This window comes from Actinomadura montaniterrae (assembly GCF_008923365.1).
GTDB classification, from domain to species: Bacteria; Actinomycetota; Actinomycetes; order Streptosporangiales; family Streptosporangiaceae; genus Spirillospora; species Spirillospora montaniterrae.
Window position 1 is genome coordinate 1 of record NZ_WBMR01000070.1, and the last position, 42674, is coordinate 42674.

22 protein-coding genes are annotated in these 42674 nt (G+C 72.8%); 16 read left to right on the top strand and 6 right to left on the bottom strand.

The window, feature by feature from the left end; genetic code table 11:
- The 6 genes from F9B16_RS23235 to F9B16_RS23260 all read right to left on the bottom strand — a co-directional run.
- Positions 1-2494: ATP-binding protein (locus F9B16_RS23235; RefSeq protein ID WP_151542226.1), on the bottom strand; the 2494-nt coding region annotated here is incomplete at its 3' end.
- A 236-nt stretch (positions 2495-2730) separates the two neighbouring features.
- Complete coding sequence (locus F9B16_RS23240; RefSeq protein ID WP_151542227.1) at positions 2731-4164, bottom strand: rhamnulokinase; 1434 nt, start codon at positions 4162-4164, stop codon at positions 2731-2733.
- A 50-nt stretch (positions 4165-4214) separates the two neighbouring features.
- A complete protein-coding gene (locus F9B16_RS23245) occupies positions 4215-4835 on the bottom strand; it encodes a LutC/YkgG family protein (RefSeq protein ID WP_151542228.1) in 621 nt (206 codons plus the stop codon).
- Positions 4832-6289, bottom strand: coding sequence for a LutB/LldF family L-lactate oxidation iron-sulfur protein (locus F9B16_RS23250; protein ID WP_192808950.1), 1458 nt, complete (start codon positions 6287-6289; stop codon positions 4832-4834). The genes F9B16_RS23245 and F9B16_RS23250 overlap by 4 nt, the downstream gene beginning before the upstream one ends.
- Positions 6286-7002, bottom strand: a complete 717-nt coding sequence (locus tag F9B16_RS23255) for a (Fe-S)-binding protein (RefSeq protein ID WP_151542229.1) — start codon at positions 7000-7002, stop codon at positions 6286-6288. Before F9B16_RS23255 ends, F9B16_RS23250 begins: the two co-directional genes overlap by 4 nt.
- Positions 6999-8024 (bottom strand): LacI family DNA-binding transcriptional regulator, encoded by a 1026-nt coding sequence (locus F9B16_RS23260; protein WP_192808952.1) that lies wholly within the window; start codon positions 8022-8024, stop codon positions 6999-7001. Before F9B16_RS23260 ends, F9B16_RS23255 begins: the two co-directional genes overlap by 4 nt.
- Before the next feature lie 399 nt (positions 8025-8423).
- Here F9B16_RS23260 and F9B16_RS23265 point away from each other — a divergent pair, with 399 nt between their 5' ends.
- The 16 genes from F9B16_RS23265 (at position 8424) to F9B16_RS23340 (ending at position 42507) form a co-directional block, all read left to right on the top strand.
- Positions 8424-9962: a sugar ABC transporter ATP-binding protein gene (locus tag F9B16_RS23265; protein ID WP_151542231.1), complete on the top strand. Its 1539-nt coding sequence runs from the start codon at positions 8424-8426 to the stop codon at positions 9960-9962.
- A gap of 3 nt (positions 9963-9965) precedes the next feature.
- Complete coding sequence (locus F9B16_RS23270) at positions 9966-11099, top strand: ABC transporter permease (protein ID WP_151542232.1); 1134 nt, start codon at positions 9966-9968, stop codon at positions 11097-11099.
- On the top strand, positions 11096-12124 hold the full coding sequence (locus F9B16_RS23275) for an ABC transporter permease (RefSeq protein ID WP_151542233.1): 1029 nt from the start codon (positions 11096-11098) through the stop codon (positions 12122-12124). The genes F9B16_RS23270 and F9B16_RS23275 overlap by 4 nt, the downstream gene beginning before the upstream one ends.
- 71 nt (positions 12125-12195) lie before the next feature.
- Entirely contained in the window at positions 12196-13281 is a 1086-nt protein-coding gene (rhaS, locus tag F9B16_RS23280) for a rhamnose ABC transporter substrate-binding protein (protein ID WP_151542234.1), read from the top strand.
- A 6-nt stretch (positions 13282-13287) separates the two neighbouring features.
- Positions 13288-13620 (top strand): L-rhamnose mutarotase, encoded by a 333-nt coding sequence (locus F9B16_RS23285; protein ID WP_151542235.1) that lies wholly within the window; start codon positions 13288-13290, stop codon positions 13618-13620.
- Positions 13621-13677: 57 nt separating this feature from the next.
- Positions 13678-14844 carry an L-rhamnose isomerase gene (rhaI, locus tag F9B16_RS23290; protein WP_151542236.1) on the top strand — a complete coding sequence of 389 codons (1167 nt, stop codon included), beginning with the start codon at positions 13678-13680 and terminating at the stop codon, positions 14842-14844.
- 67 nt (positions 14845-14911) lie between these two features.
- Positions 14912-16960, top strand: a complete 2049-nt coding sequence (locus F9B16_RS23295; RefSeq protein WP_151542237.1) for a bifunctional aldolase/short-chain dehydrogenase — start codon at positions 14912-14914, stop codon at positions 16958-16960.
- Positions 16961-17110: 150 nt separating this feature from the next.
- Positions 17111-19636: an alpha-L-rhamnosidase-related protein gene (locus F9B16_RS23300; RefSeq protein WP_151542238.1), complete on the top strand. Its 2526-nt coding sequence runs from the start codon at positions 17111-17113 to the stop codon at positions 19634-19636.
- A gap of 9 nt (positions 19637-19645) precedes the next feature.
- Positions 19646-21853 (top strand): alpha-L-rhamnosidase C-terminal domain-containing protein, encoded by a 2208-nt coding sequence (locus tag F9B16_RS23305; RefSeq protein ID WP_151542239.1) that lies wholly within the window; start codon positions 19646-19648, stop codon positions 21851-21853.
- A 105-nt stretch (positions 21854-21958) separates the two neighbouring features.
- Positions 21959-23335, top strand: coding sequence for an L-fucose/L-arabinose isomerase family protein (locus F9B16_RS23310; RefSeq protein ID WP_225991880.1), 1377 nt, complete (start codon positions 21959-21961; stop codon positions 23333-23335).
- Between the two features lie 211 nt (positions 23336-23546).
- A complete protein-coding gene (locus F9B16_RS23315; RefSeq protein ID WP_151542241.1) occupies positions 23547-25628 on the top strand; it encodes a family 43 glycosylhydrolase in 2082 nt (693 codons plus the stop codon).
- On the top strand, positions 25629-29591 hold the full coding sequence (locus tag F9B16_RS23320) for a family 78 glycoside hydrolase catalytic domain (RefSeq protein WP_151542242.1): 3963 nt from the start codon (positions 25629-25631) through the stop codon (positions 29589-29591).
- Entirely contained in the window at positions 29588-33343 is a 3756-nt protein-coding gene (locus F9B16_RS23325; RefSeq protein ID WP_151542243.1) for a glycosyl hydrolase, read from the top strand. The genes F9B16_RS23320 and F9B16_RS23325 overlap by 4 nt, the downstream gene beginning before the upstream one ends.
- A gap of 31 nt (positions 33344-33374) precedes the next feature.
- Positions 33375-36107 carry a family 78 glycoside hydrolase catalytic domain gene (locus F9B16_RS23330; protein ID WP_151542244.1) on the top strand — a complete coding sequence of 911 codons (2733 nt, stop codon included), beginning with the start codon at positions 33375-33377 and terminating at the stop codon, positions 36105-36107.
- An 11-nt stretch (positions 36108-36118) separates the two neighbouring features.
- Complete coding sequence (locus F9B16_RS23335) at positions 36119-39316, top strand: family 78 glycoside hydrolase catalytic domain (RefSeq protein WP_151542245.1); 3198 nt, start codon at positions 36119-36121, stop codon at positions 39314-39316.
- Complete coding sequence (locus F9B16_RS23340) at positions 39313-42507, top strand: family 78 glycoside hydrolase catalytic domain (protein ID WP_151542246.1); 3195 nt, start codon at positions 39313-39315, stop codon at positions 42505-42507. The genes F9B16_RS23335 and F9B16_RS23340 overlap by 4 nt, the downstream gene beginning before the upstream one ends.
- Positions 42508-42674: the final 167 nt, after the last annotated feature.

A 42674-nucleotide genomic window follows, 5' to 3' on the forward strand; every position in this document is an offset into this window, starting at 1 on the left:
ACGGTTCGTCCAGCCGGACGGCGTGCGCGCGCGCCAGCCGCGCCAGGCCGGTGTCGCCGGTCAGCGCGGGGTGCGCGATGGCCTCGGCGATGTCGGCCCAGCCGGCGGCGCCCGCGCCGTCCCCGAGGGCGGCGCGCGCGCAGGCCAGCTGCTCGGCGCACATCACCAGCGTGCTGAAGTCGAGGCCCTGAGTGCCGTCCCCGCATGCCGCGATCAGGGCGTCCGCGCCCTCTTCGGTGCGGCCCGCGTTGATCGTCGCGGTGGCGAGCGCCACGTGCGCCATGTGCGTCCACCACTCGCCGGACCCGGTGTCGCAGGCGACGGCCTCCTCGCCGGCGCGCAGCGCCCGCTCGTGGTCGCCGGTCCAGCTCGCCGTCAGGCACTGCTGGATCAGCCCGTAGGCCATGACCTCGGGGGAGCGCAGCTCGCGGCCGACGGCGGTGGCCTCGTCGGCGGCGGCCGCGGCCTCGTCCAGCCGGCCCAGCATCATCAGGACCCGGGACTGCCCCGCCAGCATGTAGCCGAGGATGAACGTCTGCCCCGTCGCGCGGGTGATCGACACCAGCCGCGCGGCGTGCCGGGCCGCGGTCTCGTGCAGGCCGAGGAACGTCTCGGCGAACACCAGCCAGATCATGTAGTCCAGGCAGTCGGCGAAGTCGCCGTCGGACGCCGCGGAGAACCGCTGGTCGGCGGCCTCGGCGTAGGCGATCGCCTCCGCCACCTCGCCGCGCCCGTACGACACCATCGGCCGCATCGCCGCGACCGCCGCGACCAGCCCCGGCCCCCACTGCGGCGCGCTCTCGGGGATGGTCTCCAGGACGGCGTGCGAGCCGCGGGTGTCGATCCGCTGGATCCGGTCGGCGACCAGCCGGATCCGCAGCAGCACCGCCTCGGGGGTCTGCCGGTCGGTGATGCGGCGCAGCTCGTCCAGCACCAGGGCGCGGGCCTCGTGGATGCGGCCGAGCTGCCGGTCCATCACCGCGCACAGCTGCACCGTGCGGGCCCGCCGGACGGTGTCGTCGGGCGGCAGCAGGCTCAGCAGCGTGCGGGCCGTCTCGCGGCCCTCCTCGGCATGGCCGCTGACCGCCTGCGCGTGCGCCAGCTCCACCAGCAGCTGGATCCGGTCGGGGTAGGCGCCGTCACCGGCCGCGCCGCCGGCGGACGCGCCGGACGGGTCCGTGCCGTCGGGCATCAGGCGCAGCGCCGCCTCCAGCCAGTACGCCGCGGTTCCGGGCGCCTGGAGCGCGACGGCGCGGGCCGCCTCCAGCAGCGTCCAGATCGCCTCGCGGTCGCCGAACCGCGCCGAGCGCAGCACGTGGTGGGCGCGGACCGCCGCCGGGGCGCCGAGCTCAGCGAGCCGCGCCGACACCCGCGAATGCGCCGCGAACCGCCAGCCCGCCGCCGTCGAGGCGTACGCGACGTGCCGCACCAGCGGATGCCGGAACCGGAACCGGCCGCCGGTGGTCGGGCGGACGACGTCGTGCGCGGTCAGCGCGTCCAGCGCGGCGAGCGCGTCCTCCTGCGCCATCTCCGCGGCGACCGCCGCCAGTTCCGGCTCGAACACGTCCGCCGCGACGGCGGCGCCGCGCGCCATCAGCAGCGCCTCGGGCGGCAGCGCGCTCAGCTCCACCTGCAGGGCGGTCCGGACGGCGGGCGGCACCTCGGTCAGGTTCGCCACGCCCCGCTCCCAGTCGTGCCGCTCGATCCCGTCGTCGCCGAGGAGCCGGTCGTCGTGGCGGCCCATCCGGGCCAGCGCCTCCAGGTAGAACGGGTTGCCGCCGCTGGCCTTGTAGAGCTGCTCGCAGCGGGTGCGGGGGACGTCCGGGCCGAGGAACTCGGCGACCTCGTCGCGGTTCAGCGGCTCCACCGGCACGCGGGTGCCGACGAGGCCCGCCGCGTCGGCGAGCGCCGCCAGCCGCGGCGACGCCTGCGCGGGCCGGTAGGCGACCGCGACCAGCACGTTCGCGCGCGGCGGGTGCCGGACGAGGTGGTCCATCAGCTCGATGGTGGCGTCGTCGGCCCAGTGCAGGTCGTCGAGGATCAGCACGAGCCCGGACGGCGCGGCGAGGCGTTCCAGCAGGTGCCGGACGCTGCGGTGCAGCTGGTAGCGGGCGACCGGGTCGGCGGCCCCGTCGCGGGCGTGCCCGGCGCCGGTGCCGGCGACGCGGTCGGCGAGCGCGGGGAAGACGGTGCCGAGCAGCCGCAGCGCGGCGGGCGGCAGGTCGGGGACGTCGTCCTCGAGCCGGTCGTCGAGCGCGTCGACGACGGCGCCGAACGGCATCTCCTGCTCGAACTCGGCGGCGCGTCCGGCCAGGTAGGGCAGCTTGCGCGCGTTCGCGCCGTCGGCCAGCTCGTTCAGCAGCCGGGTCTTGCCGGCGCCGGGCTCGCCGACCAGCGCGAGGAAGCCGTAGCCCGTGGCGGCCGCGTCCAGGGCGCGGTTCAGCGCGCCGAGCGCGTCCCGTCGCCCCACCAGCGGAGCACCGGCGTCGCTCATGTCCACACCCCAACTGAGACAGGCGGCCGACACGCCGTGATCATGCTTGTCGTCGTTGTTCCCGGTCCTTCAAGCGGGTTTTACCTTATCGGGTCGATCGTCAATAGGAGCGGGACAACACGCCCCGCGCGTCCCTGCTATCAACCGCCGACGCTCCCCGTGTGTCAACCAGGGGGAGGCAAACCGTCCCGGGAACGTGACATCCCCGGGACCGGACCGCGTTCACGCGCCGCGGGTCAACCGTCGAGGTCGAGGCGGGCGGCGGCGTCGGCCCAGCGGGCGTCGTCGCCGGACGGCTCGTAGCGGCGCAGGGGCTGGGTGGCCGCGACCAGCGCGCGGGACTCGGCGAGCGTGCCGGCGAGGCCGTGCGCGCGTGCCTGGGTGAGGACGTTGCCGAGCGCGGTCGCCTCGACGGGGCCGGCCACGACCGGCAGCCCGGACGCGTCGGCGGTCAGCCGGCACAGCAGCTCGTTGCGGCTGCCGCCGCCGACCAGGTGCACCACGTCGATCTCCTGCCCGGACAGCCGGGACGCCTGCCGCAGCGTCGCGCGGTGCGCCAGCGCGAGGCTGTCCATGACGCAGCGGACGGTCTCGGCGCGCGTCGCCGGCTCGGGGAACCCGCGGCGGCGGCAGTGCGCGGCGATCCGCGCGGGCATGTCGCCCGGCGGCAGGAACTCGGGGTCGTCGGGGTCGATGAGGCTGCGCAGGCCGGGGACGTCCGCGGCCTCGGCGAGCAGGGCCGGCAGGTCCGGGTTGCCCCACGCGCGCATCGACTCCTGCAGCAGCCACAGGCCCATGACGTTGCGCAGGTAGCGGACGGTGCCGTCCACGCCGCCCTCGTTGGTGAAGTTCGCCTTGCGGCTCGCCTCGGTCAGCACGGGCGCGCGCAGCTCGACGCCGACCAGCGACCACGTCCCGCAGGAGATGTAGGCGAACCGGTCGGTGGTCGCGGGCACGGCGGCGACGGCGGACGCGGTGTCGTGCGACCCGACCGCCACCACCGGCAGCGCCGCCGGGTGGCCGGTCTCCTCCGCCACGTCGGGGCGCAGCGTCCCGAGCACCTCGCCCGGTTCGCGGATCGGCGGGAGGATGCCGGCGGGCAGGCCGAGGCGGGCGAGCAGGTCGCGCGACCAGGTCCCGTCGCGGACGTCGAGCAGGCCCGTCGTGGACGCGTTGGTCCGCTCGGCGCCGACCGCGCCGGTCAGCCAGTGCGCGAGCAGGTCCGGGACCATCAGCAGCGTGGCGGCGCGCGACAGGTCGTCGGCGGCGAGCTGGTAGAGGGTGTTGAACGGCAGGAACTGCAGGCCGGACGTCTGGTACAGCAGGTCGTCGCCGACCTCGGCGCGGATCCGGTCCATGACGCCGTCGGTGCGGGCGTCGCGGTAGTGGACGGGGTTGCCGATCAGCGTCCCGTCCGCGTCGAGGAGCCCGTAGTCGACGGCCCACGAGTCGATGCCGATCGACGCGAGGCCGGCGGGCGCGGCGCGCAGCCCGTCGAGGACGTTGCCGTAGAGGCCGAGGATGTCCCAGTGCAGGGTGCCGTTGACGCGGACCGGTCGGTTCGGGAACCGCCGGACCTCCGCCAGCTCCAGTGTGCCGGGCCCGACCCGTCCGGCCATGACGCGCCCGCTGGACGCGCCGAGGTCCACGGCGGCGAAGGTCTCGGTCATTCGTGTCTCCTGTGGGGGGACGACCCCCCACGCCCCCCGGTTCGCTTCGCTCATTCTGAGATCACGACTTCCAGGGTGCGGGGCCCGTGCACGCCCTCGACGCGCGACAGCTCGATGTCGCTGGTCGCGGACGGCCCGGACACGAACGTCAGCGGGCGGTGCGGGTCGAGCCGCTCCAGCGCCTCCGGCACGTCCGGCGCCACCTGCCCCGCGAGGACGACGATCAGGTGGTAGTCGGGGACGAGGGACAGCGCGCGCGGGCCCTGCGCGGGCCCGTGGTCGAGGACGATCGTCCCGGTCTCGGCGATCGCGGCGGCGCAGCCGGTGACCGCGCCCGCCAGCCCGTCGAGCGCGGCGACGTCCGGGCCGCGGACCAGGTCGCCGCTCACCTGCGACGTCCACTCCTCGGGCAGGTCGGCCGGGACCCCGTAGGCGCCCGGACGGGCGGCGAGGCGCGCGGCGACCGTCGCGGCCAGCTCCGACGCGGGCACGCGCAGGACCGTCGCGCGGTAGTCGGCGACCCGCTCGGCGAACAGGTCCAGGACGCCGTCCTCGTGGTGGCGGCGCAGGTAGCCGCGGTCGATCGCGGCGTACCCGGCGGCGACCTCCGCGGCCGGGCGCGCCGGCACGATCCGGTCGATCCGGCCGAGGATCTCCTCCCGGGCGCTCACTTCTCGTTCCCTTCCGTGCGGCCGCCGCCGGTCCGCTTCCACCAGGCGCGGAACGACTCGGGCGGCGGCGCGGGCGCGTCCCGCGTCTCGGTCCAGGCGCTCAGCGGGCCGGGCAGCCGCCGGATCCGGCCGCGCGGCGCGACGATCCGGCGGCTCGCGGACGCGGCGCGCTGCGCGAGCGCGAGACGGGTGGGGGAGCGCAGCGTCCAGCCGGCCGCCGTCATCGCGACCCGCTCCAACGGATGGCGCGGGCCCTTTTCCACCGCGCGGGCCCGCAGGTGCACCAGCACCTCGGGGATGTCGATGGCGACCGGGCACGCCTCGAAGCACGCCCCGCACAGCGACGACGCGTACGGCAGCGACGCGTCGACCTCCGACCCGATGCCCCTGATCTGCGGCGACAGGATCGCGCCGATCGGGCCGGGGTACGGCGAGCCGTAGGCGTGGCCGCCGGCGCGCTGGTAGACCGGGCACACGTTCAGGCACGCCGAGCAGCGGATGCAGCGCAGCGCCTGCCGGCCCACCTCGTCGGCGAGCGTGTCGGTGCGGCCGTTGTCGATCAGCACCAGATGGAACGTCCGAGGGCCGTCGCCGGGATGCACGCCCGTCCACGCGGACGTGTAGGGGTTCATGCGCTCGGCGGTCGACGAGCGGGGGAGCAGCTGGAGGAACACCTCCAGGTCCTGCCAGCTCGGCACGATCTTCTCCACGCCCATCACCGAGATCAGCGTCTCCGGCATGGTCAGGCACATCCGGCCGTTGCCCTCCGACTCCAGCACGACGAGCGTGCCGGTGTCGGCGACCGCGAAGTTCACGCCGGAGATCCCGACCTTCGCCGACAGGAACTTGGCGCGCAGATGGCGGCGCGCCGCCTCCGCCAGCGCGGCGGGGGAGTCGGTGAGGCCGTCGGGGACGTCCTCCATCTCGCGCAGGAAGATGTCGCGGATGTCGGACCGGTTCCGGTGGATCGCCGGCACGAGGATGTGCGACGGCCGGTCGTGCCCGAGCTGGACGATCAGCTCCGCGAGGTCGGTCTCGTAGGCGGTGATGCCGTGCTCGGCGAGCGCCTCGTTCAGCCCGATCTCCTGCGTGGCCATCGACTTGACCTTGACGACCTCGGTCTCACCGGTCGCCTTCACCAGGCCGGCGACGATCCGGTTCGCCTCGGCGGCGTCGCGCGCCCAGTGCACCGTCCCGCCCGCCTCGGTGACCTTCTCCTCCAGCTGCCGGAGGTAGTGGCCCAGGTTCGCCAGGACGTGGTCCTTGATCTGCTTGCCCGCCTCGCGCAGCGCGGGCCAGTCGTCCAGCTCCGCGACGGCGGCGGCGCGCTTGTCGCGGATCGTGGTGGTGGCGTGCGCGAGGTTGCCGCGCAGCCGCGTGTCCGCCACCGCGCGGCGCGCCGCGTCCGGGAACGACGGCATCCCGACATAGGTCGGCATCGCTTCGGCGCTCATGGTGTGGGCTCCTCCTCGGTGGAGGCGAGGATCTCGGCCAGGTGGACGGTCCGCACCCCCGCGCGGGTGCGCGACAGCGCGCCCCCGATGTGCATCAGGCACGAGTTGTCGGCGGCGCACAGCACCTCGGCCTTCGTCTCCCGCACGGCGGTGACCTTGTCCGCGCACATCGCGGCCGACACCTCGGAGTTCTTCAGCGCGAACGTCCCGCCGAACCCGCAGCACTCCCGCGCGTCCGGCAGGTCGACCAGGTCGATGCCGCGGACCTCGCGCAGCAGCCGCTGCGGCCGGTCGCCGACGTGCAGCATCCGCAGCGAGTGGCAGGTCGGGTGGTAGGTGACGCGGTGCGGGAAGTACGCGCCGACGTCGGTGACGCCGAGGACGTCCACCAGGAACTCCGACAGCTCGTACACGCGGGACGCGACGCCGGCGGTGCGGGGCGCCAGCTTCGGGTGCCAGTCGCGGATCATCGCGCCGCACGACGCCGACGGCGTCACGACCGCGTCGTAGGGCTCGAACGTCTCCGCGAAGCCCTTCACCATGTGCAGCGCCTGCGTGCGGTAGCCGGTGTTGAGGTGCATCTGCCCGCAGCACGTCTGCGCCTCGGGGAACTCGACCTCGTGGCCGAGCCGCCGCAGCAGCCGCACCATCGCGCGCCCGGTCCCGGGGTACATCGTGTCGTTCACGCACGTCAGGAACAGTGCGACCTTCATGCCGAGTTGCTCTCCCGGTCGTCGGCGGCGGGCCGGCTGGACTCGCGGACCACCAGCTCCGGCTGGAACATGACCTGCTGGTGGGCGTGCCCGCCCGACTCGTCGCACTCCTCGAGCAGCAGCTCGGTCGCGATCCGGCCGAGCTGGTAGGTGGGCTGCCGCACCGAGCTGAGCGGGACGGCGGCGGCCGCCGAGAACTCGATGTCGTCGTACCCGATGAGCGCCACGTCAGTCGGCACCTTCACGCCGGCCTGCAGCAGCACCCGCAGCACGCCGAGGGCGAGCAGGTCGTTGGCGCAGAAGATCGCCTCGGGCAGCGGGCCGCCGGACTCCAGCAGCCGCCGCGCCGCCTCCTGCCCGGCGCGCGCGTTCATCGCGCCGACCGACACCTCGCGCAGCACGTCGCGGCCGAGGCCCGCGGCGCGCAGCGCCCGCAGCGCGCCGCGCCGCCGGTCCGCGCACTGCCGCAGGCCCGCCGGGCCCGTGACGAACCCGAGCGTGCGGGCGCCGTCCTCCAGCAGGTGCGTCACCGCCAGCTCGCCGCCCGCCACGTCGTCGACGGCGACCGAGCACTGGTTCGCGCGGGGCGTCGGATGGTCCAGCAGGACGACGGGCACGCCGCGGTCGCGCAGCCGGTCGGCGTTGCCGCCCTCGTCGCCGACGGGGGTCAGCAGCACGCCGCGGACCCGCTGCTCGGCGAGCACCCGCAGGTTGCGCTGCTCGCGCTCGTCGGACTCGCCGGACGAGGAGAGGATCACCGCGTAGCCGCGCTCGCTGGCGACGTCCTCGACGCCGCGGGCGACGTCGGTGAAGAACGGGTTGGCGAGGTCGAGCACCATCAGCCCGATCGTGCTGGAGTGCCCCGCGCGCAGCGTGGAGGCGGACCCGTTGCGGACGAACCCGAGCTCGACGATGGCCTGCTCGACGCGGGCGCGGGTCGCGGCGGCGACCCGCTCGGGCCGGTTCAGCACGTTGGACACGGTGCCGGGCGAGACGCCGGCGTGCGCCGCGACCTGCTTGATCCCGACGGTGCCGCCGTTGCCGTGACCGCCGTTGCCGCTGCCGCCGTTGCCGCCCGGCGCGGTGCTCGTCCGGGGGCGCCCGGTGTCGTCTGTGCTCAATCTGTGCCCCCGGTCGCTCCGCTGGTGTGCCGCCGCTCACTTTGGGTCATGGGATTAAAACGTGTCAACCCCGCTGTCGGAAGTGATCGGGTCCAAACGCCGCTGTCCGCACCCGGACGGGAGGAACTTCGCAAACTCGTCCGGCGCCGGTGGCGTAAGGGTTTTCGCAGCGTCCGGGGAGATCCCGGGCGATGTTCCCTCTTGACGGGTGCTCCGGCTCACATCTAGCGTCCTCCGCAACATCACGTTAAAACGTTTTTCATCCATCCGTCACAGACTCCCCGTGCGAGGAGGGTGGCCATGAGTGCACCCGGCAGGTCGACGCCGCCGACATTGGCACTGGTCAACGTGAGTAAGTCGTTCGGCGCCGTGCGGGCCCTGCAGGGCGTCACCCTCGAGCTGCACGCCGGCGAGGTGCACGCGCTCGCCGGCGAGAACGGCGCGGGCAAGTCGACCGTCGTAAAAACGTTCGCAGGCGTACACCGCCCCGACGCGGGCGAGGTCCGCGTCGACGGCGAGCCGGTGACGTTCAACGGCCCCGCCGACGCGCAGGCCGCCGGCGTCGCCGTCATCTACCAGGAGCCGACGCTGTTCCCCGACCTGTCGGTCGCGGAGAACATCTTCATGGGCCGCCAGCCCCGCGCCGGGCTCGGCCGCATCGACCGCCGCACCGTGCACGCCGAGACCGCCAAGCTGTTCGAGCGGCTCGGCGTCGCGCTGGACCCGCAGCAGCCCGCCCGCGGCCTGTCCATCGCCGACCAGCAGGTCGTCGAGATCGCCAAGGCCATCTCCCGGGACGCGCGGGTGCTCATCATGGACGAGCCGACCGCGGCGCTCACCGGCCAGGAGGTCGCCCGGCTGTTCAACGTGACCCGCACGCTGCGCGAGCAGGGCTGCGCGATCCTGTTCATCTCGCACCGGCTGGAGGAGATCTTCGAGATCTGCCAGCGGGTCACGACGCTGCGCGACGGCACCTACATCGGCACCGACCCGGTCGCCGACCTCACCGCCGACGACCTCGTCCGCCGGATGGTCGGCCGCGACCTCGACGCGCTCTACCCCAAGCAGGACGTGACGCCCGGCGAGGTCGCGCTGAAGGTCAGCCGGCTGACCCGCGAGGGCGCCTTCACCGACATCTCCTTCCAGGTGCGGCGCGGCGAGATCGTCGCGCTCGCCGGGCTGGTCGGCGCCGGCCGCAGCGAGGTCGCCCGCGCGATCTTCGGCGTGGACCGCTGGGACGCCGGGGACGTCGAGGTGGCGGGGAAGAAGCTGCCACCCGGCAGCCCCACCGCCGCGATGTCGGCCGGGCTCGCGCTCGTCCCCGAGGACCGCCGCCAGCAGGGCCTGGTGATGGACATGTCCATCGAGCGCAACATGGGCCTCACCCAGCTGCGCTCGCTGCGCAAGGAGACCGCGCGCGGACCGCTCATCTCCCGCAAGGTGGAGCGCAGCCGCGCCGCCGACTGGGCGCTGCGGCTCCAGCTCAAGTACGCCCGCCTCAGCGACACCGTCGGCGTCCTGTCGGGCGGCAACCAGCAGAAGGTCGTACTCGCCAAGTGGCTCGCCACCGAGCCGACCGTCCTGATCGTGGACGAGCCGACCCGCGGCATCGACGTCGGCACCAAGGCCGAGGTGCACCGGCTGCTGTCGGAGCTCGCCGCGCAGGACCTCGCCGTGCTGATGATCTCCTCCGACCTGCCGGAGGTGATCGGCATGGCCGACCGCGTCCTGGTCATGCACGAGGGCCGGCTCACCGCCGAGATCGCCCGCGCGGACGCGACCGAGGAGAGCGTGATGGCCGCCGCGACCGGGCGCGCCGGAACCGGAAAGGCGGCCTGACCCATGACCGTGCTCACCCAGTCCCCGGCGAAGCCGGGCTCCGGCGGGCCGCCCGGCGGCGGGCGCCGGCTGGTCGAACTGGTCCTGCGCGCCCGCGAGCTGAGCATCCTCGGCGCGCTCGTCGTGCTGGTCATCGGCACCGAGCTCGCCAACCACCGGTTCCTGTCCGGGCAGGGCGTCAAGGACATCTTCCTCAACGCCTCCATCCTGGCGCTGCTCGCCGTCGGCCAGTCGATGGTCGTCGTCACCCGCAACATCGACCTGTCGGTCGGCTCCGTCGTCGGGCTCGTCGCGTTCACCGCAGGCAAGTTCGCCTCCGGCGGCGACCGCAACGTGGTGCTGGTGGTGCTGCTCGGCATCGTGATCGGGCTCGCCTGCGGGCTCGTCAACGGCCTGCTCGTCAGCTTCTGCAAGGTGCCCGCCCTGGTCGTCACGCTCGGCACCCTCTACGTCATCCAGGGCCTCGACTACAAGATCGCGCACGGCGAGCAGATCGGCGCCGCGGACCTGCCGTCCTCGGTGCTGTCGCTCGGCAACGACTCGGTCCTCGGCGTGCCGTACCTGCCCGTGATCACCGTCGTCGTGATGCTGATGATGGGCTACTACCTGCGCTCCTACTCCTCCGGGCGGGAGTTCTACGCGATCGGGTCCAGCCCCGAGGCGGCGCGCCTCGCCGGCATCTCCATCCGCCGCCGCGTCCTCACCGCCTACCTCGTCAGCGGCGGCCTCGCCGGCCTCGCCGGGGTGCTGTGGCTGGCCCGGTTCGGCACCGTCGTCGCGGACGCGGCGCACGGCTGGGAGCTGAAGGTCGTCAGCGCCGTCGTCGTCGGCGGCGTCGCGATCACCGGCGGCGTCGGCACCGTGTACGGCGCGGCGCTCGGCGCGCTGCTGCTCACCACCATCGGCAGCGTGCTGGTGGTGCTCAAGGTCAACTCGTTCTGGCAGGACGCCATCACCGGCGTCCTCCTGCTCCTGGCGATCAGCGTGGACCGGCTGCTGGCCCTGCGCGTCACCAAGGCGCTCAAGCAGCGGTCGCTGGAGTCCAGCGTCCACCGCGACGCCTCAGCGCCGCCGCCGGCCGCCGAGGCGACGGCGCGGACGACCAAGGACGAGGCGCCGAAAGGAAAGGTGTCGTGACCACTGACACGAAGAGCGCCCCGCGCGGCCTCGCCCTCGGCCGGCTGCTGCGGTGGGAGACCGCCGTCACCGCCCTGCTGGTCATCGTCTTCGCCGGCGGCGCCGGGTTCTCGCCCGACTTCGCCAACACCGACAACCTGTCGTTCGCGCTCGGCGACCTCAGCGAGATCGCGCTGATCGCGCTGCCGATGACGCTGCTGGTGGTGTGCGGGCAGGTCGACCTGTCGGTCGCGTCCGTGCTCGGCCTGTGCAGCGCCCTCACCGGCAAGATGTGGGACAACGGCATGGCGATCGAGACGATCATCCCGATCGTGCTGGTCGTCGGCGTCGTCTGCGGCCTCGTCAACGGGCTGCTCGTCACCCGGCTCGGGCTGCCGTCGCTCGCGGTGACGATCGGCACCATGACCCTGTACCGGGGCCTCGCGTACGTGGTGCTCGGCACCGGGGCCATCTCCGAGTTCCCCACCCAGTACACGAACATGGCGACCGAGTCGATCCCCGGCACGCCGATCCCGTACCCGATCGCGCTGTTCGCCGTCCTGGCGGTCATCACCGCGGTGGTGCTGCACGCCACCGGCGTCGGGCGGTCGCTGTTCGCGATCGGCTCGCAGGAGGACGCGGCGTACTTCGCCGGCATCCGGGTCAAGCGCCTCAAGCTGATCCTTTTCGTGGTGTCCGGGCTCGTCGCCGGGTTCGCCGGCATCGTCTACACGCTCCGCTACGGCAGCGCCCGCGCCGACAACGGACTCGGCCTGGAGCTCACCGTCATCGCGGCGGTGCTGCTCGGCGGCATCGACTTCGACGGCGGCAAGGGCACCCTCGGCGGCGTCATCGCCGCGGTGCTGCTCATCGGCCTGCTGCGCAACCTGCTGATGCTCAACGACGTCTCCACCGAGGTCCAGTCGATCGTCACCGGGCTGCTCCTCATCATCAGCGTCCTCACCCCGCGGCTGATCGCCGTGGTGCGCGAGGCACAAGGCCGGCGGCGGGGCGCGCGACCCGCGGTCCCCGCCGCCGCACCATGAACCCCCGGCCCCCCGCCGCATCCGGAAAACCCACCCCAGAGCACGACCTGGAATCCCGAAAGGCACTCGTGATGACCCTTCGTTTGCGCGCCCCGCGCCGCCTCGTGGCCGTCGCGTCCGCGGGCGCACTCGCCCTCTCCCTCGCCGCGTGCGGCGGCACCACCAAGGACTCCTCGGACGACTCCGGGAGCAAGGCCGCCGCGGGCGGCGAGAAGGCGGACCCGAACGCGCCCCTCAAGAAGGGCCTGAAGATCGCGTTCCTGCCCAAGCAGGTGAACAACCCCTACGAGACGATCGTCGACAACGCCGGCATCGCGGCCGCCAAGGAGTACGGCGGCTCGGCCAAGGAGGTCGGCCCGTCCGACGCGTCGGCGTCCTCGCAGGTGTCCTACATCAACACGCTGATCCAGCAGCGGCACGACGCGATCCTCATCGCGGCCAACGACCAGAACGCGGTGTGCGGCCCGCTCAAGCAGGCCATGGCCAAGAAGATCAAGGTCGTCGCCTACGACTCCGACACCGCGCCCGAGTGCCGCAACGTGTTCATCAACCAGGCCAGCTCGGAGGAGATCGGCCGCAGCGAGGTCAAGCTGCTGGCCGACCAGATCGGCGGCAAGGGCGACATCGCGATCCTGTCCGCGACCGCGAACGCCACCAACCAGAACACCTGGATCAAGTACATGCAGGACGAGCTGAAGAAGCCGGAGTACTCCGGCATGAAGCTCGTCAAGATCGCCTACGGTGACGACGACGACCAGAAGTCGTTCCAGCAGACGCAGGGCCTGCTGCAGGCGTACCCGAACCTGAAGGGCATCATCTCGCCCACCACGGTCGGCATCGCCGCCGCCGCCCGCTACATCGACGGCTCGAAGTACAAGGGCAAGGTCACGCTGACCGGCCTCGGCACGCCGGACCAGATGCGCAAGTTCATCAAGGACGGCACGGTCAAGTCGTTCGAGCTGTGGGACCCGAAGAACCTCGGCTACCTCGCGTCCTACGCCGCGGCGGCGCTGTCGTCCGGGCAGATCACCGGCAAGCAGGGCGAGACGTTCAAGGCCGGCAAGCTCGGCGAGCGCACCATCGGCGCCAACGGCGAGGTCATCCTCGGCCCGCCGACGGTGTTCGACGCCAAGAACATCGACCAGTACCACTTCTGATCCCGCATGACGTCTGACGGCACGAAGCGCGTCTGCTTCCTGCTGAAGGTCCGGCAGGACCGCCTGGAGGAGTACAAGGAGCGCCACCAGGCGGTCTGGCCGGAGATGCGGGACGCGCTGCGCGAGACGGGCTGGCACAACTACTCGCTGTTCCTGCGCGAGGACGGCCTGCTCGTCGGCTACCTGGAGACCGACGACTTCGCGGCCGCGCAGGAGGCGATGGCCCGCACCGACGTCAACGCCCGCTGGCAGGCGGAGATGGCGCCGTTCTTCGAGGACCTCGACGGCCGCCCCGACGAGGGGATGCGGCCGCTCCCCGAGGTCTTCCATCTCGACTGAGGGCCGCCGCCCCCACCCGGCGGCGGCCCCGGACAGCAGAAACGTGAGGTTGCACCCGTGAACGACACCAGCGCGGTGAAGGACGCCCTGCGCCGCCAGCAGATCGAGACTCCCTCCTGGGCGTACGGCAACTCGGGGACCCGGTTCAAGGTCTTCGCCCAGCAGGGGGTGCCGCGCACCCCGCAGGAGAAGATCGACGACGCCGCGCAGGTGCACCGCTTCACCGGTGTCGCGCCGAGCGTCGCCGTCCACATCCCGTGGGACAAGGTGGACGACTACGCGGCGCTGGCCGCGCACGCCGAGGAGCGGGGCGTCCGGATCGGCGCGGTGAACACCAACGTGTTCCAGGACGACGACTACAAGCTCGGCAGCGTCACCAACCCCGACCCGAAGGTCCGCCGCAAGGCCCTCGACCACCTGCTCGAATGCGTCGACATCATGGACGCGGTCGGGTCGAAGGACCTGAAGCTGTGGTTCTCCGACGGGACGAACTACCCCGGCCAGGACGACATCCGCGCCCGGCAGGACCGGATGGCGGAGGCGCTCGCGGCCGTCTACGAGCGGCTCGGCGACGACCAGCGGTTCCTGCTGGAGTACAAGCTGTTCGAGCCGGCCTTCTACATGACCGACCTGCCGGACTGGGGCGCGTCCTACGCGCACTGCCTCAAGCTCGGCCCGAAGGCGCAGGTCGTGGTGGACACCGGGCACCACGCGCCGGGCACGAACATCGAGTTCATCGTGGCGTTCCTGCTGCGCGAGGGGAAGCTCGGCGGGTTCGACTTCAACTCCCGCTTCTACGCCGACGACGACCTGATGGTGGGCGCGGCCGACCCGTTCCAGCTGTTCCGGATCATGTACGAGGTGGTGCGGGGCGGCGGCTACGACCCGGAGACGGGCGTGGCGTTCATGCTCGACCAGTGCCACAACATCGAGCCGAAGATCCACGGCCAGATCCGCTCGGTGATGAACGTGCAGGAGGCGACCGCGAAGGCGCTGCTGGTGGACGGCGACGCGCTGCGCGCCGCGCAGGAGTCCGGCGACGTGCTGGCGGCGAACGCGGCGTTCATGGACGCCTACAACACCGACGTGCGGCCGCTGCTGGCGGAGCTGCGCGAGGAGATGGGCCTGCACCCGGACCCGGTCGCCGCGTACCTGGCGTCCGGCTACTTCGAGCGCGTGGTCGAGGAGCGCAAGGACGGCCAGGCCGCCGGCTGGGGCGCCTGACCGGCGCCGGCCCCGACACGTCGTCGAATCCGACAAGCCGCCGATTCCGAACAAGGAGAGAGCACCGATGACCACTCCACCCGAGGTGGAGCAGCTGCTGGAACGGGCCAACACCCTCGGCTCGGACCCGCGCAACACCAACTACGCGGGCGGCAACGCCTCGGCGAAGGGCACCGTCACCGACCCCGTGACGGCCCGCGACGTCGAGCTGATGTGGGTGAAGGGCTCCGGCGGCGACCTCGGCACGCTCACCGAGAAGGGCCTCGCCGTGCTGCGGCTCGACCGGATGCGCGCGCTCGTGGACGTGTACCCGGGCGTCGAGCGCGAGGACGAGATGGTCGCCGCGTTCGACTACTGCCTGCACGGCAAGGGCGGCGCGGCGCCGTCCATCGACACCGCGATGCACGGGCTCGTCGAGGCGGCGCACGTCGACCACCTGCACCCCGACTCCGGCATCGCGATCGCGACCGCCGCCGACGGCGAGGAGCTGACCCGCCGGATCTTCGGCGACCGGGTCGCGTGGGTGCCGTGGCGGCGCCCCGGCTTCCAGCTCGGCCTGGACATCGCCGCGATCAAGCAGGCGAACCCGCAGGCGATCGGCGTGATCCTCGGCGGGCACGGCATCACCGCGTGGGGCGCGACGAGCGAGGAGTGCAAGGCCAACTCGCTCGACATCATCCGCACCGCCGAGGCGTACATCGCCGAGCACGGCAAGGCCGACCCGTTCGGCGCGGTGATCCACCCGGTGCTGCCGGAGGACGAGCGGCACGCCCGCGCCGCCGCGCTGTTCCCGCTGGTCCGCGGCCTGGCGTCGACGGACCGGCCGCAGGTCGGGCACTACACCGACGCCGAGGCCGTCCTCGACTTCGTGTCCCGCGCCGAGCACCCGCGGCTCGCCGCGCTCGGCACGTCCTGCCCGGACCACTTCCTGCGCACCAAGGTCCGCCCGATGGTGCTGGACCTGCCGCCGGACGCGCCGCTCGACGACGTCAAGGCCCGCCTCAAGGAGCTGCACGCCGCCTACCGCGAGGAGTACGCCGCCTACTACGACCGGCACGCCGCGCCGGACTCGCCGCCGATGCGCGGCGCGGACCCGGCGATCGTGCTGGTCCCGGGCGTCGGGATGTTCTCGTTCGGCGCGAACAAGCAGACCGCGCGGGTCGCCGGCGAGTTCTACGTCAACGCGATCAACGTGATGCGCGGCGCGGAGGCGCTGTCGTCGTACGCGCCGATCGACGAGGCGGAGAAGTTCCGCATCGAGTACTGGGAGCTGGAGGAGGCCAAGCTCCGCCGGATGCCGAAGCCGAAGCCGCTCGCGACCCGGGTCGCGCTGGTCACCGGCGGCGGCTCCGGGATCGGCGCGGCCACCGCCCGCCGCCTGGCGGCCGAGGGCGCCTGCGTCGTCGTCGCGGACCGCGACCTCGGCGCCGCCGAGAAGGTCGCCGCCGAGCTGGGCGCGAACGCGCTGCAGGCCGCGGACGTCGCGGTCGCGGTCGGCGCGGACGTCACCTCCGAGGACGAGATCGCCGCGGCGGTCCGGGACGCGGTGCTGGCGTTCGGCGGCGTCGACCTCGTCGTCAACAACGCCGGCCTGTCGATCTCCAAGCCGCTGCTGGACACCACCGTCGCCGACTGGGACCTGCAGCACGACGTCATGGCGCGCGGCTCGTTCCTGGTCTCCCGCGAGACCGCGCGGGTGATGATCGAGCAGGGGATGGGCGGCGACATCGTCTACATCGCCTCCAAGAACGGCGTGTTCGCCGGCCCGAACAACATCGCCTACGGCGCGACGAAGGCCGACCAGGCCCACCAGGTGCGGCTGCTGGCCGCCGAGCTCGGCGAGCACGGCGTCCGCGTCAACGGCATCAACCCCGACGGCGTCGTCCGCGGCTCCGGCATCTTCGCCGGCGGCTGGGGCGCCAAGCGCGCCGCCGTCTACGGAGTGGAGGAGGAGAGGCTCGGCGAGTTCTACGCCCAGCGGACGCTGCTCAAGCGCGAGGTGCTGCCCGAGCACGTCGCGGCCGCCGTCTTCGCCCTCACCGGCGGGGACCTGACCCACACCACCGGACTGCACATCCCCGTGGACGCCGGAGTCGCCGCCGCCTTCCTGCGCTGACCCCCGCCGTCCTGGAGAAGGCCGGGCCGGCGGCCCGGACCGCGCGCCGGCGCCCGGCACTCCACTGCCGGGCCGCCGCGCCGTCCCCACCCGGGCCGCCGGCCTTCCCTCCATGGGCCCGCTCGACCAAGTGAACCCGAAGGGACAACGATGACCCCGGCCAAGAAGTTCGCACGAGCACACGTGTCCGCCGTCACCTCCCTCACCCTCGCCGCCGCCGCGCTCGCCGCCGTCCCCGCCGGCGCCGCGTCCGCCTCCGGCCCCGACCCGCTCGGCCTGCCGTCGCTGTCGCGCGCGGGCCACTACGTCCTCGCGCCGTCCGGCCGGACGGTCCGTCCCGCGCGGGTGGGGGAGGCGTACGGGGTCAACGGCGACTACGTGTCCGCCGACTCCGCCGCGTCCGAGACCGCCGGCCACGGCCTGGAGGCCGGGACGTCCACGACCGGCAAGGCCGACGGCGTCATGGTCCGCCAGACCGGCGCCGAGGCCGGTGCGGGCTTCGCCTACACGATGCGCGCCGGGCCGGGCCCGGTGACGCTGCGGGTCGAGGAGGCCGGCAGCGCGACCGCGCACTACGACGTGCTGGTGAACGGCACGGTCGTCCACGAGCGCAAGCCCGACCCCGCGCAGGCCGGGGTGTGGAGCGGCGACAAGGACGGGCTCGTCCACTACGCGGTGGACGTCCCGGCGCGGGTCGCCGGATCGTCCGGGACGATCAAGGTCGAGTTCCGCAACGCCGACGACCCCGGGCAGGGCGCCCGCATCCACGCCGTCTGGACGCTCGCGCAGCACGGGCGCGCGTCCGCCGCGCCCTACGGCGCCACGGTGCGGAACCCGGTGGGAGCGTTCCACGGCGGGACGACCACGCTCGCCTCCAACGACTACGGACGTCCCTACGTCATCTACGACTTCGGCAAGGAGGTCGGCGGGCAGGTCCAGGTGACCGCCGACGTCCGCAAGGGCACGCCCAAGCTCGGCCTCGCGTTCAGCGAGAGCGGCCAGTACCTCACCACCGCGTCCGACTACAGCCAGGACCCGGTCGGCCTCGCCACCGAGACCCACTACCTCGACACCAAGGCCGGGCGCACCGCGATGACCGACCCGGTCATCCGCGGCGGGTTCCGCTACCTGATGGTGTTCCTGGACGGCCCCGGCGAGGTGCGTTTGTCGGACCTGCGGCTGAAGTTCACCGCCGACCCCGCCAACCCCGACCTCGACGGGTACAAGGGCGCGTTCCTGTCCAGCGACGACACCCTGAACCGGCTCTGGTACGCGGGCGCCTACACCGTCCAGATGGCGACGATCGACCCGAAGACGGGCCGCCCCTACCCGGGCCAGGAGGGCCCGGTCCGCAACGACGCGATCGTCGGCGAGGGCGACAGTGTCATCAGCGACGGCGCCAAGCGCGACCGGATGATCTGGGGCGGCGACAACGCCGTCTCCGACGCGGTGTCGTACCTGACGACCGGGCAGAGCGACCCGGCCGCCAACGCCGTCGCGTTCATGGCGAAGGGCCAGTCGCCGCAGGGCCAGATCCCCGGTCTCTACCTGACCGACAAGCTCGGCTACAACATGGGCTGGGGCGAGTACGCGGCCTGGTGGGTCGGCAACTACTGGACGCACTACCTCTACACGGGCGACAAGGCGTTCTTCGACAAGTGGTACGACGCCATGAAGAAGAACGTGGCGTGGATGCAGTCGAAGGTCGGGTCCGACGGGCTGCTCGACATGAAGGGCGCGGGCGGCACCTGGGGCTACGGGAACGAGGGCAAGGGCACCTACGTCTCGTCCCTGTACGTGCATGTGCTGGGCCAGGCGGCGCAGGCCGCCGAGGCGCAGGGCGACGCGGCCCTCGCCAAGACCTACCGCGACAGCGCCGCCCGCACCGCCAAGGCCGTCAACGACAACCTGTGGGACCCGGCCGCCGGCGCCTACAAGGTCGGCCCCACCGACGCCAACCATCCGCAGGACGGCAACGCGATGGCGGTCGTCGCCGGAGTCGCCACCGGCGACCGCGCGAAGTCCGTGCTGAAGTTCTTCGGCGACCGGCTCGCCGACCCGCACGGCGACCTGACCGTGGACAAGGCCGGCGGCGTCGTCCCGCAGTACATCAGCCCGTTCGTGTCCGGCCAGTCGCTGCTGGCGTACGCCTCGCAGGGCGACATGGCGGGCGCGATGTCCGTGCTCGGCCGCACCTGGTACCCGATGCTCGGCAAGGACACCCCCGGCACCCTCTGGGAGAACGTCAGCACCGCCGGCGCGCCGCAGCTCGGCTCCTACACCAGCCTCTCGCACGGCTGGGCCGCCTCGCCGACGTCGTTCCTCACCAACCAGGTCCTCGGCGTCACGCCGGCGTCCGGTGGGTTCTCGACGTTCACCGTCCTGCCGCACCCGGTGAAGGGCCTGACCTGGGCGGAGGGCAAGGTGCCGACGCCGCGCGGCGACATCACCGCCGCCTGGAAGCAGCGCGGCACGACCTTCACGCTGCGCGTCGCCGCGCCGGGCGGCACGACCGCCACGGCGGGCGTGCCCGCGTCCGGCGCGTCCGAGGTCCGCGTGAACGGCTCGGTCGTCTGGCGCAACGGCACCGCCGTGAAACCGGGCGTCGTGGTCCGCGACGGCCTCGTGCAGGTGCCGGGGCTGACCGGCTCGTCCGTCCTGACCGCCTCCCGCTGACCTGGAGTGATGATGGTTCCCCCCACCACCGCACGCCGCTCCCTCGCCCGCGCCGCGATCGCCGCCGCCCTGACGGTGTCGGGCACGGCCGCGCTCGCCCTGCCCGCGTCGGCGTCCCCGCGCGGCCCCTGGCAGGACGCCTCCTACACCCCGCAGCACGGCCAGTGGCGCCCGTACGTGCTGTCGCCGTCGAGCCGCACCGTCCGTCCCGCCAAGATCTACAAGGCCGACCCGCGGCAGGGCGGGATCGACGGGTCGCCGGACGCGGCGCTGCGCGACGGCGGCGGCTCGGTCCGGCTCACCGGCGCCGCCGACCGCACCGGCTCCCCGCTGCTGGTCGTCGACTTCGGCAAGGAGGTCGCCGGGCACCTGAAGGTCCGGGTGAAGGGCGCGTCGGCCACGCCGCCGAAGCTGCGCGCCTGCTTCTCCGAGTCGATCAAGTACGCCGCGCTGACGCCGGACGCCAATGACGGCGAAGGCAAGATCGCGCCGGGCTGCGACACCGCGAACATCTGGAACGGCTTCCCCGGCCAGCCCTACACGCAGGACACCGACAGCCACGCCCTGCCGCTGGACGGCGTGAAGCCGCCCGCGACGATCCGCGACGGCGTGCTGCGCGGCGGGTTCCGCTACGCGACGCTGTTCCTCGACGGCCCCGGAACCGTCGACATCGACGGCGTGTCCGTCGACTTCACCGCCGCCCCGAACCAGCCCGACCTGGACGGCTACCAGGGCCACTTCCTGTCCAGCGACAACGAGCTGAACAAGATCTGGTACGCGGGCGCCTACACCGTGCAGGTGAACACGGGCGCGTCCAACACCGCGAAGAGCTGGCCGTACGCCTCCGGCGAGGGCGACCACGCGGACGCGCAGGTCCCGCACGCCGACCCGAACAAGTCCGTCATCTACGACGGCGGCAAGCGCGACCGGATCGTCTGGCAGGGCGACCTCGCCGTGCAGGCCCCCGTCACCTACCTGTCGACCAACGACCTGGAGGCGGTCGACAACTCGCTGTCGTCGCTCGCCGCCCAGCAGCTCCCCGACGGGTTCATGCCCGCCGAGAGCCAGGTCGGCCAGCACAACGCCGACGAGCTGCGGACCTACGGCGAGTACGTCACCTGGTTCGTCAACAACATGTACGAGCACTGGCTCTACACCGGCGACCGCGGCTACCTCGACAAGTGGTGGCCGCAGCTCACCAAGGCGACGGCCTGGCTGGAGTCGGTCCGCGCCCAGGACGACAAGGGCCTCATCGCGTTCGGCGCCGTCGGCTCCTGCGGCCACTACGGCTACTCCGACTGCGGCCACGAGACCTACGTCAACGCCCTCTACGCCCGCAACCTCACGCAGATGGCCGCGATGGCGAAGGCGCGCGGCGACGCGTCCGCCGCCACGACCTACGGAGACCGGTCCGCGACCGTCAAGAAGGCGATCAACGACCAGCTGTGGGACGAGACCGCGGGCGCCTACCGGCTGTCGCGGGAGATCCCCGGCGCCTACCCGCAGGACGCCAACGCCACGGCCGTCCTCGCCGGCGTCGCGGGCGGCGACCGCGCCACCCGCGCCCTCGCCTACCTGCGCAAGAACAACTGGTCGCCGTACGGGTCGCTGACCGTCTCGCAGTCCACGCCGAACGCGAGCCTGCCGCCGTTCTACGCGCCGCTGCCCAGCTCGTTCGAGTCCGACGCGCGCCTGGGCACCGGCGACGCGTCCGGCCTCGACCTGATCCGGACGTTCTGGGGCCACCAGCTCCGCCAGGACCCCGGCTCGACGTTCTGGGAGCACATGCAGCCGGACGGCACCCCGAACCTCAAGCAGTTCTCCAGCCTCGCGCACGGCTGGGCGAGCGGCCCGACCGTCACCCTCACCACCCGCGTCCTCGGCGTCCAGCCGACCGGCCCCGGCTACGCGTCGTGGGCGGTCGTCCCGTTCACCGGCGGGCTGAAGTGGGCCGAGGGCACCGTCCCGACCCCGCACGGCGCCATCGCCGCGTCGTGGCGGACGGCCGGGCGCACGTTCCGGCTGGACGTCACCGCGCCGCGCGGCACGTCCGGCCGCCTCGCCGTCCCGGTCACCTCGTCGACGTCCCGCGTCACCCTGGACGGCCGGACGGTCTGGGCGCACGGCAAGGCCACCGCGCGAGGCGTGACCGGCGATGGGAAGTACGTGTACGTGGACGGCGCGCCGTCCGGCCGCCACACCCTGACGGCCAGGTAACAGGAAGGAACAGGCATGGCAGGCAACACCGGGGCGCCGCCGCCCGAGTCTCTTTTGGGGGGACGGCCCCCCAAACCCCCCGAAACGAGGGTGAAGGTCGGCCTCGTGGCCGGCGGGCTCGGCGCGTACTGGCCGCAGTTCCCCGACCTGCTGCCGCAGCTGAAGCGGTCGGCGGAGCGGGTGTCGGAGCGGATGCGCGGGCTCGGCGCCGAGGTGGTCGACGTCGGGTTCATCTCCGACGCGCAGGAGGGCGCGGCGGCGGCGGAGAGGCTGCGCGCGGCGGGCTGCGACATCATCGTCGGGTTCCTCACCACCTACATGACCGCGACGATGCTGGTCCCCGTCGCGCAGCGGGCCGACGCCCCGGTGCTGCTGATCAACCTGCAGCCGACCGAGTCGATGGACCACGCGACCTTCGACACCGGGCAGTGGCTCGCCTACTGCGGCGCCTGCCCGCTGCCCGAGATGGCCAACGCGTTCGCGCGGTGCGGCGTCCCGTTCCGCTCGGTCTCCGGGTACCTGGAGGACGAGCGGGCCTGGGCGAAGATCGGCCGCTGGGTCAGGGCCGCCGGGGTCCGTGCCGCCCTTCGCAGGGGGCGGCACGGGCTCATGGGCCACCTGTACCCCGGCATGCTGGACGTCTCCACCGACCTGACGCTGGTCAGCGCGAACTTCGGCGGGCACGTCGAGGTGCTGGAGTTCGACGACCTGCGGGTCCGGGTGGAGAAGGTCACCGACGCCGAGACCGCCGCGAAGAAGGCGGAGGCGGAGAAGATCTTCGAGCTGGACGCCTCCGTCAACGACGACGACCTGACCTGGGCCGCCCGGGTGTCGGCCGGCCTGGACCGGCTCGTCGAGGACTTCGAGCTGGACAGCCTCGCCTACTACCACCGGGGCCTGGACGGCGAGATCCACGAGCGGCTCGGCGCCGGGATGATCCTCGGCGCGTCGCTGCTCACCGCCCGCGGGATCCCGGCGGCCGGCGAGTACGAGCTGCGCACCTCCCTCGCCATGCTGATCGCCGACCGGCTCGGCGCGGGCGGCTCGTTCACCGAGCTGCAGGCGCTCGACTTCCACCGGGGGCACGTCGAGATGGGCCACGACGGGCCCGCCCACCTGGCGATCAGCGCCCGCCGCCCGCTGCTGCGCGGCCTCGGCGTCTACCACGGCAAGCGCGGCTACGGCGTGTCCGTGGAGTTCGACGTCAAGCACGGCCCGGTCACCGCGTTCGGCGTCATCCAGCGCCGCGACGGCCGGTTCGCGTTCGTCGCGTCCGAGGGCGAGACCGTGGACGGGCCGCTGCTGCAGATCGGCAACACCACCTCCCGCGTGGACTTCGGCTGCGACCCCGGCGAGTGGGTCGACGCCTGGAGCGCCACCGGCATCTCCCACCACTGGGCCCTCGGCACCGGCCACCGGATCGCCGACCTGAAGGCCCTCGCCGACCTCCTGGAGATCGAACTGGTCACCGTGAACCCCTGACCCCGGCGGCACCCGCCGCACGACCGACCCTGACGGACTCGAACTTCTCTCTAGGCGCGATCGGGGGATCCGTCCCTAGGCGATGACGAGCGCGGGCCCGTGACCGTGCAACCCCGCCCGCACGGCCACGGGTTCTGTTCGGCATGCCCGGAAACGGACGACGCGCCTTCCCCCCACCCCACCGCGCAGCCTCCGAGAGGACGCCACGTCCATGCGCACCATCCCCCCACCCCGGTCGAGGCGAGGCCGCGGCCTCGCGCTGGCCGCGGTCTTCGCGCTGCTGCTCGGCGCGCTGTCCGCCCTGCCCGCCCTGCCCGCGCAGGCGGCGACCGTTTCCCCCATCACCAACTACGGGCCGGACGGCGAGCAGACCGTCCGGTTCGACACCGGCGGGAACGCGGTCGACGCCCACGACGGCGCGATCCAGCGGTTCGGCGACACCTACTACCTGTACGGGACGAGCTACGACTGCGGCTACCAGTGGACGGTCAACAGCACGTTCTGCGGCTTCAAGGTGTACTCCTCACCTGACCTCGTCCACTGGACCGACCGCGGCCACGTCGTGGACGCCCGCTCCTGCAAGTTCTGCTTCCGGCCGCACACCGTCTACGACAAGGCGACCCGCAAGTACGTGATGTGGGTGAACGACCAGGAGGCCGCGGACAAGTTCCGCGTCTACACCGCCGACCGGCCGACCGGTCCGTTCACCGAGCGGCCCGTCCCCGACCTGCCCGCCGGGACGCACTGCACCGCCGACCTCGACGTCTTCGTCGACGACGACGGCAAGGGCTACCTCACCTGCAGCAACGCCGGGTGGCACATCGCCGTCATCGAGCTGACCCCCGACTACCTGCGCGCCGCGGGCCCGTACGACGTGACCGGCGTGACCCGCGTCGAGGCGCCGTCGATCTTCAAGCGGAACGGCACCTACTACCTGACGATGTCGGACCCGAACTGCGGGTACTGCACCGGCACCGGCACGTCCTACCTCACCGCGCAGAGCCCGCTCGGGCCGTGGAAGGGCCGCGACGCCTGGACGGTCGAGGACGGCGCGCTCACCGTCCACGGCGGCCTGTACGGGCTGTCGCAGCAGGGCGAGGACTGGTCCGACTACACCTACTCCTTCGACGTCGCGCCGCTGCCGACCACGTCCGGGACGTCGGCGCAGGCCGGATTCTCCGTCCGGATGAACCAGGACGACCATGGCTACCTGTTCCTGCTGACCGGTTCGGGCACGGCCAACGGGAAGCTGAGCGTGCTGCGCCGAGCCGGCGCCACCACCGCCAGCCACGTCGTCCAGCTCACCAAGCCGATCGTGGCGGGGGAGTGGCACCACGTGTCGGTGACCGCGTCCGGCTCCACGCTCACGACGTCGATCGACGGGGTGCAGGTCGACACCTACACCGATGCCACCTACCCGGTCGGCAAGGTCGGGTTCCGCGAGTGGAACGGCGCGAACCTGGAGTCGGCGAGGTTCGACAACGTGCGCGTGACCTCGGCGTCGGGTCAGGAACTGCTCGCGGACGACTTCTCCGGCGACCTGTCGAAGTGGGTCGTCCCGACCGCGGGGACGAGCATCACCGCGAACTCCTGCGGCGGGCAGCCCGCCCAGGTCGCGACGCTCCGCCAGCGGCACGGCGCGCCGATCTACATGTACTTCAGCGACCTGTGGGACGGCCACACCAACGAGGCGCTCGCCAACTTCCACTGGCAGCCGCTCACGTTCGGGGCCGACGGTTCGATCGATCCGGTGCAGTGCGGCAACTCCACCGTCCGCCTCGACCCCGGGCATCCGGGACGGCAGGCGGCGATCCCCGGGCTCGACCAGGGCAGCGGCGCCGCCGGCTTCCGCACCGGCTGCGACGTCGCCGGGGACGTCCGGCGCGAGCAGTCGTTCACCGCGGGACGCGGCGGCCGCCTCGCCTCCCTCGCCGTCACCGCGTTCAAGGACGGCACCGAGCAGGGCCGCGTCGAGCGCACCCCGCCGTCCGAGCCGCTGACCGTCGAGGTCACCGACGGGACCCGGACGCTGTGGTCCGGCTCCGTCCCGGCCGCGGAGATCGGCTGGTCGGCGCGGAACGTGACCGTCCACCCGGGCATCCGGGTCCGGCGCGGCGCGCACTACACCGTCCGGATCTCCTCCACCACCACCACGGGCTGCTACGGCGTCGCCTACAACGACCACGACCCGTACCGGGGCGGCGCGTCCGCCGTCAGCCATGACGGCGGCGCGACCTTCAGCGCCGAGCCCGGCCGCGACCTGAAGTTCTTCACCACCGTCCGGGGAGCCTGAATGCGCATCACCCTGACCCGCGCCGCCCTGCCCGCGGCGTTCCTCCCGCTGCTGATCGGGACCGCCTTCACGGTCCCGGCGCGCGCCGACGCGGCGGGCCTGCGCGCCTTCGGGCTGCGCACCGACGCGCTCGACGACCCGCTCGGCATCGACGACACGGCGCCGACGCTGAGCTGGCGGCTCACCGCGCCCGGCCACGGCGCGGCGCAGGCCGCCTACCAGGTCGAGGCCGCCACCTCCCGGGACGGCCTCGGCCGCGCCGACCTGTGGGACTCCGGGAAGGTCTCGTCCGGCACCGCGAACGCCGTCTACCGGGGCACGGCGCTCACGTCCCGCCGCCAGGCGTGGTGGCGGGTCCGGGTCTGGGACGGCTCCGGGCGGGCGTCCGCCTGGAGCAGCCCGGCCCGGTTCGAGATGGGCCTGCTCGGCAAGGACGACTGGTCCGCGAAATGGATCACCGATGACCGGTGGCTGAACCGGGCGCCGAGCCCCGTCACCGTCGACCTGCCCGCCGGAACGAAGGCCCGCTACCTGCGGGTCGACGTGTCCAAGCTGGGCCTGCCGATCACCGAGGGCGGGTCGCTGCTGTCCCGGCTGCAGCTCGCCGAGATCGAGGCGCTCGACCCGTCCGGGACGAACGTGGCGAAGGGCGCGGCCGTCACCGCGTCGGAGGTCCGCGAGTACCCGGGCAAGTGGATGCCGGAGTTCCTCACCGACGGGTCGCTCACCACGCAGAAGGCGCCGTTCGGGTACACCAGCAACGCCTACGGCTCGCAGGACCCGGGCCACCACATCTGGCTGCAGCTCGACCTCGGCGCCGCCAAGGACGTCGCGTCGGTGAAGCTGTATCCGCGCACGGACGTGATGACGAGCGACGGGAAGACCCCGAACTTCCCCGTCGACTACACCGTGCAGACCTCGGACGCGGCGGACGGCCCGTTCACGGTCGTGAAGACCGTCACCGACCAGGTCCCGCCGCCCGCCTACCAGACGTCCATGCCGGCGCTGCCGCTGCTGGCGCGGCAGTTCTCGCTGAAGAACACCGTCCGGTCGGCGCGGCTCTACATCACCGCGCTCGGCATCTACGACGCGACCATCAACGGGAAGCCGGTCAGCGGCGCCGTCCTCGAACCGCCGAACACCGACTACAAGAAGCGCGTCGAGTACGCGGCCTACGACGTGACGAAGCTGCTGCGGCGCGGCGGCAACGCGATCGGCGTCCGGCTCGGCAACGGCACCTACAACGTCGCCGCGACCAACGACCGCTACACCAAGTACGTCGGCGCGCAGGGGGCGCCGAAGCTGCTCGCGCAGCTGGAGGTCACGCTCAAGGACGGCACGACCGCGCGCGTCGCGACCGACTCGTCCTGGCGCACCGACCTCGGGCCGACCACGTTCAGCCAGTGGTACGGCGGCGAGGACGAGGACGCCCGGCTCGCGCAGAAGGGCTGGGACGGTCCGTCGGCGGACCTGGCGTCGTGGAAGCCGGCCGCGGAGGCGCCCGACCCGGGCATCGCGGTGACCGCGCGGATGTCCCCGGCGATCGTCCCGGTCGGCACCCGCAAGACGGTCAAGGTCACGCATCCGGAGAAGGACACCTACGTCTTCGACCTCGGCGAGAACATCGTCGGCTGGCCCGAGCTGAACGTGCGCGGGAAGCGCGGCGAGAAGCTGACGATCAAGCCGGGCGAGCGGCTCGGCGCGGACGGCCTCGTCGAGCAGGGCACCATGATCGCGGGCGGCGCGCAGAACCCGCCGGTCATGGACACCTACACCCTCGCCGGCACCGGCACCGAGACCTGGCACCCCCGGTTCGTGTACCACGGCTTCCGCTACATCCAGGTCAGCGGCCTGGACGCCGCGCCGTCCGGCGACATGGTCTCCGCGACGATCCTGCGCGCCGGGAACGCCTCCGCCGGCGCGTTCGACAGCTCCGACCTGCTGCTGAACGGCATCCACACGATCATCGACCGGGCCGTCCAGGGCAACATGATGTCGATCCTCACCGACTGCCCCGACCGGGAGAAGCTCGGCTGGCTCGAGGAGGACCAGCTCGTCCAGGGCTCGATCACCCGCGAGTACGACGTCGCCGCCTACTACCCGGCGCTGCTGCGCAACATGGCGGAGGCGCAGACCTCCACCGGCCTCGTCCCCGACATCGCGCCCGCGTACGTGACGTTCTCCGGCGGCGTCTGGGACGACCCCAACTGGGGCAGCGCGATCATCCTGTCCGCCTGGCAGCACTACGTGACGTACGGGGACGCCAAGCCGCTGCGCGACTTCTACCCGAACATGCAGCGCTACCTGGACTACCTGACGTCCAAGGCGAAGGGGAACCTGCTCGACTACGGCCTCGGCGACTGGGCCGCCGTCGACAAGACCACCCCGACCGGTGTCGCCGCGACCTACGGCTACCAGCGCAGCGCCACCGCGCTCGCGAAGATCGCGAAGCTGCTCGGCAAGGACGACGACGCGGCGAAGTACACCAGGCTCGCCGGTGACATCGCCGACGCGTTCAACGCCAAGTACCTCGACACGACGAAGCACACCTACGGGTCGGGCAGCCAGGCCGGCGACGCGTTCGCGCTCGACCTCGGCATCGTCCCGGCCGACCAGAGGCAGGCCGTCCTCGACCACCTCGTCTCGACGATCAAGGACAACGGCTACCACCTGACGGTCGGGGAGATCGCGCTGCCGTCGGTGTTCCGGACGCTGTCGGCGGCGGGCCGCGACGACGTCATCCTCGCCGTCGCGCAGCAGGTCACGAACCCCAGCTACGGCTACCAGGTGGTACACGGCGCGACCGCCCTCACCGAGTACTGGGACGGCCCGACCGGCTACGGCTCGCAGAACCACTTCATGCTCGGCGCGATCGACGAGTGGTTCGGCGCCGGGCTCGCCGGCATCCGGCAGGCCGACGACTCCATCGCCTACGACAAGCTCGTGATCCGGCCCGCCGTCGTCGGCGACCTCACCCGCGCCTCGTCGTCCTACGACACCCCGCGCGGCACGGTGTCCAGCGCGTGGCGCCGGTCCGGGCACGACCTGCGGCTCGACGTGACGGTCCCGCCCGGCGCGCCCGCCCGCGTCGAGGTACCGCTGCTCGGCGCGTCCGGCGCGCAGGCCCCGGCGGGCGCGCGCTCGCTCGGCGTCGAGAACGGGCACGCCGTGTACGAGGTCGGGTCGGGCTCGTGGACGTTCTCCGTCCGCACGCCCGGCGCCGTCCAGCAGGACCGGACGCAGCTCGCCGTCGAACCGCCGTTCGGCGTGAACATCCCGGTGACCGGCGGCGCGGCCACCGATGCGCGGTTCCGCGTGACGAACCTGGAGCGCCGCTCCGTGACCGTCCCGGTGAAGGTCACCGCGTCGGCCGGCTTCACCGCGTCCGCCCCCGCTCGGGTGACGATCCCGGCGGGCGGCTCCACCGAGATCCCCGTCGAGGTGAAGGGCTCGGGCGCGGACGGGACGAAGGGCACGGTCACCGTCACCGCCGACGACGAGACCTCGACCGCACCGCTGCTGGTCACCGGGAACCTCGTCCGCTCCGCGACCATGGCGGCGTCCAGCACGCACAGCGGGTCGTCGCCCGCGTGGGCCAACGACGGCGGCACCGACTCCGGCGTCTGGCTGAACGGCGTCGGCGGCTGGAACGACGACACGTCCAAGTCCTTCCCCGACACCCTCACCGCCACCTGGAAGGACCCGCAGAAGATCGGCCGGGTCGAGGTCTACACGCTCGACAGCGCGAGCAGCCCCGCGGCCAAGTCCGGCCTGCGCGACTTCGACGTCCAGGCGCAGGTGAACGGCCAGTGGACGACGGTCGCGACCGTCACCGGCAACACCGCCGGGAAGGTCGAGAAGACCTTCGCGCCCGTGTCGGCGTCGGCGCTGCGGCTGCTCGTCCACGACTCCAACGACCACAACTACAGCCGCGTCATCGAACTGGAGGCGTACACCTCATGACCCGCTCCGAAGTTCGGCCTGCGGGCGGCGCCCGCCGGGCCTCGGCGCGGCTCGTCGCCGTGCCGGTGGCGGCGCTGCTCGCCGTGTCCGGTCTCGCGGTCGTCGGGGCGGCGGACGGCGCGGAGTCGTTCGGGCCGACCGTCCCGGCGCTGACCCGCGGCACCTTCGCCGACCCGCCCGCGTCCGTCCGGCCCAAGTACCGCTGGTGGCAGCCGCTCGCCTACACCGACGACAAGGAGTTGGCCGCCGAACTCGACCAGATCAAGAAGGCGGGCGGCGGCGGCGCCGAGGTCGCCCCCTTCAACGTCGAGGGGACCGGCAACAACACCCCCGAGTTCCTGAAGACCTACGGCTGGGGCACCCCGCTGTGGGCGGAGAAGACCCGGACGATGCTGGCCGCGGCGAGGGACAAGGGCCTCGGCCTGGACCTGACCATCGGCCCGCGCTGGCCCGCCACCGTCCCCACGGTCGACGACGTCAACGACCCGAGCGCCCAGCAGCAGATCGTCTTCTCCTACGAGTTCCACAAGGGCGGCACGAGCCGCTCCGGCGGGCTGCCGACGAACTTCAACGTCGCGCCGCCCGCGGGCGCGAAGAAGACGCTCGTCGCCGCGCTCGTCGCGAAGTGCTCCGACGCCGGGTGCGGCGCCTCGTCCAGCGCGCCGCGGATGCTGGAGCGTTCGAGCGTCACCGACGTGACGTCCAAGGTGGACGCGCAGGGCAACGTCGCGGTCGACTTCCCCGGCGACGACACGAGCACCTACGCGCTGATCGCCTTCTACCAGACGCCCAGCGGGCAGTCCCTGTCCGGCTACACCGCGACCGGCACCAACTACGCGCTCGACCCGTTCAGCGAGGCCGGCGCGAAGGCCACCACCGACTTCTACGACAAGAACATCCTCACCTCGGACGTGCGGAAGCTCCTCGCCCGGATCGGCGAGACAGACCTGTTCGAGGACTCCCTCGAACTCGGCACCACGCAGAAGTGGACGTCGCAGCTGGTCGACCAGTGGACGAAGCTGCGCGGCTACTCGCCCATCGACGTGCTGCCCGCCCTCGCCGGCGCGGGCGACCAGGGCATCACCGACAAACCGTTCTTCGACTTCGGCGACGGCGTCGGCGCCCGCGTCCGCACCGACTACCGGCAGACGCTCAGCGACCTGTACATCCGCAACCGCCTCGACGTGCTGCGCGAATGGGCGCACAAGCACCACATCAAGACCCGCATCCAGCCGTACGGCATCCCGGTGGACGTGTCCGAGGCCGCGTCGCACATCGACGTGCCCGAGGGCGAGTCGCTGGCGTTCGGGCAGTCGGTCGGCGCCTACAGCAACGTGCAGGACTACCGCGTGGTCGCCACGGGCGCGCACCTGTCGGGGCAGCCGGTGGTGTCGGACGAGTGCTGCGCGTTCTCCGGCACGGTGTGGGGCTCGACGGCGGGCGCCGGGTCGGACGCCTCCAACCTCCAGGCCGTCTACCGGGGCTTCGCCGGCGGCGTGAACCAGGTCGTCTGGCACGGCTTTCCGTACCTCAGCAGGGGACCGGCGGGCGCCGGGCCGCAGTCGGTGTGGCCCGGCATGACCTACGGCGGCAACACCTCCTACTCGGAGGCGTGGGGTGACAAGGGCGGCCCGAACTGGGCCGACTACCGGGCGGTCAACGACAACCTCGCCCGGATGCAGCTCGTGCTGCGGCAGGGCAAGCCCCGCTTCGACCTCGCCGTGTACTGGCAGGACTTCGGCATGAACGGGACCGGCACCACCGGGTCCGGCTCGAACAAGCTGATCCAGGACTCCTCGGAGCTGGCGTCCGCCGGATACACCTACGAGTACCTCAGCCCGGCGCAGCTCCAGCGCAAGGACGCCTCCTACTCCCACGGCGCCCTGTTCCGCGACGGCTCCGCCTACCACGCGGTGCTGCTGAAGGACCAGAAGACGATGCCGCTGGCCGCCGCCGAGAAGCTGCTGAGCCTGGCGCGGCAGGGCCTCCCCGTCGTGATCGTCGGGGACGCGCCGAGCACGGTTCCCGGTGACGGCGACGCGGGCCGCCAGGACGCGCGGCTCACCTCGGTGGTCTCGCAGCTGCTCAAGCAGCGGACCGTGGTCCGGGCGGCGAGCGAGGCGGACGCGCCGGACGCGCTGCGCCGCCTGCGCGTCACCCCGGCCGCGACGCCGCACGACGGCACCGGCGCGATCCTCGACGTGCGCCGCCAGGCCGGTTCGACCGACTACTACTACCTGTACAACCAGACGAACACCACGACCGCGCAGACGGTCACCCTGACCGGCGACGGCGTCCCCTACAAGCTCGACACCTGGACCGGCAAGATCACCCCGATCACGGACTACACGTCGGGGCACGGCACGGTCACCGTTCCCGTCCGGCTCGCCGCGAACGACGCCACGGTCATCGCGGTCACGCCGCGGCACGACGCCACCTTCCCCGGCCAGGGCAAGCCCGGCAGGCCGGGCGGGCAGGGCACGGCGGCCGTCCCGCAGCCGGTGAAGCTGAACGAGTGGTCGCTGTCGGTGGACTCCTGGGGCCCCGGACCGTCCGGCAAGCCGGGCGACACCGCGCACAAGACCCTCGGCCCCGTCACGGTGAAGGCCGGGGAGAACGGCGCGCTGCCCGCCTGGTCCGCGATCACCACGGCCAACGGCTACCCGGTCGATCTCAAGGACGTGTCGGGCGTCGGCACCTACACCGCGCACGTTACCCTCGACGGCGGCTGGAAGGGGATCGACGCCGCCGAACTCGACCTCGGCACGCCCGTCGACACCGTCCGCGTGAACGTCAACGGGCACGACCTGCCCGCGCTCGACCAGGCGGACCTCCGGCACGTCCAGGTCGGCCCGTACCTGCGGCCCGGCGACAACACGATCACCGTGCGGGTCGCCTCGACGCTGCTCAACGCCGTCCGGGTCGCGCCCGGCACCGGCGCGTCCTCGCGGGCCCCGATGGACTACGGGCTGTTCGGCCCGCTCACCCTCACCGCGACCGGCGGGGACCGGCCGGTGCTGACCGCCGAGGCCCTCGAACCCGAGCTGCCGCTGGCGGACGGCGGCTACAACCGCGCGACCGTGCTGGTCACCAACGCCTCCGCCCGCGCGGCGAACGTGACCGTCGCCGCGTCGGCCGCCGACGGGATCACAGCGACGCCGCAGCAGGGCAAGGTGACGGTCCCCGCAGGCGGCTCGGTGACGGTGCCCGTCGACGTGCGCGACAAGGGCGTCTCGTCCGGAACGAGCACGCTGAAGGTGACCGCGCGCAGCGACGCCGGACCGTCCGCCGAGACCGCCGTGACGCTCCGGCACTCCGGCGACCTCGCGCTCAACCCGGGAGGCGCCCCGTTCCCGCGGGTCGTCGCGGACGCGGGCCAGGACCGCTACCCGGCGAAGCTCGCCGTGGACGGCTCGGCGAGCACGTTCTGGGTCTCGTGGGGCCGCGCCGCCGGCCAGGGGCCGACCGCGCAGGACCCGGTGCGGTTCGGGATCGACTTCGGCGCGCCCGTCGCGTTCGGCTCCGTCGTCGTGGGCGGCCGCTCCAACTACGGGGCGCGCGACTACGCCGTCCAGGTCTCCGAGGACGGCCGGACGTGGCGCACCGTCGCCACCGCCACCGACACGCCCAAGGAGGGCGGGACGACGACGTTCGACAAGGTCAGCGCCCGGTACGTGCGCATCGAGGTCAGCCGGAGCTGGGACTCCGTCAACGCCAACGTGCAGATGAGCGGCTTCTCCGTCCGGCCGTAGCGCCGCATCCCCCCACTGGAGGTTCTCCCTCATGATCCGTTCCAAGGTTCTGCTCCTCGCCGCCGCCGGGGTGTCCGCCGCCGTCGTGGCGCTGCCCGGCACAGCGCAGGCCGGCACAGCGCAGGCCGCGCTGAAGGCCGGGCACGCCCCGCAGTCCCCGGCCGGCCTCACCGTCGGCGACCAGGCCCGGCCGCTCAGCGTGGAGGGCGCGCCGCAGTTCGGGTGGCGGCCCCGCGACGCCGACCCCGGCGAGGTCCAGTCCGCCTACCAGATCGCCGTGCGCGACGCGTCCGGCAAGACCGTGTGGGACAGCGGCCGGGTGGCGTCGGCGAGCCAGGAGTACGTCCCGTACGGCGGGCCGGCGCTGGCGGCCGAGACGACCTACACCTGGAAGGTCCGCACCTGGGACCGCACCGGGAAGGCGTCGCCGTGGTCGCGGCCCGCGTCGTTCGACACCGGGCTGAGCGACGATCAGTGGGGCGCGTCCTGGATCCGCCGCACCACCGCCGAGTCCGACGACTACACCCTGGCCCGCAAGGACTTCACCGTCGGGACGTCGCCGGTCGTGCGGGCCCGCGTCCACATCTCCGCCGACCAGCAGTACGACCTGCGGCTCAACGGCGCGAGCGTCGACCGGGGACCGGCGTTCGAGTACGCCGACGACCTGTTCTACAAGACCGTCGACGTCACCTCGCAGCTCAAGGCGGGCGCCGACGCGACGCTCGGCGCGGTCTACCACTGGTACGGGTCCGGGCAGGGGCGGCCGAAGGGCGAGCCGGGGCTGCTGGTCCGGCTCGTCATCGACCACGCCGACGGCACCCGGCAGGTCGTCGTCAGCGACGGCACCTGGAAGGTGGCGCGCGGCCCCTGGAAGACGGCGCCGCGCCGCAACGGCGACGGGGGCGACTGGGTCGAGGACGTCGACGGCACCGCCGAGCCGCTCGGCTGGGACCGGCCCGGCTTCGACGCCTCGTCCTGGGCGGCGCCGCAGGTCGTCGGCGCGCACCCGACCTCGACGTTCAAGCACGTCCACGGGCAGGAGACGTCCCTGGCGTACGAGACCGTCCGCCCGGTGAAGGTGACGAGGCTGGCGTCGGGTGCGCTCGTCGCCGACTTCGGCAAGGTGATCCCGGCGGTGCCGGTCGTCCGGTTCCGCGACGGGACGGCCGGGCGGCACGTCGACATGCACGCCGGATATCTGCTCGCCGACGACGGCACGGTGTCGCGCTCCAAGGACGACAACCAGGACACCGACCTCACCTACGGCTACACCCAGCGCGACGGCGACCAGACGTTCCGCGCCTTCACCTACGAGGGCTTCCGCTACTTCGAGATCGGCCCCGACTCGGGGGTGGACCCCGGCGACATCTCCGCCGTCGTGCAGCACAACTCCGTCGACCGCACCGCGACCGTCCGGACGTCCGACAAGGGGGTGAACGCGGCCTACGACATGATGGCCCGGTCGGCGCTGTACGGGTCGCAGTCGCAGTTCCTCGACACCCCGACCCGGGAGAAGGGCCAGTTCCTCGGCGACGCCGTCGACACCTCGACCGCCGCGATGGGCGCGTTCGGGGAGCGGCGCCTCACCCGGCAGGCGATCCGCGAGTTCATCGCCTCGCAGGCCCGGTACTGGCCGGACGGGCGGCTCAACTCCGTCTACCCGAACGGCGACGGCAAGCGCGACATCCCCGACTACACCGAGATGTTCCCGGGCTGGGTGTGGGACTACTACGAGCAGTCCGGCGACGCGACCACGCTCGCGCAGGCGTACCCCGTGATGAACGCGGTCGCCGGTTACGTACGCCGCTACATCGACTCAGGGACGGGCCTGGTCACCAACCTCGAAGGCGGCTCCGGCCAGTACAAGTACGGCATCGTCGACTGGCCCGCGACGATGCGCTACGGCCACGACATGGACACCGCCGCCCGCACGGTCATCAACGTGCTCGGCGTCGACGTCCTGAACGCCACCGCCCGCGCCGCCGACGCGCTCGGCAAGTCCGACGAGGCCGCCGCCCTGCGCAAGGAGGCCGGCACCCTCACCGGCACCATCAACGCCAAGCTCCGCCGCGCCGACGGCATCTACATCGACGGCCTGAAGAGCGACGGCACGCAGAGCACGCACGCCTCGCAGATCGCCAACGCCTACGCGGTCGCGTACGGGGTCGCGCCCGCCGAGTCCCGCGAGGCGATCGGCTCCTACATCGCCGGGCTCGGCATGCAGATGGGACCGATGACCGCGCACCGGCTGCTCCAGGCGCTCGACGCCACCGGACGCACCGGCGACGTCGTCACCCGCCTGACCGACACCAAGGGACCCGGCTGGGGCAACATCCTCGCGCGCGGCGGCACGTTCACCTGGGAGTCGTGGGACGCGCCGGAGACCGGGCAGAGCTTCTCGCACCCGTGGGGCTCGACGTCCCTGGTCGACGTGCAGCGGTCCCTCCTCGGCGTCACCGTGACCGCCCCGGCGTCCGCGTCGGTCCGGATCCAGCCGCCGCTGTCCGGCCTGAGCGGCGCGACGGGCACGGTCCCGCTCCAGCGCGGTGACGTCGGCGTCCAGTGGAAGCGGCAGGGGAACGGCGTCTCGCTCTCGGTGAACGTCCCGGTCAACGTCACGGCCGAGATCCGCGTCCCCGCGCGGTCGGCGAGCGACGTCCGCGTGTCCGGGCCGGGCGGCGCCCGCTTCACCGGCATGCAGGGCGGCTACGCGGTCTTCCAGGCCGGGTCCGGCCGCCTCACCTTCCACTCCACGCACGCCTGAAGGGCCTTTCGATGACGAATGAGCTGAGCAGGAGACGATTCGTGCAGGCGGGCGGCGTCACGGCCGCCGCCGTGACCGCCACCGGCGTGCTGCCGTCCGCGGCGAGCGCCGCGCCCGCGGCGCCCGCCCGCGCCAGGACGCTGACGCCCACCGGCCTCCAGGCCGCGCACCTGCGGTCCCCGCTGGGGATCGACGCGGCGAACCCGACGCTGAGCTGGCGGTTCGCCGCCGGGCCGCGCAACGCGGCGCAGACCGCGTACCAGGTCCGCGCGGCGAGCGACGACGCCCGCCTGCACCGCCCCGACCTGTGGGACTCCGGCAAGGTCGCCGGGAGCGCGGTCTCGGCCGCCTACGCCGGACGCGGCCTCGGCTCGCGGCAGCGCGTGTCGTGGCAGGTGAGGGTGTGGGACGAGCGGGGCCGCGCGTCCGCGTGGAGCGAGCCCGCGCACTTCGAGACCGGCCTGCTCGCGGCGTCCGACTGGATGGCGCAGTGGATCGGGAACCCGGCCTGGTCGGACCCGCAGCCGACTCCGGCGACGGTCGCGTTCCCCGCCCGCACCGCCCGGTACGTGCGGCTGAACGTGACCCGGCTCGGCCTCCCGATCAAGGAGGGCTGGCCGTACAAGGTGTCGCGGCTGCAGCTCGCCGAGGTCCAGGTGCAGGACGGCGCGTCGGGCGCCGACGTGGCGCTGCACGCGCCGGTGACGGCGTCGGAGAGCTACACCGTCGCGGGCCAGTGGGAGCCGAAGGCGATCACCGACGGCTCGCTGACCAGCGACGCCGCGCCGTTCGGCTACACGAGCATGCAGTACCAGGACCAGGACCTCGCCTCTCCGATCTGGGTGCAGATCGACCTCGGCGAGGAGCGGCGGTTCGACCGGGTCCTGCTCTACCCGCGCACCGACGTGATGACCGACGACGGGAGGACGGCCAACTTCCCCGAGGACTTCACCGTCCAGACCTCCTCTGACGGCAAGACGTTCGACACGGCCGCCACGGTCAAGGGGCAGCAGGCCCCGCCGCCGCTGCACGCCCAGCCCGAAGCGCTCCCGCTGTTCAAGAAGGAGTTCGACCTCGGCAAGCGCGTCCGGTCGGCACGGCTGTACGCGACGGCGCTCGGCGTCCTCGACGTCACCGTGAACGGGCGGCCGGTGAGCGACGCCGTCCTCGAACCGCCCTACACCGCGTACAAGCAGCGCATCGTCTACTCGACCTACGACGTGACGCGGCTGCTGCGCAAGGGCGGCAACACCGTCCAGGCCGAGGTCGGCAACGGCATGGCGAACGTCCCGGCCACGCCGGGCCGCTACCAGAAGCTCACCCGCTCGGACGGCCGGCCCGCGTTCCTCGGCCAGCTCGAGATCACCTACACCGACGGGTCGCGCGAGGTCGTCGCGTCGGACACGTCGTGGAAGACCGCGCTCGGCGCCACCACGTTCAGCAGCTGGTACGGCGGCGAGGACTTCGACGCCCGCCGCGCCCCGTCCGGCTGGACGGCCGCCGTCCGCCGCGACGCGCCGACCGCGAAGCTCACCGCCCGGATGGCCCCGCCGATCGAGCGCGCCGGGACCTTCCGCACGCAGAAGATCACGCAGCCGAAGGACGGCGTGTACGTCGTCGACCTCGGCACGAACTTCGCCGGCTGGGCGCAGCTGCGGGTCAGCGGCCCGGCGGGGACGAAGGTGACGATGCGTCCCGGCGAGCTGCTCAACGCCGACGGAACCGTCAGCCAGAACACGACCGGCTCGCCGATCTGGGACACCTACACCCTGTCCGGGAACGGCACCGAGACCTGGCATCCCCGGTTCTGCTACCACGGCTTCCGGTACGTGCAGCTCGAAGGGCTGCCGTCCGCGCCGGACGACGGCACCGTCACCGGCATCGCGCTGCGCGCCGCCAACGACACGGCGGGCTCGTTCACCAGCTCGCACGGCCTGCTCAACGACATCCACCGGATCATCGACCGGGCCGTGCAGAGCAACATGTACTCGGTCCTCACCGACTGCCCGCACCGCGAGAAGCTCGGCTGGCTGGAGCAGGCGAACCTGGTCTTCCCGGCCGTCGCCCGCAACTACGACGTGACCGCCTACTACGGCGAGATCGTCCGCGACATCGCCGAGGCGCAGACGCCCGACGGGCTCGTCCCGGACATCGCGCCCGAGTACACGGTGTTCTCCGGCGGGTTCCGCGACGACCCGAACTGGGGCAACGTCATCGTGTTCGCGCCCTGGCAGATGTACCGGGCGTACGGGGACGAGGCCACGCTCCGCACCTACTACCCGAACATGGTGCGGTACGTGGACTACCTGTCGTCCAAGGCGAAGGGGAACCTGCTCGACTACGGCCTCGGCGACTGGATCACCTTCGACAACAGCACCCCGCTCGGCGTCACCGCCACCTTCGGCTACCACCGGGCGGTCACGGCGCTGGCGTCCATCGCGAAGGTCATCGGCAAGGACGACGACGCCGCCAAGTACACCAAGCTCGCCGGGGACATCGGCGACGCGTTCAACGGCAAGTACGCGACCGGCGACACCTACGGATCCGGCAGCCAGGCGTGCGACGCGCTCGCCCTCGACATGGGGATCGTGCCCGCCGCGTCCAAGGACAGGGTGCTCGCCCACCTCGTCCAGAGCATCACCGCGAAGGGCTACCACCTCACCGTCGGGGAGATCGCGCTGCCGTCGGTGTTCCGGGTGCTGTCGGCCGCCGGGCGCGACGACGTCATCCACGCCGTCGCGACCCAGACCGGCAACCCCAGCTACGGCTACCAGGTGGTACACGGCGCGACGTCGCTGACGGAGAACTGGGACGGCCCCACGTCCGGGAACTCGCAGAACCACTTCATGCTCGGCGCGATCGACGAGTGGTTCCACGCCGGGCTCGCCGGGCTGTCGCAGACCGACGGGTCGGTCGGGTACGCGTCCCTGCTCGTCCGCCCGGCCGTGGTCGGCGACATCACCCGCGCCGCCGCGACCTACGAGACGCCGCGCGGCCGGGCCGCCGTGTCGTGGCGCCGCACCGGCAAGACGCTGCGCCTCGACGCCACCGTCCCGCCCAACACGACGGCGCGCGTCGAGTTCCCGCTGTTCGGCGGCAAGACCCCGCCCGAGGCGCCCAAGGACGCGAAGTGGGTCGGCATCGAGAACGACCGGGCCGTCTTCCAGATCGGCTCCGGTGATTGGACCTTTGAAGGAGCCGCCAAGTGAGCAACGACGGGCTGAGCAGGCGCCGGTTCCTCGGCGCGTCCGCGATCGGTGCGACCGGCGCGATCGTGCTCGGGCACGCCGGGACGGCGGCCGCCGCCGCACCCGCCGGAAAGGGCGTCGCGGCGCGCACGCCGTCCGGGCTGCTGACGTCGCTGCTCCCGGACGGCCTCGGCGTCACGGCGGCGAAGCCGCGGCTGAGCTGGCAGGTCGCCGACCTCGGCCCCGGGACGAAGCAGACGCACTACCAGGTGCAGTTCGCCACGACCCCGTCGCGGCTGGCCAGGGGGCCGCGGCACTGGGACAGCGGGCGCGTCGCGTCGGCCGCGTCGGTCGCCGTCCCGTACGGCGGGCCGGCGCTGGCGGCCGGGACGGCGTACTGGTGGCGGGTCCGGACATTCGACGGGCCGAAGGCGTCCCGCTGGTCGGAGCCGTCGCTGGTCGCGACCGGCCTGGACGGCTGGAAGGCCCAGCCGATCTGGGTCCCGGCCGCCACGGCGCCCGGCGACGGTGTCCTCAAGGCGCGGGTGCAGATCACCTCCGTGGCGGCGGGCCTGTGGTTCCGCGCGTCCTCGGCGAGCGCGAACAACCTGTGGCAGTTGCGCGCCGGGTCGCCGGGCGTGCTGAAGAAGCACGTGTGCGTGAACGGGACGTACCGGGTGCTGGAGGAGAAGGCACTCGGCATCCCGATCGAGACGGGCCGCTGGTACGAGGTCGCCGTCGAGATGAAGGGCTCGACGTTCACGACCTCGATCGACGGCACGGCCGTCGACACCACGACCGACGGCACGTACGCCACCGGCACCGTCGGGATGCGCAACGGGTCGACCGAGGCGAACCAGTGGGACTCGGTCACCTTCACCTCGCCCGACGGCAAGGCCCTCATCAGCGAGGACTTCACCGGCGGCCCCGGCACGTTCACCGCCGGGACCGTCGCCGACGGCGTCCTGACGCTCGGCAAGGGGCAGTCGACGCTGTCGTCGGCGGGCGCGGCGGACGACGACTGGGCGCTGCTGCGCACCGAGTTCACCCCGGCGCGCAAGCCGATCGCCGCCGCCGTCCTGCACGTCGCCGCGCAGTCGCCCACGCCGGTCCGGCAGTACCCGGCGAAGATCTGGGTGAACGGCGAGGTCGCCGGGTTCGCGTCCCAGCGGGCCGGGGCGGGCGCGCCGCGCTACCACTCGTTCGACGTCACCGGCCTGCTGGAACCGGGCCGCCGCAACGCGCTGGCCGCCCTCGCGTTCACGACGGAGGACAAGCGGTTCGTCGCGCAGCTCGCCGTCACCTACGCCGACGGGACCACCGCGACCTTCGCCAGCGGCAAGGCGTGGAAGGCGCGCCGCCAGGCCGGGATGCTGCGCGACGCCGGCACGATCGGCACGTCCTACTACGTCGGGCCGCAGGAGTACTGGGACCTGCGCAACGAGCCGGCCGGCTGGACGAGTCCCGGCTTCGACGACTCCGGCTGGGACGCCGCGCAGGTCAAGCCCGCGATCGACGGGCTGGTGCCCGCGCTCGTCGAGCCGGTCCGGCTGCACGACGTCCGGCCCGCGTCGGTGCGGAAGGTGTCGTCCGGCACCTGGCTCGTGGACCTCGGCAAGGAGATCGCGGGCGGGCTGCGGCTGTCGGTGCGCGGCAAGGCCGGGCAGACGATCGAGGTCCGGCTCGGCGAAGAGCTGAACACCGACGGGACCGTGAAGTACGCGCTGCGTGCCGGCGTCACCTACAAGGAGGTCTGGACGCTGCGCGACGGCCTCCAGTCCGCCGAGCACTGGGGCTACCGCGGCTTCCGCTACGCGCAGCTGATCTGCGACGACGACCTCGACCTGTCGGACGCCGTCACCGGCCGGGCCTGGCGGCTCGACTGGCGCGGCTCCGACGCCTCGTTCTCCAGCTCCAACCACGACCTCGACCGCGTGTACGAGATGTGCCGGTACTCGATCGAGGCGACGCGCGGCGACCTCTACATCGACACCCCGACCCGGGAGCGCGGCCCCTACGAGGGCGACGCGCTGATCAACCAGGCGTCGGAGTACGCGGTGCAGCGGTCGTTCGCGCTGGCCCGCGCGTCCGACGCCTACCTGGCCCGCAACCACACCTGGCCCACCGAGTACCGGCTGATGAACGTGATGTCGGCGTGGCAGGACTACCTGCACACCGGCGACCCCGAGCAGCTCGCCGCCGACTACGACATCCTCGCGACCAAGCACCTGACGTCCTACCTCGGCGACGACGGCCTGGTCCACAAGAAGCCGGGCGCGTCCAGCCAGGACCTCGGCGACCTGGTCGACTGGCCGGTGTCCAACCGGGACGGCTACGTGTTCACCGAGGTCAACACCGTGGTGAACGCCTGCCAGTACGCCGCGTTCGCCGCGATGGCCGGCATCGCGGCCGTCCTCGGCAAGACCGCCGACGCCAAGACCTGGCGGGCGAAGGCCGACGCGCTCGCGAACGCGATGCGCACGACGCTGCTGGACGCGTCCAACGGCCGGTTCGTGGACGGCGCCGGCACGACCCACAGCGCGCAGCACGCCACCGCGTTCCCGGTCGCGCTCGGCGTCGCCGGGCCCGGCACCGTCCCGGACCCGGTCGTGAAGGCGCTCGGCGAGACGCTCGCCGCCGGCGGCATGAAGGTCAGCGTCTACGGCGCCCAGTTCCTGCTGGACGCGCTGTTCGCGACGGGCCGGGCGGCGGACGCGATCGGGCTGATGACCGCCACCGGGACGAACTCCTGGCTGCACCTCATGGACGACCTCGGCGCGACCATCGTCGGCGAGGCGTGGGACCCGTCGCTCAAGAGCAACATGACGTTCTCGCACGCCTGGGGCTCGGCGCCCGCGAACGTGATCCCCCGCCGCGTGCTCGGCGTGGAGATCACCGCGCCGGGCGCCGCGGAGATCGAGGTGCGGCCCCGGCCCGGCGCCCTCACCCGCGTCTCCGGCACCGTGCCGACGATCCGCGGCCCCGTCGCCGTCGCGCTCGACCGCGCGAAGGGCTACCGCCTCGACGTCGACGTGCCGCCGAACACCGCCGCCCGGATCGTCGTGGAGCTCGGCGGCACCGACCCCCGGGACGTCCGCGTCACCGGGTCCAACGCCCGCGCCCCCCGCGCCACGAGCCGGGACGCGACCGGACCGCTGCTCGCCATCGGCCCGGTCGGCTCCGGCCGCACCACCGTGATCGCGCGCACCTGACCCGCGCGATCGGACCAGGAGGAAGACGAACGTGAACGACGACCGTAGCGAGCAGGGACCGCGCGGGCTGACCCGCCGGCGCGTGCTGCAGATCGGCACCGCCGCCGCCGTCGTGGCGGCCGCGGCCCCGGTGCTCGGGGGAGAGGCGGTCGCCGCCGCCCCGGCCG

Bases quoted from the DNA above. Each gene is read 5' to 3' on its own strand.
- F9B16_RS23270 (WP_151542232.1), top strand. From the start codon at position 9,966: ATGACCGTGCTCACCCAGTCCCCGGCGAAGCCGGGCTCCGGCGGGCCG.
- F9B16_RS23285 (WP_151542235.1), top strand. From the start codon at position 13,288: ATGACGTCTGACGGCACGAAGCGCGTCTGCTTCCTGCTGAAGGTCCGG.
- F9B16_RS23240 (WP_151542227.1), bottom strand. From the start codon at position 4,164: ATGACCGAGACCTTCGCCGCCGTGGACCTCGGCGCGTCCAGCGGGCGC.
- F9B16_RS23325 (WP_151542243.1), top strand. From the start codon at position 29,588: ATGACCCGCTCCGAAGTTCGGCCTGCGGGCGGCGCCCGCCGGGCCTCG.
- F9B16_RS23250 (WP_192808950.1), bottom strand. From the start codon at position 6,289: ATGAGCGCCGAAGCGATGCCGACCTATGTCGGGATGCCGTCGTTCCCG.
- F9B16_RS23300 (WP_151542238.1), top strand. From the start codon at position 17,111: ATGACCCCGGCCAAGAAGTTCGCACGAGCACACGTGTCCGCCGTCACC.
- F9B16_RS23265 (WP_151542231.1), top strand. From the start codon at position 8,424: ATGAGTGCACCCGGCAGGTCGACGCCGCCGACATTGGCACTGGTCAAC.
- rhaS (WP_151542234.1), top strand. From the start codon at position 12,196: ATGACCCTTCGTTTGCGCGCCCCGCGCCGCCTCGTGGCCGTCGCGTCC.
- F9B16_RS23305 (WP_151542239.1), top strand. From the start codon at position 19,646: ATGATGGTTCCCCCCACCACCGCACGCCGCTCCCTCGCCCGCGCCGCG.
- F9B16_RS23315 (WP_151542241.1), top strand. From the start codon at position 23,547: ATGCGCACCATCCCCCCACCCCGGTCGAGGCGAGGCCGCGGCCTCGCG.
- F9B16_RS23255 (WP_151542229.1), bottom strand. From the start codon at position 7,002: ATGAAGGTCGCACTGTTCCTGACGTGCGTGAACGACACGATGTACCCC.
- F9B16_RS23335 (WP_151542245.1), top strand. From the start codon at position 36,119: ATGACGAATGAGCTGAGCAGGAGACGATTCGTGCAGGCGGGCGGCGTC.
- F9B16_RS23295 (WP_151542237.1), top strand. From the start codon at position 14,912: ATGACCACTCCACCCGAGGTGGAGCAGCTGCTGGAACGGGCCAACACC.
- F9B16_RS23320 (WP_151542242.1), top strand. From the start codon at position 25,629: ATGCGCATCACCCTGACCCGCGCCGCCCTGCCCGCGGCGTTCCTCCCG.
- F9B16_RS23330 (WP_151542244.1), top strand. From the start codon at position 33,375: ATGATCCGTTCCAAGGTTCTGCTCCTCGCCGCCGCCGGGGTGTCCGCC.